The organism is Solibacillus sp. (assembly GCF_040273735.1).
Classification (GTDB): domain Bacteria; phylum Bacillota; class Bacilli; order Bacillales_A; family Planococcaceae; genus Solibacillus.
Map to the genome: position 1 here is coordinate 1 of NZ_JBELZM010000021.1, position 54,012 is coordinate 54,012.

The following is a 54,012-nucleotide window of genomic DNA, read 5'->3' on the forward strand; positions in this document are numbered from 1 at the left end:
AACACGGAAGTTAAGCTCTTTAGCGCCGATGGTAGTTGGGGGCTTCCCCCTGTGAGAGTAGGACGTCGCTTCGCACATGTAAAACCCACTGAGAAATCAGTGGGTTTTTTGTTTTGTTTAAAAACTATTATTACTTATTATTTCAATGCTGACAGTTACAATTATACTTTGGTCAAGGGAAATAATTGAGTTTGTAGCGAAGGAGTCGTTACAACGGCTGATACATTTATTAGTGATAGTGATGAAAGTAGTAATTCATTTAACAACTTTAAGTAATCAATAATGGGTTTATTATTAGCTAACAAAACAACGTTAACTAATAGTATCAATGGTGGTCTGAAAGATGGAGGAGCCTTATAATAGAAGGACAAAGAAAATGAGGTGAACGTGGTGAACAATGATCGACCAATCGTTCAAGCATTAAAAAAGTTTGTTGCGGATGACCCGCATTCTTTTCATGTGCCTGGGCATAAAAACGGGTTGCTGTCGAATTTGCCGAATGAAATTAAACAGGCATTAAAATATGATGTAACCGAACTGACAGGGCTGGATGACTTCCATCATCCAGAAGAGGCTATTCACCAGGCAGAGCAGCTCCTCGCATCTACATATGGGGCAAGTCGGAGTTTCTTTTTAGTGAATGGCTCAACAGTTGGAAACTTGGCAATGATCTATGCAACATGTGAAAAAGGAGATACAGTACTTGTTCAAAGAAATGCACATAAATCTATTTTTCATGCATTGGAACTTGTAGGAGTGAATCCTGTATATGTTTCGCCAAAGTGGGATATAAAAAGTCAGACAGCGGGTTGTATCGATCTGGAGACATTAGAGCAAGCGGTAGCGTGCTATCCCCATGCGAAAGCTGCTATTTTTACGTATCCGACTTATTACGGGGTGACAGCAAAAGATTTGGCGGAACAAATTAAATTGTGCCACGCATATAAGATTCCTGTTCTAGTTGATGAGGCACATGGGGCACATTTAACCGTTTCGGAGGATCTGCCCGCTTCAGCATTGGAGCTAGGTGCAGATATTGTTGTCCAGTCTGCACATAAAACATTACCCGCTATGACAATGGCTTCCTTTTTACATATGAAATCATCGTTAGTAAGCGAGCAGAAAGTAAACCGCTATTTACGTATGTTACAATCGAGTAGTCCATCGTATGTATTATTAGCATCCCTTGACGATGCAAGAAATTATGTGGCGAATTATACGGAAGCTGATTATGCGTATCTTATGGAGAAACGCCAGCAATTTATTGAGTCTTTGACAATGGTTACGGATTTACAGGTTGTTGAAGTGAATGATTCATTAAAACTATTAGTCCGTGCTCCGGGTTATACAGGATTTCAATTAAAAGAAGCATTGGAAAAATTGCATGTATATGTAGAGTTGGCAGATGCAAAACAAGTGCTCTTAATTTTACCGTTATTAAAGCAGGAAGACTCTTATTCAATTACGGATTTATGTAACCGTATGAAAGAGGTATATACACATTTAAAAAACTTCCCGAGCATTGAAAATACAAATGAAATTGAAAGCTTCGAAACAATAACAATTACACAACCCGAGTATAGCTTTGAGGAAATAGAGAAGGCAGAGAAAGAATGGGTTCCCTACATCCGAGCTATTGGACGAATTGCAGCTACAACAATTATTCCGTATCCTCCTGGAATTCCATTACTCGTACAAGGTGAAAAAATTACGGGAGCCCAAATTAGTCAGTTAGAGGAGCTTCTTGGTATCGGGGCAATGTTCCAGGGAGATCACCGATTACAGGATAAATTAATACAAGTCATAATATAGATGCAGGGAGAATATAAAAATGCAAAGGAATTTATTTATTACGTTTGAAGGCGGGGAAGGTGCCGGAAAAACGAGTGTATTAAAAGCAATTGGTGAGCGTTTAAAAGAAAAAAGTATTGAAGCATTACTAACACGTGAGCCAGGCGGTATTGAAATCGCCGAGAAAATCCGGGCAGTTATTTTAGATCCGGCACATACAGAAATGCATGAGCGTACAGAGGCATTATTATATGCTGCAGCACGGGCACAGCATTTCTATAAAAAAATTGCGCCTGCATTGGAAGAAGGAAAGCACGTATTATGCGATCGTTTTATTGACTCGTCATTGGCATATCAGGGCTATGCACGGGAAATCGGAGTCGATGATGTACTTTCTATTAATGAATTTGCGATAGGAAAGCGACTTCCGGATGTAACGATTTTCTTTAATATTGCACCTGAAAAAGGATTAGCGCGTATTCATGCGACACGCAGTGATGAAATTAACCGACTAGATTCTGAAGGATTGGCATTTCACAAAAAAGTATATGAAGGGTACGAAGAAGCAATGAGACGATACCCGGAGCGCTTTAAAATGGTGAATGCCGACCAGCCTATCGAAATGGTGATAGAAGAAGTATGGGGGATTTTAAATCAGTTATTAGGGTAAAAGTAAATGAAGTGTACCTTTTGTTTATGATATAATAGAGGAACCAATTCAATGAAGGGGTGAGTACGGATGAAGTTAGTAGTAGCAGTAGTGCAAGATCAAGATAGCAACCGCTTATCGAATGCATTAACAAAAAACAACTATCGTGCGACAAAATTAGCGAGTACAGGTGGGTTTTTACGATCGGGGAATACGACATTTTTAATAGGTACGGATGATTCTTTAATTCCAAAGTTATTAGATATTATTCGTGAAAACTGTCGATCACGTGAGCAAATGGTTGCTCCTGTATCTCCAATGGGGGGGAACGCAGATTCTTACATCCCGTACCCTGTTGAAGTTGAAGTTGGAGGAGCGATTGTATTTGTATTACCAATCGAACAATTCCATCATTTTTAATTTCTTTCAACAAACTGAAAGGAGTTAATGTCCCAATCGGTATTGGTAAATTCGTGCAGCCATCATTATTGCGCGTATAAAGCCGAGTTCGGTAGTAAGTATAGTGGGGCGTTATTTTTGGAGGCGAATGGTAAATGAAGATTAATCAAGATCTCCGCACAAATTTGAATGCGAATCGCAATGATTTGCGACCGGCAAATCAAAACGGAAATCGCTTTGGTGACATGATTATAAAGCAAGAGTCGAAAATGCAGTCAGAGCAGCTCACGAGGTTAATGGGTGATATATCTACAGCGGGAGACCGAGTAGCACGATCACGGAATTTACGTGAATTAGCACGCTTTAAAATGCTTGTGAAACGTTTTTTACAGGAAGCAGTAGATTATGGGCTTGAGACGAAGCAATCACATACATGGAACCGTTTTGGAGAAGGTCGCCGCTTAAAAATTGTTGAAACAATTGATGAGCGTCTTGTCGAATTGGCAGAAGATATTTTAAATGAAGAAAAAGAGTCTATTGAGCTATTAGCGAAAATTGGCGAGATTAAGGGACTTTTAATAAATCTGTATATGTAAAAAATGCCCGTGTCTTTGTTGTGCACTAGACACGGGCATTTTTCCAAGTAGAATATATATTGTTTGAATTGTACATAGGGCATTCAAATAAATAGAAGCAGGAAATGAAAAAGGTGAGGGAATTGACACGAACTATTGAAGAGCTTACGAAGCTGCAACCTGTAGTGATGAAGCAACTACAAACAATTGTAGATAAAAATCGTTTAGCACATGCCTATATATTTGAAGGTGAAAAAGGTACGGGTAAACGAGATGTCGTCTCTTTTTTTATGAAACTTCTTCTTTGCGGAAATTTGTCAGAAAATGTTCCATGTGAAACATGTCGAAATTGCAGACGAGTTGATTCGGGAAATCATCCGAATATTTGGCAAGTAGAGCCTGATGGACAATTTATTAAAATTAATCAAATAAGAGATTTAGTTGCTGAAATGAAGATGACAGGTGTAGAGGAAGGCAAGAAAATTTATGTGCTTCATCATGCGGATAAATTAAATATTGCTTCTGCTAATATGCTTTTAAAGTTTTTAGAAGAACCGGACGGACAGGTTGTGGCCATTTTATTAACTGAGCAAATCCAATCTATCATTCCGACGATTCGTTCTCGTTGTCAGCATATTAAATTTGCTAAAGCGCCTCGTACTACGCTGATGGATCAGCTGGTAGAACGGGGAATTACAAATTCAATGGCATCGACAACAAGCATGGTGACAAATGATCTTCAAACAGCTATTGCACTTGCAAACGATGAGCAATTTGTACTTGCACGAAAAACAGTGTTAAAATTATTAGAGATTGTTCATCAAAATGTTCATGAAGCACTATTATATATTCATGAAGAATGGCTTCCACTCTTCAAAGAAAAAGAAGATATGGAGCTAGCACTGGATTTGCTGCTGTTTGCGTACCGTGATATTGTAGCGATTAAAGCGAACCAGCAAGCAAAGTGCACGTATCCCGATATGTATCAACGATTTAATGATATGGCACTCGTATTGACATATGAAAAGCTGTCACGCCAAATGCAGTCTATTTTGCAGGCCCGCACAAATTTAAATCGTAATATGAATCGTACGTTATTGATGGAACAGCTTATGCTGAATCTTCAGGAGGGGTATACATTTGTATAATGTAGTCGGAGTTCGCTTTAAAAAAGCGGGTAAAATATATTATTTTGATCCAGCCGCTTATATTTTGGAAGTTGGCGAATATGTAATTGTTGAAACTGCTCGGGGAATTGAATATGGCAAAGTCGTTGTACCAATGCGACAAGTCGGGGAGAATGATGTTGTTTTACCATTAAAACAAGTAGTTCGACCAGCCGATGAACGTGATCGTTTCCAGGTAGAAGAAAATACTATTGAGTCAAAACGTGCATTTGAATTAGCGAATACGAAAATTGTTGAGCATTCATTGGATATGAAGCTCGTTGACGTTGAATATACATTTGATCGCAATAAAATTATTTTTTATTTTACAGCAGAAGGGCGTGTAGATTTCCGGGAATTAGTAAAGGATTTAGCTAGTGTATTCCGTACGCGAATCGAGCTACGTCAAATTGGTGTTCGCGATGAAGCGAAATTGCTTGGCGGAATTGGTCCATGTGGAAGAATGCTTTGCTGTTCAACATTTTTAGGTGACTTTGAGCCTGTGTCGATTAAAATGGCAAAGGACCAGAATTTATCGCTGAATCCGACAAAAATCTCCGGGTTATGCGGACGTTTAATGTGTTGTCTAAAATACGAAAATGATGATTATGAAATTGCAAAAGAAGGTATGCCAGACATCGGTGATTTATCAATGACACCAGAAGGCGAAGGCAAAGTCGTCGGATTAAATGTATTAGAGCGACTCATTCAAGTATATTTGACGAAGCAGGAGCGTATGGTTGAATATACGCTTGAAGAGCTTATGCAATATGAGAAAAATCTGATATAGATAGAAATTAATGGGGTGGCTTGAGTGAAGGACCGTAATTTTTTGGATACTGTTATGGAGTTCGAACAACAGCTTGAATCAATGCAACAGCAATTTAGCGCACTTAAGCAATTTGTTGCGCATATGATGGAGGAGCATCAGACGCTTCAAACAGAAAACCTTCACCTACGTACGCGCTTAGAAGAACTTTTAGCGAATGAAGCAACTGCAAGTAAACGAGTAGAAGAGCTGAAAAAAGAACCAGTAGATATTGGCGAAGGGTACGATAATTTAGCAAGGCTTTATAATGAAGGTTTCCATGTATGTCATGTGCATTTTGGAAGCTCACGTAAAGGTGAAGATTGTTTGTTCTGTCTATCATTTTTAAATAAACAAAATGGTTAAAAACAAAAGGCTGAATCTGCTAAAGTAGATATCAGTCTTTTGTTTAGAAAAGACTGATTAAAATAGCAGTTAAGTGGAGGATTTAATAGTGGAACAATGGTTGAAGGATGATGAACGATTAGATTATTTACTGGCGGAAGATTTACGAATTATTCAAAGCCCATCCGTCTTTTCGTTCTCATTGGATGCAGTATTACTGGCGCGGTTTGTACAAGTCCCGAAAAATAAAGGACATATTATTGATTTATGTTCAGGCAATGGGGTAATCCCACTCTTTTTGAGTGCGCGGACAAATGCAAAAATTACAGGTGTAGAATTACAGCCGCGGTTGCATGATATGGCCACACGCAGTATCGCATACAATAACTTGGCACAACAGATCGACATGCAGCTTGGAGATGTGAAAGATGCTCCTGGAACACTTGGTATCGAAAAATATGATGTTGTGACATGTAATCCTCCTTATTTTTTGGCACATGAGTTGAGCGAAAAAAATACGAGCGAGCATTATGCAATTGCTAGGCATGAGCTGTATTTAACGCTTGATGAGGCAATCGAAGCAACAAGCCGTCTATTAAAACAAGGCGGAAAGGCGGCATTTGTACACAGACCAGGTAGGCTTTTGGATATTGTTAGTGCAATGCGAGCAAATCGACTGGAGCCAAAGCGCATTCAGTTTGTTTATCCAAAACGGGGGAAAGAAGCAAATACATTACTAATTGAAGCAATTAAAGACGGCAAGCCGGATTTAAAAGTATTGCCACCATTATACGTATATGAAGATAATAATGAGTATACGCCAGAAGTGAGGGCACTTTTATATGGAGAAGGAAACTAAACATTACTTTTATGTGGTAGAGTGTAGTGATGCTACACTATATGCAGGCTATACGAATAATTTAGAGAAGCGAATAGCAACACATAATGCAGGTAAAGGGGCAAAATATACACGTGCACGCGGACCGGTAACGTGTATTTATTTTGAAACATTTGAAACAAAACAGCAGGCAATGTCCGCCGAATATGCATTTAAACAACTAAAGCGTCCCCAAAAAATAAAGTATATAAGGAGTGCTACAGATGAACTCACAAAAAAGTAGCCAGCATGAACAAGGGAGCTGTCTATACTTAGTAGCAACACCAATTGGCAATTTAGAAGATATGACGATGCGTGCACTGCGCATTTTAAAAGAAGTCGATATTATTGCTGCAGAAGATACGCGCAATACGAAAAAGCTATGTAATTATTTCGATATTCAAACACCGCTTATTAGTTATCATGAGCATAATATTGAAGTAGGCGGCGAGAAACTGCTTGGCTATTTGCAAGAAGGAAAATCCATTGCACTGGTAAGTGATGCAGGTTTACCTTGTATTTCGGATCCTGGTGCAGATATTGTCGTAAAAGCAATTGCTGAAGGATTTGCTGTCGTACCAATCCCTGGAGCCAATGCCGCTTTAACTGCTTTAATTGCATCCGGTCTTTCTCCCCAGCCGTTTTATTTCTTCGGCTTTTTAAAACGAAATAAAAAGGAACGCAGAGAACAGCTGGAAAAATTGTCGAAGCGAGAAGAGACACTGATCTTTTATGAAGCACCACATCGTTTGAAGGAAACATTGAAAGACTTACAGCTTGTATTAGGTGACCGCAAAATTACACTGGCACGGGAATTAACAAAGAAATTCGAAGAGTTTTTGCGAGGCACAATAGAAGAAGCGATCATTTGGGCAAGTGAAAATGAAATTCGCGGTGAATTTTGTATCGTGCTGGAAGGAAATACTTCCGGTGAAATCGATGAAGAAGAAGAAGCTTACTGGACAACAATGTCATTGGATGAGCATGTTACTTATATAATAGAAGAAACTCAATTATCTTCAAAAGAAGCCATTAAAGAAGTAGCCAAATTACGAAACATACCAAAACGTGATGTTTACCAGGCGTATCACCAATAAAAAAGCGTTGAAAAGTCAACATACTTTTCAACGCTTTTTACATTTGGTAAAATAATACTTTACTTTACATAAACTAGTGAACGCGTAACCGCTTCAGTTGTTTAAATAAGTGATATTATTTTTTTAGGTTATCTTGAATTTCTTTCATTAACGCTTCTGCACCTTCAGAAGACAAGATTAGTTTACCGCCTACTAAACGCATGTTTTCATCAGAAACTTCACCAGTTACTGCACATGTCATGTTAGGCATGTATTTTTTCAAGATGATTTTGTCGTCATCCACATAGATTTCTAAAGCGTCTTTTTCAGCAATACCTAATGTACGGCGTAATTCGATTGGAATTACTACACGTCCTAATTCGTCTACTTTACGTACGATACCTGTTGATTTCATATTAATACTTCCTCCTATATAATAAAAAGTTATTTAAATTCGTCAAAATTCGACATTCATCCTGATCTAGTTAAAATCATAACAATTAATACCATAAACGTCAATAAATTAGTATTCATATTTTCTTCATTTAAGAAACTTTTTTGTCATATTTGTACTTTTTAAGGAAATTATAAAAAAAACTTATCATTTAATATTTAGAATAGTCGGAAAGATTTAACCAATTACCAACATTTAGTTATCGATTTTTCGACAAAACTGAAATCCAATAAACTTTCATTGAAACAATTTTCGTACTTCGTTAGAATAAGGATTATACTTTAACAAACAAATGGAGGCACTTTCGTGAGTGAACAACAAACATTCTATATAACAACCCCTATTTATTACCCGAGTGGAAAATTCCATATCGGTACTGCATATACGACGGTTGCATCTGATGCAATAGCGCGGTATAAGCGTTTAAAAGGCTTTGATGTGCGCTTTTTAACAGGCATGGATGAACACGGACAAAAAATTCAGGAAAAAGCACAAGAAGCCAATATGCATCCGCAAGATTATGTAAATGAAATTGCAGAAGGTGCCAAAAAATTATGGAATACTATGGATATTTCCTATAATGACTTTATTCAAACAACTGAAACGCGTCATACAGATTCTGTAGAGAAAATTTTCCAGAAATTTTTAGACAATGGTGACATTTACAAAGGCGAATATGAAGGACTATATTGTGTACCTTGTGAGTCTTATTATACCGAGACGCAATTAGTCGATGGAAAGTGCCCGGATTGTGGACGTGATGTGCAAAAGGTTAAAGAAGAGTCATACTTCTTTAATATGAAGAAATACGCAGATCGCCTACTTGCTTATTATGAAAATAATTTAGAGTTTATCGAGCCGGAATCTCGCAAAAATGAAATGATCAATAACTTTATTAAACCAGGGCTGGAAGATTTGTCTGTTTCCCGTACATCATTTGACTGGGGGATTAAAGTACCAGGCAATCCGAAACATGTCATTTACGTATGGGTAGATGCATTATCGAACTATATTACTTCTTTAGGATACGGTTCTGACAATGAAGAGCTATTCAATAAATATTGGCCGGCGGATGTCCATGTAGTAGGGAAAGATATTGTTCGCTTCCATACAATTTATTGGCCGATTTTCTTAATGGCATTGGATTTACCATTACCAAAGAAAATTTTTGCACATGGTTTCATTATGATGAAAGATGGAAAAATGTCGAAATCTAAAGGTAATGTTGTGTATCCTGAAATGTTAATCGAGCGATATGGTTTGGATGCAACACGTTATTTCCTTTTACGTGAGCTGCCATTTGGTCAAGATGGTGTATTTTCACCTGAATCATTCGTCGAGCGTACAAACTTCGATTTGGCAAACGATTTAGGAAACCTTTTAAACAGAACAGTCTCCATGATGAATAAGTATTTCGATGGGGTAATTCCTACTGAAAATTTGGAAGCGACACAATTTGATGCAGCATTAAAAGAACATGCTGAGAATGTACGTGTTAGATATGAAGAAAGTATGGAAAAAATGCAGTTTAGTGTCGTTCTTTCTGAATTATGGTCATTAGTTTCACGTACGAATAAATATATCGATGAAACATCTCCTTGGGTATTGGCAAAAGAGGAAGCCGACAAAAACAAACTTGCTGCTGTTATGAATAATTTGGCAGAGAGCTTACGTCATATTGCAGTTATGATTCAGCCTTTCATGACAAATGCGCCAAAACAAATTATTGAACAGTTAGGTCTTGATGAAAAATCATTACAATGGGACACAATTGAAACATTCGGTAATGTTATACCAAAAAACATAAAAGTTGCTGAAAAAGGAACACCGATCTTCCCGCGTCTTGATACAGAAGTGGAAGTAGCTTACATTCGTGAACAAATGCAAAGCTCTGTAAAAACAGTACAGGAAGAGGAAACGACAACAGTTGAAGCACCGGATACGGAAGAAATTACAATTGATGATTTCATGAAAGTAGATTTACGTGTTGCAACAGTATTGGCATGTGAACCAGTAGCAAAAGCCAAGAAATTATTAAAGCTGAAGGTTGATTTAGGTTATGAACAACGTCAAGTTGTTTCAGGTATTGCCGAGCATTATAAACCGGAAGAACTTATCGGTAAAAAGGTAATTGTCGTTGCCAATTTAAAACCTGTTACATTACGCGGCGAATTATCTCAAGGGATGATTTTAGCAGGCTCACATGATGGAGTTTTAACGTTGGCTACTGTTGACCCGAAATTAGCAAATGGTGCACAAGTGAAGTAATGTCAAGAGTCTGTTGGAACAGAAATGTTCAACAGACTTTTTCATTATTTGACAAATAGTGTAAAGATAAACTATTTCAATATAATTTATATATGGTTGAAAAAGGATGATGTGTGGTTTTTTTACACTTCATCTCCCGATATTTAACACTTATACAATAATAAATATGTATTTTGTAACCTATATGTAATAATACTGAAAACTAAGAAATATGATCTATAAGTACAATACACGATAGGAGAAATGAATATGAGCACATTCATAGATACACATGTCCATTTAAACGCAGATCAGTATGATGAAGATTTACAGGAAGTAATTGACCGCGCTATTGAAGCTAATGTAGAAAAGATGGTTGTAATCGGCTTTGACAAAAAAACAATTGAACGTGCGATGCAACTAGTAGAGGATTACGATTTTATTTATGCAGTAATTGGTTGGCACCCGGTAGATGCAGTTGATTGTACAGATGAGTATTTAAACTGGATCGAACAACTGGCAAAGCACCCTAAAGTTGTCGGAATCGGTGAGACAGGGCTGGATTATTACTGGGATAAATCTCCGAAAGATGTTCAACAGTATTGGTTCCGTAAGCAGATCCAGTTGGCAAAAAAACTCGAATTACCAATTATTATTCATAATCGTGATGCAGCAGGGGATGTTGTGCGGATTCTACAAGAGGAAGACGCAGCAGCTGTTGGCGGGATTATGCATTGTTTCGGTGGTAGTGTTGAAACAGCTCGCGAATGCATAAACATGAACTTCATGATTAGTCTTGGAGGGCCTGTAACATTTAAAAATGCACGTCAGCCAAAAGAAGTCGCGGCAGAAATTCCGCTGGAGCACTTGCTCATTGAAACTGATGCGCCGTATTTAGCCCCACATCCATTTCGAGGAAAACGAAATGAGCCGGCATTCGTTACATTGGTGGCAGAGGAGATTGCCCGTCTGAAACAATTACCTGTGGAAGAAGTTGCTAATAAAACAACGGAAAATGCAAAGCGCTTTTTTAAAATTCAATGATAAAAATATTAAAATAACGGTAGAAATTAATTAAGGATTTTTACGTTAGGATTGATTTTCAAAGTGCAAAAAGTACATGAAGATAAGTCGCCTCCAATACTAGTTGCAGTACGAGTTCAAGCAAGATGCCCAATTTTTGATAAATTCTTTTTTATTGACAGTAAGAAAACTAGTACGTATAATCCAACTTTGTATTAAGGAGGCGTTATTTTCATGTCAAATCAATCCATGAAAAGCCAGTTCTTAGGATCATTGAGGAGTAAGCAAACAGGGGTCCGAATTCTTTCTGTAGTCCTGTTTGTATCTGTAATTGCATTTGTTCTATACCACGGAACTAAAACTCCCGTTATGTTAACAGCAGACGGAGAGACCACAAAAATTTATACACACGCAACTACGGTTGATGAGCTACTTACAGCTCAAAATATAGATTATACAAAATATGATAAAGTATCACCCTCACTGAGTACCAGTATTGATAGTGGAATGTCAATAGAATGGGAACAGGCAAAAGAAGTAATAATTTCAGTTGATGGAAATCAGTCTAAAGTTTGGACAACTGAAAATGTAGTGAAGAACATTTTGGAAGAAGCAAATATTGAAGTAACAGAGCATGATCTTATATCACAAAGCTTAGATACAGAAGTAGGAGCCGATAACAAAATCGATATTCAAAAAGCGTTTCAGTTAACGCTTGTCGATGGCAAAAAAGAGAGACAAGTATGGTCCACTTCGACTACGGTCGCTAACTTTTTAAAACAACAAGAGGTTCAATTAGGTGAATCGGATCGTGTCGAGAAAGGTTTGGAGGAAGTTATCGCTCCAAATGATAAAATCGCAGTTGTTCGCGTAGAAAAGGTTACCGATGTAGTGGAAGAATCAGTAGATTTCGCAGTTGAAAAGAAAAATGATTCTTCTTTATTAAAGGGCAAGGAAAAGGTTGTTTCAGAAGGTAAAAAAGGTAAGGTAGAGCGTACATACTCTATCGTTAAAGAGAATGGTAAAGTCGTTACGAAAAAGCTTGCTTCTGAAAAAGTAATTAAAAAACCAAAAACAAAAGTTGTATCTGTAGGGACAAAAGTTGTCACTGCAAATGTTTCCCGATCTAGTGAACCAAGTTCAGGGAAAGAGTTTTATGTAACTGCAACAGCATATACACCAAATTGTGCAGGCTGCTCGGGTATTTCGGCAGCAGGTCTTAACCTGCGCGCAAATCCGGATATGAAGGTCATTGCAGTAGACCCTAAAGTTATTCCATTAGGAACAAAAGTATGGGTTGAAGGCTACGGAAATGCTGTAGCTGCTGATACAGGCGGTGCAATAAAAGGTAAAAAAATTGATGTTTTAGTACCGACAACGTCCAAAGCCAAAAGCTGGGGACGTAAAAAAGTACGTATTAAGGTACTGAATTAAATTTTATCTCCATTCAGCAAATCCTTCTGATATTGAAAGAGAAGCGGCAAGTACAGAAAACACTCACCTTTTCAGGTGGGTGGTGCATGCTTGTTTTGTTCGTTTCAACTGGGATTTTAAACGTTGCTGAATGAAGAGGAACTCCTGGGCTGATGCAACAGACTTTCTATAGGGACAATGAAGTGTCAGCCTTCAAACGTCATATGTTGCAACAACGGCGGACTGACTCACATTTACATGCCTAAAAAAACTGGAGACAATTATACCGAGACGTAATTGATTATTCAGTTGTATGATATTAAATCAACATTCCAAAATGTATACCGGCTTTCTCGCTTTTTGACTGATGGCGAGGGAGCTTTTTTCATTGAAGTTAGCACAGCGGTAACAAAGTGCAATCTATGGTAAAATAGCGAAAGACTAAGTTAGAAATGAGGAACGTTTCTTGGATATACAAGAGATTATTGTTGTTGAAGGAAAAGATGATACAACAGCGATTAAGCGTGCGACAGGAGCAGATACTATAGAAACAAACGGTTCTGCAATCTCAGATGAAGTACTGCGCCGTATTGGACATGCCCAGAAAAAGAGAGGCGTCATTGTATTTACGGACCCTGATTACCCAGGCCGCCGTATTCGCGCGATTATAGAAGAGCGGATACCAGGTGTGAAGCATGCGTTTTTAGCAAAGGCGAAAACAATTGCCAAAAACGGCAAAGGTTTAGGGATTGAACACGCAAATGATGAGGATATCCGTGAAGCATTAAGCAATGTCTATACATTGGCGGATTCCCAAATTGAAGAAACTATTACACTGGAAGATTTAATGACAGCCAAACTGATAGGACACCCGCAATCAAAAAAGCGTCGGGACCAGTTAGGGGAAATTTTAAATATAGGAATGACAAATGGTAAACAGCTTCATAAACGATTGATGATGTTTCAAATAACAATCGAGCAGTTTGCAGAAGCAATTTCGCAATTAGATCAGGAGGATATGCATGTATAAAGACATTGCCACACCGGTACGTACAAAAGAAATCTTAGAAAAATACGGATTCTCATTTAAAAAGAGCTTAGGGCAAAACTTTTTAATCGACCCGAATATATTACGTAATATCGTCAGTCACGCTAATTTAACAGAAAATAGTGGAGCGATTGAAGTTGGACCTGGGATAGGTGCATTGACAGAACATTTGGCCCGTGAAGCAAAAAAAGTCGTATCGTTTGAAATCGATCAACGCCTTTTACCTGTTTTGGAGGATACATTAAGTCCTTATGAAAATGTGAAGATTGTCCATTCGGATATTTTAAAAGCGGATGTTGCACAAGTAATTGAAACAGAAATGCCAGGTATTGAAGATATTATGGTCGTGGCCAATTTACCTTATTATGTAACAACACCGATTTTAATGAAGCTTTTAAATGATCGTTTACCGATTCGCGGCTTTGTCGTGATGATGCAGAAGGAAGTAGCGGACCGTATTACCGCAAAACCGGGCACGAAGGCATATGGATCTTTATCAATTGCAATTCAGTATTACGTAACAGCAGAAATCGCTATGGTTGTGCCGAAAACGGTATTTATGCCACAGCCAAATGTAGATTCGGCAGTCATCCGCTTAATTAAATATGATAATCCTCCGGTGAAAGTAATTGACGAGGACTTCTTATTTGAAGTATCCCGTGCTTCGTTTGCACAACGTCGTAAAACAATTTTAAATAATTTACAAAACGGACTTGTTAATGGTAAGCAAAATAAAGAGCTTATCCTTCAAGCATTAGAAGAAGCCGGAATTGAACCATCACGTCGTGGTGAAACATTGTCAATTCAAGAATTTGGGAAATTAGCGGACTGCTTATATCCTAACTTTTGTGTACGACAATAAAGTGAATTTCACATTAAAAAAATTTAAGAAATCTTAAGAAAAAAGTTGACGACTTTGAATCACGGTGATAAAATATTATATTTTATTGACATTTTAATTACATCATGGTATACTATTTTTTAGTGAGGTGTATGCGAAAATGCCAAAAACGTTAGCAGACATTAAAAAATCATTGGATAGTCATTTGGGTAAACGTTTGCAATTAAAAGCAAATGGTGGTCGCAAGAAAACAATTGAATGCGAAGGCGTCTTAAGTGACACTTACCATGCAGTGTTCGTTATTGAACTAAAGCAGGAAGATAATGCGTGCAAGCGCGTATCTTACAGTTACACAGATATACTTACCGAAGCAGTAGAGATTACTTTTTTAGATGATGCTGTAGCTACCATCAAATAGTTTTTCTAGTACTTATTTTAATATTTTTAAAAAAGCGCTCATTTAAAGTGAGTGTTTTTTTCTTTTTTGCACATGCTAAAAGCGTCAACGAAAAGGAGGTTTTTTGCATGGCAAGACAAAAAATCATGTCGAGTCGTCTAAAGGAAGAGATTGCAAAGGAACTTGGATTTTACGACGTAGTTCAACGTGAGGGTTGGGGCGGTATTAAAGCCCGTGATGCAGGAAACATGGTAAGACGTGCGGTTGAAATGGCTCAGGAAAACTTAGCTAAACAATCGCAGAATAACCAAAAATAAGTTGACACAAAGATGGCACCATCGTAGGTTCTCGCTTACGGTGGTGTTATTTTGATTGCAGGAAAGCGATTTACTTAATCATTGGAATATCTTACTACTGAATTGTCCGGCATGCACTTATTTACGAATAATTTGCGAAGAAAAGTGAATGTTTTCGTGCATAATACAAGGCTTCCGTATGGTAAAATAGGGGCAATAGAATTTTAATCGCGTATTACATATTATGCGTGCCTTATACAGTAGGAGGAATTTTCAATGTTATACGTAAAAGCACCCGCAAAAATTAACTTAACACTCGATGTGCTTTATAAACGTCCGGATCATTATCATGAAGTGGAAATGATTATGACAACGGTCGATTTGGCCGATCGAATTGGACTGGAATCACGAGCAGACGGCCAGATTAAAATTGTTTCGACAGATAATTTTGTTCCGGATGATCAGCGGAATTTTGCTTACCAGGCAGCAGAGCTTTTAAAAAATACATACGGTATTAAAGAAGGCGTAACCATTTCAATTGAGAAGCAAATTCCTATAGCTGCGGGTCTAGCGGGTGGAAGCAGCGATGCAGCGGCTACATTGCGCGGTTTAAATGAACTTTGGGATCTAAATTTAACGTTGGACGAGCTTGCGGAACATGGAGCGAAAATTGGTTCTGACGTATCATTCTGCGTTTATGGCGGTACAGCTTTGGCAACAGGGCGCGGGGAAAAGATTAAAGAACTATCCCCGCCTCCAACTTGCTGGGTCGTTTTGGCCAAGCCGAAAATAGGCGTATCGACAGCGGATGTATATGGTGGGCTGAATATTGAAGGTCTACAGCATCCAAACACGAAAGAAATGATTAAGGCGATTGAAACGGAAGATTATGAGCTAATGTGCAATTCACTTGGAAATGTTTTGGAAACTGTAACATTTAAGCTTCATCCGGAAGTTATAACAATTAAAGAACAAATGCAGCGCTTTGGTGCGGACGCAGTTCTAATGAGCGGCAGTGGTCCGACAGTATTTGGTCTAGTGGAGAATGAAGCACGCGTCAGCCGCATTTATAATGGATTACGTGGTTTTTGTGAGGAAGTTTATGTAGTACGTATGTTAGGGGAACGAAATCCACTTGCATAAATACGTATAATTATGGTAATTTGACTATTAAATATTCGTATTTAAATAATTAATGTTTAGGAGAGGGTCGCATGAAATGGAAGCGCAGTGAACGCCTTGTAGATATGACTTATTACCTACTCGAGCATCCACATCAGTTGATCCCGCTAACTTATTTTTCTGAGCTTTACAGTTCTGCAAAGTCTTCGATTAGTGAAGATTTAACAATTGTAAAGGAAACATTCGAGGAAAAAGGAATTGGGCTTTTAATTACCGTACCTGGTGCAGCAGGCGGTGTTAAATATATCCCTAAAATGGCGGAACAAGAAGTTCGTGATATAATTGGGGAATTTATGGGAGAACTTAGTCAATCCGATCGACTATTACCAGGTGGCTATTTATTTATGACGGATCTTTTAGGAAATCCGGAATTAATGAATCGCGTAGGTAAAGTATTTGCGAGCGTGTTTGCAGATCGTCAAATTGATGTCATTATGACCGTAGCGACAAAGGGGATATCAATTGCACATGCGATTGCAAGACATTTAAATGTCCCGGTTGTTGTTGTACGTCGTGACAGCAAAGTGACTGAAGGTTCAACGGTGAGTATTAATTATGTATCAGGATCTTCTCGTCGTATTCAAACGATGGTTTTATCAAAACGTAGTATGAAAAGTGGCCAGCGTGTATTAATAACCGACGACTTTATGAAAGTCGGTGGCACGATGAATGGTATGAAGAACTTACTGGAAGAATTCGAATGTGAGTTGGCAGGTATCGCTGTATTAGTAGAAGCACAGCATGCTGATGTTACATTAGTAGATGATTACTATTCTTTAGTAAAACTACAGGAAGTAAATGAGAAAGATCGCACAATTGCATTAAGTGAAGGTAATTTTTTTCAAAAGGAGAGAAATTAAAATGAAAACAGTTTCAACAACAAATGCACCAGCAGCAATCGGTCCATATGCACAAGGTATTGTAGTAAATAACATGTTTTATTCTTCAGGCCAAATACCATTGACAGCTTCAGGGGAACTTGTAGAAGGCGATATCGAAATACAGACAAACCAAGTTTTCGAAAACTTAAAAGCTGTTTTAGCAGCAGCCGGTTCTTCTTTAAACCAAGTAGTTAAAACAACAGTATTTATGAAAGATATGAATGATTTCGCTATAATGAATGAAGTGTATGCAAGTCATTTCGGTGAGCACAAGCCAGCTCGTTCGGCAGTAGAAGTTGCTCGTTTACCAAAAGATGTGAAAGTTGAAATTGAAGTCATTGCATTAGTAAAATAATAATTTCTTAGTCCTAATTTTGAATAATATTGTTTATAGCTTGAATCCACGGCTTTCTAATTTTAGAAAAGACGTGGATTTTTTTTACTAAAAAAATATTTTGACTCTATTTACAGCAGTTATTAAGAAAATTCTCGTAAATAAGTAGAATATTTAGTTTATTTTAATAATTATAAAAATTGTAGATAGAAAAAAATTACATTATATTGTATTCTATTGATAAATGATGTATTTTTAGAAATTTACTGGATAATAGAAGGAATATAATCTTTCATCCCGAATACTAAAAATTACACATCAAACTACAGGGGGTATAAATAATGGAAGTAACTGACGTAAGACTACGACGTGTTCAAACAGAAGGACGTATGCGTGCAATTGCCTCAATTACGCTAGATGATGAATTTGTCATTCATGATATTCGTGTAATTGATGGAAATACTGGTTTATTTGTAGCTATGCCTAGCAAAAGAACACCAGATGGCGAATTCCGCGATATTGCACATCCGATTAATTCGAATACGCGTAATAAAATTCAAGAAATCGTTTTGGAAGCTTTCCATGCATCTGCTGAGGAAAATACAGAGGAAAATTTAGAGCTTGTAGAAGTGAATGTTTAATATTAATTAGGGTCACTCATATGAGGGGGCTCTTTTTTTTGTGAATTATTTTATATGCAGAAATGTTCTATAACAGAAAAGGAAAAACAACAATAAGGACGGAAATATACTGATTATTTACTTTTTAACGTAAAATTTTGCTGAATTAGTACACAAAAGAAAATGTGTCAAACTATTATAGATATTTTAAATACAAACATTTGTCAAGTCTGAATACCTTGAAAAGATTATGAAATTGCTTTATAGTCATAAGAGAAAATGAGCTAAATTGGAGGACTTGTAATATGACGAATATTTTTGCGGTCGTGCTAGCGGCTGGTCAAGGTACACGAATGAAGTCCAAATTATATAAAGTGCTTCACCCAGTATGCGGAAAGCCAATGGTGGAACATGTAATCGACCATATCAGCTCATTAAATGTTGAGCGTGTCGTAACTGTTGTAGGACATGGTGCAGAGCTGGTAAAAGAAACACTTGGAAATAAGAGTGAATATGTTTTACAAGAAGAACAACTAGGTACAGCACATGCAGTTCAGCAAGCTGAGCCGATTTTAAGCGGACTTAGCGGAACTACACTTGTAGTATGTGGTGATACTCCTTTAATTCGCCCTGAAACAATGCAGGCACTGCTTGATCAACACGCATCACAAAATGCAAAAGCAACTATTTTGACAGCGGTTACAGATGATCCGACTGGATATGGTCGTATTTTACGTAACGAACAAGGACAAGTGTCGCAAATTGTTGAACAAAAAGATGCTACATCTGAACAGCAGCTTGTGAAAGAAATTAATACAGGAACATACTGCTTCGATAATGAAGCATTGTTTGAAGCACTTAAGCTCGTTAAAAATGAAAATGCACAAGGTGAATTCTATTTACCGGATGTTATTGAAATTTTACAAAAGCAAGGTGAAACAGTTGCAGCTTATGTAACAGAAAACTTTGATGAAACGCTTGGTGTAAATGACCGCTTTGCTCTGTCTCAAGCAGAGGAGCTTATGCGTGCACGTATTAACGAACGTCATATGCGCAATGGTGTAACGATTATTAATCCGATTTCCACACATATTAGTGCAGACGCAGTAATCGGAAGTGATACGGTTCTTTTACCTGGAGTAATCATTGAAGGAAAAACGGTTATTGGCGAAGATTGTAAAATTGGTCCTAATAGTCATATTGTGGACAGTCAAATTGGTAATGCAACAACGATTCATAGTTCAGTCGTGCTAAACAGCCAAGTTGGTAATGAAACAGCAGTTGGTCCGTTTGCACATTTACGTCCTGAATCTTCATTAGGAAACCATGTGAAAATTGGTAATTTCGTTGAAGTGAAGAAGAGTACGTTAGGTGATGATACGAAAGTGTCTCATTTAAGCTATATTGGCGATGCAGAAGTCGGCAGTAACGTAAATATTGGCTGCGGTTCAATTACTGTTAATTATGACGGTAAAAACAAATACAAAACAACTATTGAAGACGATGTATTCATTGGATGTAATTCGAACTTAGTTGCTCCGGTAACATTGAAAAAAGGTTCTTTCATTGCTGCAGGATCGACAATTACTAAAGAAGTTCCGGAAGATGCATTGGCGATTGCACGTGCTCGTCAGGAAAATAAATTAGGCTATATGAGTAAATTAAATTCAAAATAAAATTATCTAAAATACAGGAGGCCATCATGCCGTATCAATACGCTGACTCAAAATTAAAAATCTTCTCATTAAATTCTAACAATCCACTTGCCAAAGAGATTGCCGATGAAATGGGTCTAGAACTAGGGAAATCATCTGTTAAACACTTCAGTGATGGAGAAGTCCAAATTAGCATTGAAGAAAGTATTCGAGGAATGGATGTATTTATCGTTCAATCTACTTCTGCACCTGTTAATGAGCATTTAATGGAACTTTTAATTATGATTGATGCTGTTAAACGTGCATCTGCTCGTACAGTAAACGTTGTTATGCCTTACTATGGCTACGCACGTCAAGACCGTAAAGCAAAAGCGCGTGAACCAATCACTGCTAAATTAGTAGCAAACTTACTTGAAACAGCCGGTGCAACTCGTGTAATCGTATTGGATCTACACGCACCTCAGATTCAAGGTTTCTTTGATATTTTAATCGACCATTTAGTGGCTGTACCACTACTTGCTGAACATTTCGGGACAAAAGGATTTAATGAAGAGGAATTAGTTATTGTTTCTCCAGACCATGGTGGTGTAACACGTGCGCGTAAATTAGCAGAGCGCTTGAAAGCTCCGATTGCAATCATTGATAAGCGTCGTCCAAAACCAAACGTGGCAGAAGTAATGAACATTGTTGGTAATGTAGATGGTAAGGTATGTATTTTAATCGATGATATTATCGATACGGCAGGTACGATTACGATTGGTGCAGAGGCATTAATTAAGAGCGGTGCTAAAGAAGTTTACGCATGTTGTTCACACCCTGTATTATCAGGTCCAGCAATTGAGCGTATTGAAAATTCTCCGATTAAAGAATTAGTTGTAACAAACACAATTCAATTATCTGAAGAAAAACTTTCTCCAAAAATTCAGCAATTATCAGTTGCGAAATTAATGGCAGATGCAATCTCTCGTATTTACGAAAATAAATCTGTTAGTACATTATTCGACTAATTAGTATCGAAACAGCTTAGGAATTTTATTTCCTAAGCTGTTTTTTATTTCCCGGCATTTCTATATACAAATATTTTAAAAAAATCTGACTATTTAATATGTTTAGTGTGGACAAAGTTAGGGTAAATGTACCTTTGTATAATTATTTAAGGGGGATGATGGAATATGACTACAGTATTACAAGCAACGAAGCGAGAAACTGGGAAACGTTCGATATTAACCCAACTTAGAAATGAAGGCCAACTGGCAGGTGTGCTGTACGGCTATGAAACTGAAACAACACCAATTACGTTGGATTATAGAGACACTGCTAAAGCAGTTCAAACATATGGTTCAACTAGCGTGTTTAAAATTGAAGTAGGCGGGAAAAGAGTAAATGCAGTACTTACTGATATCCAACGTGATGCACTAAAAGGACATGTGAAGCACGTTGACTTCCTTGCTATCAATATGAAAGAAGAACTTGAAGTGGATGTTCCAATCGCATTTATCGGAACTTCAGTTGGTGTAAAAGAAGGTGGAGTAATTACTCAACCTAACCATACATTGAAAATTAAAGTGAAGCCAAGCGAAATTCCAGACACAATTGAAATCGATGTATCCGAATTAGCAGTTGGTGAATCGTTATCTGTGGGTAATGTCCGTGATCAATTTACAGAGTTTACGATTGTAGATAATGATGACTATACATTAGCAACGGTAACACCGCCAGCAGCACCAGTTGAAGATGTTGATGCAAATGCAGATAATGTAACAGCCGATGATCTTGATGCAACGGGAGAAAAATTATCGCCTGAAAAACCAGGCAGAGAAGATTAAGCAATTGGACAGGCCGCTCTATTATATAGAGCGGTTTTTTAATGTTGAAAAAATACTTCGACATCCGAAAGAAAATAAGTATAATAATATGGAGATGAGTAAATATTAAGAAAAATCAGAGGTCTTTATGAGAACACATAATGAAAAAATGAGTATTTATCACGGGATGGCATCAGCGGTTGCACAAAATACTTCAAACAGCTATATTCCAATTTTTGCAATGACGATTCTTGGTGCGACAAATTATCAGGTCGGGTTGATCAGTTCTTTGCCACCGTTAATTACCTTGCTAATGACGTTGCCGGCTGCAATTTTACTAAACCGTGCATTCGAACAAAAAAGGCTTGTTGCTTTCTCCGTATTGGCAGCACGCTTTGTTTTCCTGCTAATTGCCTTTATTAGTTATGTACCAGGCAGTTTTGGTTCATGGATGCTGCTTGGCCTAATTGCTGCGATGAGCGTACCGAATACGATGGCTAATATGGGCTGGCAGTCTTTTATCGGAAATATTATTGAGGAAACGCGTCGAGCACAGTTTTTCAGTGACCGTAATCGCTTGCTGACAGTAGTAGGCCTATTTGTTACATTAACAATCGGCATTGTTATGAAGGATATGACCGCTAATCGGATAGCTTATCAAATACTATTTATGTTTACGTTTGTTGTCGGGGTGGTTGAACTGTATTTTTTATTAAAGCATGATGAACCGGCGCGTGAACTGAGTGTAGAAAAGAAACGTGCAATGGATTGGTCAATTTTTAAAAACAATAAATATGTCCTGTTTTTAATTGTTGCGCTTGTTTTTAACTTTGGCTGGCAAATGGCGTGGGGTGTTTTTAATATTTATAATGTTCGTTATGCAGAGGCGACAATCTTTTGGATTAGTATGTTCAATGTTGCGAATATGATTGCTCAAATTTTCTCATTTTCGCTTTGGCGAAAATGGTCGCAAAAATATGGCAATATGAGTGTTTTTGTCTGGGTTGCTTTTGGTATGTCGACAGCACCATTACTGATGGTTTTATCGACGAACCTTTATTATTTAGTCGCGATGTCTTTCCTTTCCGGGTTGTTTGTTTCAGGAACGGTTTTAATATTATTTAATTTATTACTCGAAAATTCACCGCAGGAAGTCCGCACATATTGTATAACAACTTATAATGTGCTGCTGGCAGTCATCGCGTTTTCTTCTCCGCAAATCGGAATTTGGCTGCTCGAAACTTACTCGATGGAAACAGCGATGTATTTATCGACAGCAGTTCGATTTTTCGCAGCAGTAGGCTTTTTAGTGCTCTTCATTGTAAGGAAAATGCGCGAGAAATCATTGGCTCAATACTAGAGGACGATACATACTTTTCAGGAGCATATATGATAAAATAAAGGCGATTAGAGAAAAAGGATGCGATTACTAGTGAAATTAATTATTGGTTTAGGAAATCCGGGAAAACCATATGAGCATACACGCCATAATATAGGTTTTGATGTGATTGATGAATTAGCCACTCGATGGAATGCACCATTAAATCAAACTAAATTTAATGGTATGTATGCAACGGTTCATCGTCCTGAAGGAAAAGTCATTTTATTGAAGCCGCTGACATATATGAATTTATCAGGAGAATGTGTTAGACCTCTAATGGATTATTTTGATATAGAAATTGAAGATATTATTGTTATTTATGATGATTTAGATCTGGAAACGGGTAAGTTAAGATTACGCGGCAAAGGAAGTGCTGGTGGACATAACGGGATTAAGTCATTGATTCAGCACTTAGGGACACAGGAATTTAACCGAATCCGTGTCGGAGTAAGTCGCCCGCCAGCAGGTATGAAGGTTGCAGATTACGTATTGGCCAAATTTTCAAAAGAGGATCAGCCAATTGTAGAAGAAGCTGTCGAAAAGAGCTGTGATGCTGTGGAAACAGCTTTAACAAAGCCGTTTTTAGAAGTGATGAACAAATTTAACGGCGCATAAATTAATCAAAAAATGGTTAGACTTTAATATACATAAGTGTTTAAAGGAGGCCATGGGAGATGCCTGTACGCTACCGCTGTAGACATTGTGAGGTAGAGATTGGTACTTTGCCTTTCGATGCAGAAGAAACGGTTCAAAAGCTTCATTTGTTTGAAATAGGTGAAATCGATGAGTTCATTAAAAAAAATGAGCGGGGAGAAACGACCGTTTACAGCATTTGTGAGCATTGTGAAGATTCATTGCGTCAGTTTCCCGATTACTATGCGTTAAAAAGATGGTTACAGTAGAGGAGTTGCTTTGGTCGCATAAACTGCGCCAAGGCTTTTTCCATTTCCGTTTTCATTTATCGAAAAAGAGAAGGGGGACTAGACGTGGATACGATACATCAAATATTTAAAAAAGATAAGCAGATTGATAATATGATAGAGCAAATTCAAAAGAATCAAGCAAACGATCACCTTATTACGGGGTTAACGGGAAGTGCAAGACCGGCATTGATTCATACAATCTATCAAGAGACAAATAAATCGATTTATATCGTGTCCTCAAACCTATTGCAGGCACAAAAGTTAGTAGATGATTTGACTGCATTAGTTGGTGAAGGGCATGTCCATTATTACCCTGCTGAGGAGTTTATCGCAGCAAATATGACGACTTCTTCCCATGAGCTGCGTGCACAGCGTATTGCTACATTAGGGCGTTTAGTCAATCAGGAACGCGGAATTTATATTATTCCGGTTGCAGGTATGCGCAGTATGCTAAGCTCTCCTCAAAAGTGGCTTGGATACGAACTTTACACTTCTTTAGGCCAAGATGTCGACATTAATATTTGGTTAGATAAGCTTGTTGAAATGGGCTATACGAGAAGTGAAATGGTTACAACACCAGGTGAGTTTGCGATGCGCGGCGGAATTTTGGATATTTATCCTCCATATGCACAGGATCCGATCCGTATTGAGTTATTTGATACGGAAGTGGATTCGATTCGTACTTTTTCAGCCGATAATCAGCGCTCAATTGAAAAATTAAAGGAAATAAAAATTTTTCCTGCTACAGAACTTCTTTTAACGAAGGAAGAGCGTATAAAACTTGCAGAACGTCTGGAAGTGTCATTGGCATCAAGTTTAAAAAAGGTGCGTAAAAAGGAAACGCAGGAATTGCTCATGCAAAATATTCAACATGATATTGAGCTGCTGAGGCTTGGTCATCTGCCGGATCATATTGCAAAATATGGCTCGCTTTTATTTGAGCAGCCGTATTTTTTAGGTGATTACTTTAAAGAGGACGGTCTTGTTTTATTTGATGAATTGGGCCGTATTCAGGAAGTGATGGAAGCCTGGGAACGTGAAGAAAATGAATGGTTTATTTCATTGATTGAAGGGGGCAAAATGCTTCACGATGTAAAGCCATCCCATTCATTAAAAGAAGTGCTTTCAATGCTGAAACAACAGAAAATGTATTTCGCATTATTCACAAGAACATTTTCAGGTATTGCCCTAAAAAAGACAATAAACATTTCCTGTAAACCAATGCAGCAATTCCACGGACAAATTGCTTTACTGCAAAATGAAATAGAACGTTGGTCAAATGAAAAATTCGTCGTGTTATTTACGGCCAGTTCAGAAAGCCGGATAAAAGCGATGCAAAATTTACTGGATGATTACCATATTGCGTCAACAATCGGTTATGCTGATGCACCGGGTATTTATTTAGTCAATACGGCACTGTCATCAGGCTTCGAGCTGCCATTACAGAAAATAGCAGTTGTTACGGATGATGAGCTCTTTAAACAACAGGCCAAGAAAAAATCACGGCCACAGCAGATGACAAATGCGGAGCGAATAAAGTCTTATACCGAAATTAAATCAGGAGACTATGTTGTTCACGTACATCATGGGATCGGGAAATATATTGGCATCGAAACACTTGTTGTGAGTGGCACACATCAAGATTATTTGCATGTACGCTACCGTGAGGACGATAAGTTATATGTACCTGTAGATCAAATTGAACTGATTCAGCGTTATGTGCCATCAGGTGAAAAAGAACCGAAACTTCATAAACTTGGCGGCACGGAATGGAAGAAAACACACAAGAAAGTTTCGAATGCAGTACAGGATATCGCAGATGATTTAATCAAACTTTATGCAAAGCGAGAAGCGGAAAAAGGTTATGCATTTTCTCCGGATTCCGATGAACAACGAAGCTTTGAGGCTGCTTTCCCATATGAGGAGACAGAAGATCAGTTACGCACAATTGCTGAAGTGAAAAAGGATATGGAGCGGGAACGCCCAATGGATCGCCTCGTTTGCGGAGATGTAGGATACGGAAAGACAGAAGTAGCAATTCGTGCTGCATTTAAAGCAATTTTAGATGGCAAACAAGTGGCTTTTTTAGTGCCGACTACGATTTTGGCGCAACAGCACTATGAAACGATCTCGAAGCGTTTTGAAGACTACGCAATCAATGTAGGGCTGCTTAGTCGTTTCCGCTCGAAAAAGCAGCAGACAGACACGTTAAAAGGCTTAAAAGAAGGTACGGTTGATATGGTGATCGGTACACACCGTATTCTGTCAAAGGATGTAGTATATCAAGATCTAGGGCTGCTTATCGTCGATGAGGAGCAGCGTTTTGGTGTAACGCATAAAGAGAAGATTAAGCAGCTGCGGACAAATGTCGATGTACTGACGTTAACAGCAACACCAATTCCGCGTACACTGCACATGTCGATGGTAGGAGTGCGTGACTTGTCGGTTATCGAAACACCGCCACAAAACCGCTTCCCTGTCCAAACTTATGTAATGGAACATAACGGAGCGCTTGTACGTGAAGCAATTGAGCGTGAAATGGCGCGCGGTGGACAAGTGTTTTATTTATATAATCGTGTAGAGGATATTACAAGACGAGTAGAAGAAATTCAGATGCTTGTTCCGGATGCACGAGTTGCTTTTGCGCATGGGAAAATGACAGAGGCGAAGCTTGAATCGGTTATTTTATCGTTTATAGAAGGTGAGTATGATGTACTTGTCACAACAACGATTATCGAAACAGGTGTAGATATTCCAAATGTAAATACACTTATTGTGCATGATGCGGATCGTATGGGTCTTTCCCAGCTGTATCAGTTGCGAGGACGTGTGGGGCGTTCAAATCGTATAGCCTATGCGTATTTTATGTATGAACGCGATAAAGTACTTACTGAAGTGGCAGAGCAGCGTTTGCAGGCAGTAAAAGAATTTACGGAATTAGGATCAGGCTTTAAAATTGCAATGCGTGACTTATCGATTCGTGGTGCCGGGAATTTACTTGGTGCTCAGCAACATGGCTTTATCGATTCAATCGGTTTTGATTTGTATTCGCAAATGCTTGAAGAAGCAGTTGAAGAACGTCGTACCGGTGTGAAGAGAGAAGAGAAGCAGGATATCGAGATTATGCTGCATGTTGATGCGTACATTCCAGACGCGTATATTCCGGATGGCTACCAAAAAATCCAGATGTATAAACGGATTAAGGCGATGGAACGCATAGAGGATTATTTGGAAATTATCGATGAACTGCAAGACCGCTTTGGAGATTTACCGGTTGAAACAGAGCGTCTGATGCGAGTGGCCCGTATGAAAGTTTGGGCGAAAGAGGCAGATGTGCTTTCAATAAAAGAAAAGCAGCAAGTTGTATCTATTATTCTTTCAGAAGAAGGAACGGCCAATACAAACGGTGCGCAAATTGTTGAGCAATCAATGGAGTTTGGTCGTGCGGTCGGCTTTGGAATGGAAGGAACACAGCTAGTAATTACAGTAGATTACAATAAGTGCGGGAATCACCTGCCATTTGAAGTAGTAGAAAAAATGATGCAAATTATTGCTTCTGCAAAAAAAGATTCATAAAAAAAGAGAGGGAATATTAAAAGTTTGCGACTTTTAACATTTCCTCTCTTTTCGTTTGAATGCAGTGAATGAATTATAAGAAGGATTGCTGCACACTATAATGTACTCCGTTCGAATAATTTAAGCGTTGGAGCAATTCTTCGCGGTTACGGTGTTCTTCACGCATTTCTAATAACTGTTTTTCTCTTGTAGTTGAAGCAGAAACTAAATCGCGCTGGCCATTTGGCTTTTCTAAGTAACGTTTAAAAATGCCGTTTTCAAATTTTAAAATAGCTGTAGACCGTTCCTTCGATAAATCCGGGTAATAGGCTAAATGAGTACCTGCATAATATTGTTGCTGGCGATATGCATCCGGTGTTGACGTAATACGATCGACTCTTACCATTACTGCACCTCCAAAAAGATTGTTTTATTTTGTCTATTGCCTCTTTCATGAAAACAAAACATAAAATGAACGAAAACGTTGTAATTTCCTATAACAGGTTTCAAAAAATTAGGTATTTCATCACATTTGTAGCTGCAATACGAAATATTATTTTATCCTTTTCGAACAATGCATAGTTTCATGTATTTCTTTCCATACTAGGAGCATCATGCTGTGAATTGATGGAAAGTGAGGGAACATGAACGATGAAAGCAACAGGAATAGTTCGCCGCATCGATGATTTAGGTCGTGTTGTTATCCCAAAAGAAATCAGAAGAACACTTCGTATCCGTGAAGGGGATCCCCTTGAAATTTATACGGACCGCGAAGGAGAAGTGATTTTAAAGAAATATTCGCCAATTAATGACTTAGGCGAATTTGCACAACAATATGCGGAATCATTATTTGAAACATTAGGTACCCCAACATTAATAAGTGACCGAGACGAAGTAATAGCTGTTGCAGGCGTTTCGAAAAAAGATTATGTGGCGAGACGTCTAACAGTATTTGCAGAAGATATTATCAAAAACAGGTCACCTGTAAGTGAGAAGCTGGAAATGTCGATTGAACTTGTAGCAGGACAGTATGAACAAGTGAAATCGTATTGCATCGTACCGATAGTTTCGAATGGGGATCCGATTGGTGCTATTTATCTAATATCACGGGCCCATTTTATCGGTGAAGTCGAACAAAAAACTGCTGAAACAGCAGCCAATTTTTTAGCAAAGCAAATGGAAAACTAAAATCACTTTAAAACGTCCATATTAATGGGCGTTTTTTTAATTCCTCGAGTAAAATTAGCAAATGATTTTCATGATATAATTACTTTATTGTATGAAATAGAGGAAGGAAATAGAATGACTTCGCAAAGTTATGGTATGAAAAATTATATGAAGGGCGCTCTTCTTCTGACAGTAGCGGCGCTAGTAGTAAAAATATTAAGTGCCATCTACCGGGTTCCTTATCAAAACTTAGTAGGTGACCAAGGGTTTTATGTGTATCAGCAAGTGTACCCGTTTATCTCATTTTTTGTCGTATGGACATCTAGCGGATTTGCTGTTGCCATTTCCAAAATGCTCGCGGATATTGAAGGGCGTGGTGGTACATATGTAGAAAAACGATCTGTATCGCGTATTATCTTTTACTATTTAGCAGCGTTGGCCCTTTTCTTTTTCTGTCTTTTATTTTTTGGTGCCCAGCCGTTAGCTAATTTGATGGAAGATCCTCAACTGGCGGGACTATTGCAAGTTGGCTCTTTTATTACATTATGTATGCCACTGCTCGCTGTTTTAAAGGGCAACTTCCAATCGGAAAGTAAAATGCAGCCGGTTGCCTATGCACAAGTGTTCGAACAAATGATCCGGGTATCCATTATATTAGCCGGAACAATTGTTTTGCTGCAGTACACTCAATCCGTTTACGCAGCAGGGAAAATGGCGATGCTCGGTACAGTTGTCGGGGAAATAGCAGGTATTGTCCTGCTGCTTTACTTTTTGAAAAGGCAGTATCGGCCATCCGAAAAAGTAGTCCGTGTAAAAATTTGGCCGATTATAAAAGAGGTCACACTATACAGTATCGCGATCAGTATGAGTGCGCTGCTATTACTATGCTTCCAGCTTGTGGATTCCTTTACTATATATAAAATGCTTGTGCATTCGGGAATGCCTGCACTAGAAGCGATGAAAGCGAAAGGGATTTATGACCGAGGGCAACCGCTTGTTCAGCTTGGAATCGTTATTGCAACTTCTTTATCGCTGGCCATTGTGCCGCTCGTTGCATTAAAGGCAAATGAGCCTAATGGTCGTGGTGCAAAGCCGTTTATCCAATTGACTTTCCGGAGCTCCCTTATATTCGGAGTTGCTGCGGCACTCGGATTAATACTTGTTATGCCATATGTGAATCAAATGCTGTTTAAAACGGATGCCTATTCAAATGTTTTGAAGCTTTATTCATTTCAAATTATTCCATTATCGATAATTTTAACGTTTACAGCGATTTTACAAGGCTATAGTAAATTAAAGGGGCCTGCCGTTTTTTTAGGACTCGGAATCGTATTAAAATGTATTGGAAACATTATTTTAATTCCGCACTATGAAGTGTTGGGCGCGGCAATAGCGAGTAATATCGGACTGATTTTTACAGCTGCTGCACTTATCGTTTATTTAAAAAAACTGACAGCAATCCGCCTGGCGAATCGCTCATTTTATAAAAAACTGGCCATTGCCTGCCTTGTCATGACCGTCGTTGTACAAAGTGCTGTATACAGCTTAAACAGCTTGTTTGCCGGCTTGTTTAGTCGCTTTGATGCACTTATTTACAGCGGTGTGCTCGTCATGCTTGGCGCAGGGGCTTTTATTACAGCAGTCGCAAAAATGCGTGTATTAACAGAAAAGGATTGGTTTTTAATCCCGCTCGGCAGGAGAATGGCTGCATATCAACTATTGTTAAATCGAAAGAAGTAGGTGTATAACTTGAATCAATTAACCGTTATTGGCTTAGGAGCAGCCGATTTTGAACAAATGCAAATGGGAGTTTATAAAAAAATTAAAGCAGCCCAAAAAATATATGTCCGAACAGAGGACCATCCTGTCATCCAGGACTTAAAACTGGAAGGAATCGAGTTTACGAGCTTTGATGATGTGTATATTAAGCATGGCTCGTTCGGTCCCGTATATGAAGAAATTGCTACGCGTCTTATTGAGGCGGTAGCACAAGAGGACACTATGTATGCTGTTCCGGGACATCCGCTCGTAGCAGAACAGACCGTCCAGCACTTAATTGAAGCGGACCAGAGCGGGCAGATCAAGCTTGTAATCGAGGGCGGACAAAGCTTTTTGGACCCAATTTTCGGCGCTTTAAAAATTGATCCGATTGAAGGGTTTCAACTATTGGATGGGACGAGCATGTCTATCCATGATATGAACATGCGTCAGCACATTTTGATTGCCCAAGTGTATGATTCGTTCAGTGCCTCAGAAGTAAAGCTCACATTAATGGAAAAGTATCGTGATGACTACCCGGTAACGATTGTTACAGCAGCGGGGTCTTCACAGGAGTCGCTGCGTACTGTGCCGCTTTATGAGCTTGATCAGGCAGCTGAGATTAACAATTTAACGACGGTATATGTGCCGCCTGTTCAATGTGATGAGGAGGCGTTACGGGACTGGACAACATTCCGTCAAATTATTGCGACATTGCGTGGCCCAGATGGCTGTCCTTGGGATCAGAAGCAAACGCATGAATCATTGAAAAAATACTTATTGGAAGAAGCACATGAGTTTTTAGCAGCGGTCGATGCCGAAGATGACTTTGCTATGGTTGAAGAGCTTGGCGATGTCCTATTACAAGTGTTTTTACATGCGCAAATAGGGGAAGATAACGGTTATTTCACATTGGAAGAAGTGCTTGCATCGATTAGCGAAAAAATGATTCGCCGTCACCCGCATGTTTTTGGGGATGTGACTGCAGAGGATGCGGAAACGGTAGTAGCCAATTGGGAAGCAATTAAAAAGCAGGAAAAAGGCAATGCAGATGACGAACCATTATTAAAGAACGAATACAGTCCGTACTCATCGCTTCAAACATCGTACAACTACCAGAAAAAGGCAGCGACAGTTGGTTTTGATTGGCCAAATGCTGATGATGCATGGGAGAAGTTTACGGAAGAGTGGCAAGAATTCCGCGACGAAATAACGCAAGGTAACGAAATAAGCCAAACCGATGAATTCGGGGATGTACTATTCACACTTGTGAACATCGCACGCTTTTATAAAATTTCACCTGAAGAAGCGATGCTACATGCAAACGAAAAATTTGCACGTCGCTTTCATTACGTCGAGCAAAGTGTAGCTAAGAGCGGCAAGGCGTTCAGTGACTTTACACTAGAGCAGCTGGATGCATTTTGGAATGAAGCAAAACAACTGGAAAAAGGGGAGTAATGGGATGCGCTTAGATAAATTTTTAAAAGTTTCACGTTTAATTAAACGTCGTACATTAGCAAAAGAAGTAGCGGTGCAAGGACGTATTACAATCAATGATAAAGTAGCTAAAGCCAGCAGTACCGTAAAAGTAGGCGATGAGCTGGCAATTCGTTTCGGTCAAAAAATCGTAACAGCACGTGTCGAAGAAATTCGTGAAAATGTGAAAAAAGAAGATGCATTAAAAATGTTCACGATAATAAAAGAAGAGCGTTTAGAGAAAGTTGAACCTGAATTTATTGATGATGAAGAATAAGAATAGGGCATGACCAACTTTTTGAGTCATGCTTCTTTCCGTTGTTGCATATAGTGTACAACTATAAGCTCAAAGGGGGACTTGCATTGACTATTCATCAAGAAAGCGCACGCTATACCATTTCGTCAGGAGATCACTTAGTAACGGTACGTAATCGTAAACGGATGGACATGACATCTGTTAAAAGTATCGAACGATTTGATCAGGAAGAATTTTATGTGAATACATCACAGGGGCATTTATTGATTCGTGGTGAGGAACTGCGTATTGTTCATTTAGACGTGGACAAGGGGTTACTGACGTTAGAAGGGGAAGTGAAGCAATTCCAATACGATGAAAGCGAGAGCGGCTTATCGAAAAGTTTCCTTCATAAATTGTTTGGATGATGATGAGTGCGCAGCTTATAAGCATTCTTGTCATGTTTATAAGCGGAGTTGCTGTAGGTGCAATAATCGATTGTATCCGAATTAATGTAAATCGTATCCCTTTAAAAAATATTCGACGTATTACCTGGATTTTAGAATGGATAGTCTGGTTAATATTAGGGGTTACTACGTTTTATTTATTATTTATAGTAAAAGGAGGGCAATGGCGGGTAGTTGATCCACTTGCCCAAATCGCCGGAATTGCAACTTATGAATTGCTGTTCCAAAAAATTATCCGCTTAATTGGAAGAGTATGTATAAATTTATTTGTGAAACCGGTTTTTTTTATTGGACATGTAGTAGTAAAGCTTGTTAAAAATATTATAAAACTGTTGCTAGGGATTGTATTATTTATTTGCCGTCCCTTTATTAAGTTTTTCAAGAAATATTTGTTAAAAAACTTTAAAACACAGCAGTGAACTCGTATAATGATAACAACTATTGATTGTGAGGGAGGAGACGGAAATGGGAAGAAGAAATGTGCAAGAAGAGCTACATAACCATAATGTCCAGTCGTTGAATAACGATTATGTCCGCTCAAATCCGCAAGCAAAAGCTCAAATTAAAGCAAAAATTGCTGTACGTCGTCGCAGAAGATTAGCAGTATTTTTCATTTTAGCAACTGTAGTAATAGCCGTATTAGTTAAAGCGAACATGGTCCAAAGTGATCGACTCGCCGCAAAACAAGAAACAAAAGCCGCGGTTGAAGAACGATTGGAAGAAGCGCTTCACAGACAAGAGCTATTGAATTTGCAGATTGCGAAGCTGGAAGATGATGAGTATATCGCGAAGCTGGCAAGAAAAGAATTTTTCCTTTCTGAAGAAGGCGAAATTATTTTCACAATACCGAATAAATCGGACAAAGAAAATAAAGACAAGCCTGAAGATGACAAAGAATAATGTAAAACGCGTTATATAAAGAAAAATGTGACTTTGAAATTTAATAAAAAACCAGTCAGTATTGTAATTTTGCGATAAAATTTCTGGTATTAATTGCCTTTAGGTAGAGTGTCTTGTTGACACTCTTTTTATGTTAGCTATAATTAGAGAAGAAGCTATTGAACAAAAGTTTCATTATAATTGATAAATGGCTTTTCAATCGAAGAGTCTCTTAAAATTTAAGGAGGAGCATTTTTTTTATGTCAATTGAAGTAGGCAGCAAAGTACAAGGTAAGGTAACAGGAATCACAAATTTCGGTGCATTCGTTGAGCTTCCAGATGGGAAAACAGGTTTAGTTCACATTAGTGAAGTGGCAGATAACTACGTAAAAGATATTAACGAGCATCTTAAAGTAGGCGATGAAGTCGAAGTTAAAGTGATGAATGTTGAAGCGGATGGAAAGATTGGTCTTTCAATTCGTAAAGCAAAGCCTCAAGCTGAGCGACCAGAGCGTCCACAGCGTCCTCGTCGCGAAAACAATCGTTCTAACGATCGTAATGATCGTCAACCAAAAGAGAACTTTGAACAGAAGATGGCGCGTTTCTTAAAAGATAGCGATGAGCGTTTAACTACATTAAAGCGTGCAACTGAGTCTAAGCGCGGTGGCCGTGGAGCTCGCAGAGGATAATTTTGCTGGCTGTTTGAACGTAGAAAAAGTGTCAAATAGATGATAAAGCGATGGATTGTAAGTGCAAATCTTACAATCCATCGCTTTTTTTCGTTAAGAAGTTAGGGGGGTCCGTAATTAGATCATTCTTTTTCACTATTGTGCTTGATGAGTACACGGATCAGGGTAACAAAGCAAAAAATCCCTCCAATTAATCCGATCGCAATCATAATTATCTGTAACGGGAGCGGCAAGTTTGTCAATATGACGCCTCCAACGACTAGAAGCATGCTAATACCGCAAAGAAAAGCTAAGTATGTAAAGTTTTGCACCAAAGAAAACGCCTCCTCTTATTTAATAAGTATAATGTATAAGGGAGAGTGTGTGTCACGAAATTACAGAATACGAATAGAGACAAAATAAAAGCCGCCTAGGAAAACTAAGTTCCTAAACAGCTTTTGAGATGACCCGTACGGGATTCGAACCCGTGTTACCGCCGTGAAAGGGCGGTGTCTTAACCACTTGACCAACGGGCCTATAAATGGTGGCGGCAGAGGGAGTCGAACCCACGACCTTTCGGGTATGAACCGAGTGCTCTAGCCAACTGAGCTACACCGCCAAAATTAACAACAAAACTAATAATACATTGCAGTCTATTTAGTGTCAACACTATTTTTTTATAATTTCCTCTATCATACTAGGCAGAAAACTACTGTATATTATTTTTCGTGATTTCTGCTAAAAAAAGCGTAAAAACGCGCATATTACCGTAAAAAAACCGTCGAACAATTTTTTGATGTCAATCCTACAAACAGACAAAATTCACTTTTTTAGATTTATATAATAGCATTAAAAAGAAAAGGTGATAGTAAAAATGGTGACATTAAATAATCAAAATGAGTTTCAAACACTAAACTTAAGCTTATTCTTATATAAAGAAAAATCGAGAATGATAATAGCGAGTGTTATAGCGTTTGCAGCTTTCTGTTTTGCACAGGCAGTTTTCTTTGAAGCTGTTACTCCGTTGTTTTTACCTTTTTGGCTTGTTATTCGAACGAGATTTGTATCATTTCAGAAGAGTGCTTTAATAGGGGGAATACTCGGAACGCTCTTTCTTGGCTTTGGACAAGCAGCTGTTGTTTTAGTGCAGCTTTTCTTCATGGAATGTCTCGTCCGGTTTAAGATTATAAAAATATCCCCTTACTTTTTAATAGCCAGTACAATTATTGCTATTCAACTCGCATGGCAAATGATGCTTCATAGCGGTATGCCATCTGTCATGACATTATTTTATATCGTATATGAATGCTTTTTTGCAGTTTCGATTTTATTTTTTATGCGTATTTTGACATTGCCTAGTAAAGAAAATGGGAATATCGAGTGGACAAGAGATAAAATAACGGCAATTATTGTCGTTTTGGCCGGTATGCTGATCGGCATGGAAAACTTGACGCTTTTTTACTTTTCGATGGCGCTGATCGTTCTCCACTTCCTCATTTGCCTTGTAGCCTATGCCTCTACGGTTGGAGCTACAGTCATCTTTTCATTATCTCTGGGCTTTTTTATTGGCTTAGCAAACTTATCTTTCACAGGTATGATGATTTTATATGCTTGTACGGGGCTGGTCGCTGCTATTGTACAAAATCAGGGACGTTATGTCGTTGCGCTCTTTAGCTTTCTACCAAGTATCTTTTTCTTCTTTTATGATGCGACATTACCGATTGATAGTGTTTATTTTATGTCGATGCTTACAGGAGCCATCATTTTTCTGCTTTTGCCGAAAAATATACTTGAGTATTGCAAGATGTACTATAAACAAAATACAGTCAGCATAATTCAAGTGAACCGCAATGAAGTGGTGGAAGTGCAGCTTAAGCAGTTTCAGCAATTTGTATCTTTTATGAAGGAACTTGTGTTTGATCATTTTACACAAAATAAGACTAAAAGTAAGACAACGGCAGAACCGTTTCTAATTTGCTCTAGCTGTTTCAAATATGAAGAATGCTGGGGGAGAAACGGTGAGATGGAAGGAATTATTGATTCGTGGAGATTAGCAAAAAGAAGTACGAAACCGGTTAGCTGGATTCGGGTAGAAGAGCAGCTGAAAGGGAAATGCATTAAATCTTCTAAATTGCTGGAAGAACTAGAGTCTGCCTTACACAAAGAGCATATGGAGAGACAGTTCTATCATGGGAAGAAAATGATAGCCTTACAGCTCCGGGATTTAAGCAGCCACTTTGAAAAATTGTTAAACAGCCAGCGATTAGAAATCGGCACATCGGAAATGGATGGGGAGATGCAGCAATTTTTAAAAGAACATGATATTCACTGTTTGCATATTCAGTGGATAAAAAATGAAATAGGGAATCGAGAGTTCGTTTGTTATGTCGCCGATCATCGTGATGCACATGTCGTTATCCAGCAACTAGAGCAGCAACTGTTTGAATTTTTGCATGAACCATTGAAAGGTGAACAGATTTATGAGCAGCACTCGCCTATTTTTTACCGTCAAATTAAGTTTACTTCAGCAATTCGTTATCAGTTGGAGTATGATATATATACGTATTCCCACGCAAACCATGCAATTTCCGGTGATTCTTACCGTGTATTTCCGATTCATCCGGGACTTATGGCGATTATGCTGTCGGATGGAATGGGGACGAATGTGCGAGCAAGTCGAGAAAGTGAACGCTTAATTCAAATGATGCAGGATTGCCTTACGTACAATATGGATCCTGAAACGGCAATGCACACAATGCATTATGTTATGTCGCTGAAAAACGATTCGGACATGTATGCAACAATGGATTTTGCGCTAGTCGATTTACAGTTCGGCCATTTATGGTGTTGGAAAGCTGGAGGCATGACGACATATGTATTAAGAGGGAATGATTTATTCAAAATAGAAAGTACAAGTGCCCCGATTGGTTTTTTACCTAATTTCGCAATTGATACGGAAATGACGCAACTACTGTCGGAGGATGTTATTTTAATGATTTCTGACGGGTTATTTTCACCATCTGCGCAATGGGATGCTCAGGAGCAATTATTTATCAGGCTGATTCGCCAAGGACTGGAAAACGGTGCTTCCATCCAGGTTGTACTATTCGATGTCATGTCGCAATTCAAACAAAGATACCCGATTGCAGACGATTGCACTGTAATGCTCTTCCGTTTGCAGCATGTAATAAAACCGTGGCAAGTATTCAGACCAGCAATCACACATTGAAATGTAATATGAGGTGAGTAAATGCACACTTTAGAACATCAAGTATTAGCGTATATAAAAGAGCAGCAGCTTATTAGAAGTGGAGATAAACTATTAATTGCTTGTTCAGGAGGCGTTGATTCAATGGCGCTTCTTTCTTTTTTTTATCATTTCCGGCACTATTTTAAAATTGAGCTCGGCGTGGCGCATGTTGACCATATGCTGCGCGGCGAACAATCTGCTCAAGACCGCCAATTTGTTGAGAAAGCATGTAATGACTGGGCGATTCCTTTCTATAGCTGTGCGATTCCCATTGCGGAAATCCACAAAAAAGAAGGAGGAAACATTCAGGCGATATGCCGGAAGGAACGCTATCATTTCTTTGAAACCGTCATGCACACACATAAGTTTTCAAAATTAGTAACTGCACATCATGCGGACGATCAGCTCGAATCACTGTTAATGGCATTGACGAAAGCGAGTTCACTAAACGGATTAAAAGGTATTTTACCGTCACGTAAATTTCAACAATTTACCGTAATTCGTCCTTTTTTGATGGTTACAAAAGACGAAATTGGGGAATATTTACATAGTAAAGGTCGTTTATACCGCGAAGATCCGAGCAATGCAAAGAATGACTATACCCGCAATCGTTTCCGTCACAATGTCGTTCCAGTCTTGAAAGAAGAAAACCCCCTTGTTTCCCGGCACGCAGTCCACATTGCACAGCAGCTTTTAGATGATGATTCGTATTTAATGGAGCTTGCAGAAGAGCGTTTCTCGAAGCTTTTTCAGAAAGTCGACAAAAATTGTTATAAAGTGAAGGTTTCGGAACTACAAAAAGAGCCGCTTGCTTTACAAAGAAGGTTCATTTTAATACTATTAAGTTATCTTTATAACGATTCAAATACGATTCAAAGCTACGCACTTTGTACGACGATTTTGACGTTATTCTCAACGTCGGATGGAAGTCGTACACTTGATTTACCGGAGAATTTTATTGCGCGTCAACAATACGATGAAGTTGTATTTGAATATAAGCAGCAGAAATTGCCGACATCAGATCAACAAATCGCTTTGAATGAATGGTGTGTGCTTGGTACGATGCGCATTTATATTGGGGAACTTGCACGATGTGATGAGGACTTACTGCAAAAGTATCCGCATCACTTTTTCGACGCATCAACTGTATCGTTTCCCTTATTCGTAAGGGCTCCCAAACAAGGGGATCGTATTTTGCTACAAGGTATGCAGCATCAGAAAAAAGTATCTCGCATTTTTATTGATGACAAGATTCCTTTAACAAAAAGAGCTAGCTGGCCATTGTTAGTCGATGCTAATGATGACCCTTTAGCGATAGTAGCTGTACGCGTTAACAATAAATTTTCTAATGTAAAGTCGGCAGTGCATGAAATGGTGTTTCTTGTCGATAGCAATGAACGTCTTTAGAAAGTTTGAACAACAAAAGGAGGAATCTACTCATGATTCAAAATGACATCGAAAAAATTATGATTACAGAAGAACAAATCCAGGAACGTATTAAAGAGCTTGGCGCTCAATTGACAGAGGAATACAAAGACATGTTCCCATTAGCTGTCGGGGTGTTAAAAGGTGCAATGCCATTTATGACGGATCTGATGAAACGTTTCGATTCTTATGTAGAGCTGGACTTTATGGATGTTACTTCATATGGGAATGCAACTGTTTCATCTGGGGAAGTAAAGATTCTTAAAGACTTAAATACAAGTGTGGAAGGTCGCGATGTCATTATTATTGAAGACATTATCGACAGCGGTTTAACTTTAAGCTATTTAGTGGATTTATTTAAATACCGTAAAGCAAAATCGATTAAAATCGTAACGTTACTGGATAAGCCATCTGGTCGTAAAGTGGAATTGAATGCAGATGTTGTTGGCTTCGAAGTTCCGGACGGTTTTGTTGTAGGTTACGGTTTAGATTATGCTGAGAAATATCGTAACTTACCTTACATTGGAATTTTAAAACGTGAAGTATACTCATTCTAGTATTTTCTAGATTGTACAAACCTTCAATTTTGAGGCAAGCATCCAGACATAAGTAGTAAATGAGTGCATTTTGTCAAAATTCGTTTAACGTTCAAAATGTGCGGTGCTTTTTATTGTATGAAAATTTCAACGTATGTTAAGATTTTACTTATAGTTTTTTGTAACGTTGTGAGGAGGCTGGGGATGAATCGAATATTTCGATACACCATATTTTATTTACTAATATTTCTCGTGATTATCGGGATTTTTGGAACATTTAATGGTGGAAAAAAGACAACTGAAAACCTTGATTACTATGCGTTTTTTGAGGCTTTAGAGAGCAATGAGATTGCTTCTATGGATATACAGCCTGAAAGAGGCGTGTATAAAATTGTAGGTCAGATGAAAGGCGCAGAAGATGGCGAAACTTTCACAGTAAACGTTTTACAAAATGACCAAACTTCTGTAGACCGTATTCTGCAAATTGAAGAACAAGTTGCAAACGGCGAATATCCAGGAGTGGAAATTTTAGAACAACCGCAAACAAGTGGGTTCGTAACCTTCCTTACGAGCATCATTCCATTTGTCATCATTATTATTTTATTCTTCTTCTTACTAAGCCAATCGCAAGGTGGCGGCAATAAGGTGATGAACTTCGGAAAGTCAAAAGCAAAACTATTTGATGACACGAAGAAAAAAGTTCGTTTCAATGACGTGGCAGGTGCCGACGAAGAGAAACAGGAACTAGTTGAAGTAGTAGATTTCTTAAAAGATCACCGTAAATTCACTGATATCGGTGCACGTATTCCGAAAGGGATTCTATTAGTAGGTCCTCCAGGTACAGGTAAAACATTACTTGCACGTGCTGTTGCCGGTGAAGCGGGCGTACCATTCTTCTCGATTTCAGGTTCTGATTTCGTAGAGATGTTCGTCGGTGTCGGTGCATCTCGTGTTCGTGACTTATTTGAAAACGCTAAGAAAAATGCCCCATGTATCATTTTCATCGATGAGATCGATGCAGTAGGTCGTCAACGTGGTGCAGGTCTTGGTGGTGGACACGATGAGCGTGAACAAACATTAAACCAATTACTAGTTGAAATGGATGGTTTCGGTGCAAATGAAGGTATTATTATCATCGCTGCAACAAACCGCCCGGATATTCTAGATAAAGCATTATTACGTCCTGGTCGTTTTGACCGTCAAATTACGGTTGGTCACCCAGACGTAAAAGGCCGTGAAGCTATCCTTAAAGTACATGCACGCAATAAGCCATTATCAGATACAGTTGATTTAGCTGCTGTTGCCCAACGTACACCAGGATTCTCAGGTGCAGATTTAGAAAACTTGTTAAACGAAGCAGCTCTAGTAGCAGCTCGTAAAAACAAAAAAACAATTAACATGGCTGATATTGATGAAGCTTCTGACCGCGTAATTGCCGGTCCTGCAAAAGCAAGCCGTGTTTACTCTCCAAAAGAGAAAAAGCTTGTTGCATTCCATGAAGCCGGTCACGTAGTTGTCGGTCTTGAATTGGATGAAGCAGATACTGTTCATAAAGTAACGATTGTCCCTCGTGGTCAAGCTGGTGGTTATGCCATCATGTTACCGAAAGAAGAGCGCTTCTTCACAACTAAGCAAGAGTTACTTGACCGTATCGCCGGATTACTTGGCGGACGTGTTGCGGAGGAAATCGTGCTTGGCGAAGTATCGACAGGTGCACATAATGACTTCCAGAAAGTAACGAGCATTGCACGTGCAATGGTAACAGAATATGGAATGAGCAATAGTCTTGGTGCTGTTCAATACGGTTCAAACCAAGGGGGCAATCCATTCTTAGGTCGTGACTTCGGTTCAGATCAAAACTATTCTGATACAGTAGCATATGAAATTGATAAAGAAGTTCAGCGTATCGTTGATGAGCAATATGCTCGTACGAAACGTATTTTAACAGAGCGTCGTGATTTACTAGATTTAATCGCAAATACGTTAATTGAAAAAGAAACGTTAAATGCACAGCAAATCGAACATTTACGCGACCACGGTATATTACCTCCTGAAGAGGCGGTAGTAGAATCAGAACTTCCAAAAGAACAGAAAGAAGCAACACCAACAATTGAAACTGCTGGTAATGTTTCGATCAATGAAGAAGTTCAAGGTGAAAAGAAATCACCAACTGTTGAAGATTTGCCGAAAGACGTTTCAGATGATCGCCCTCAAGGCATCGATGAAGACCGTCCAAAATAATACAACGAAACTGACTATTTCCTGGGAAAAGGAGATAGTCAGTTTTTTCTTCTTAATATGTGCCTTTTGACAAAAGGGAACTTGGTTAAAGTGGAGGGCGCAGACTCAAGAGGAAAGCGTCTGTCCTCTTGGGAAATCAACGGATGTTGTTGAAAGGGAAGGATTGCCGGCTAAAAATACTGAATACTGTATAGTAGATGGCCAAATATGGTATGATTTTTTTCAGTACAGGAAAAGTAGGTGCCACTTGTGATTTTAGTAATGAATGCAGGTAACTCCAATATCATTTTAGGAATTTATCATCAGGATAAACTTATCCATCATTGGCGGACGGAAACAAACATACGAAAAACTGAAGATGAATATGCGATGCAATTTAAGGCGTTTTTTGCTCATGAAGGCATTTCATTTGAACAAGTAAAAGGGATTATTATATCCTCAGTTGTGCCACCTATTATGTTTGCACTTGAATTAATGTGTAAAAAATATTTCAATATCCAGCCTTTAATTGTAGGGCCCGGTGTAAAAACAGGCTTGAATATAAAGTATGAAAATCCGCGTGAAGTTGGGTCAGACCGTATCGTGAATGCGGTTGCCGCATTACAGCAATATAGCGGCAGACCACTAATTATTATCGATTTTGGTACAGCGATTACGTATTGTTTCATTAATGAGCGTGGCGATTATATAGGGGGAGCCATTGCACCCGGTATTGCCATTTCAACAGAGGCGCTCTATACGCGTGCTGCCAAGCTACCTCGCATAGAAATTGCCCATACATCACAAGTTGTGGCAAAAAATACGGTAGCTGCTATGCAAGCGGGTGTTTTTTACGGCTTTTTAGGACAAGTAGAAGGCATCGTCAGTCGGATGAAGGCGCAAAGTAAAGAAGAGCCCCTTGTTATTGCAACTGGCGGTCTGGCAAAATTAATCGCTAATGAAACCCAGATGATTGATGTCGTCGATCCGTTATTGACACTCAAGGGACTTGCGACGATTTATAAAAGAAATCAATAGAAAAGAGGAATTTCAACATGAAAGACTACTTAGTAAGAGGAATTGCATATGACGGACAAGTTCGTGCATTTGCAACAAATACAACAGAAACTGTAGGAGAAGCGCAACGCCGCCATAATACATGGCCGGTCGTATCTGCTGCACTAGGCCGTTCAATGACAGCATCTGTAATGATGGGTGCGATGTTAAAAGGGGACGACAAAATTACGGTAAAAATCGAAGGGAACGGCCCAATCGGTCCAATGGTTATCGATGCAGATGCCAAAGGAGATGTGCGAGGCTTCGTTACAAATCCACATGTGCACTTTGAATTAAATGAACATGGAAAACTGGATGTACGTGCAGGTGTCGGTTCTGAAGGGGCACTGACAGTTGTTAAAGACTTAGGTTTACGTGATATGTTCTCGGGTCAAACACCGATTGTCTCAGGAGAAATCGCTGAAGACTTCACATACTACTTCGCTTCATCTGAACAGGTACCTTCTTCAGTAGGCTTAGGAGTATTAGTAAATCCGGATAATACAATTTTAGCTGCAGGTGGCTTTATCATTCAATTAATGCCGGGCTGTGATGAAGAAACGATCGAAGCAATTGAAAAACGTTTATCTTCAATCGAGCCTGTATCAAAAATGATTGAAAAGGGATATTCACCTGAGCAAATTTTAGAGGCGGTATTAGGAGAAGGAAATGTTCAAATTCTTTCATCAATGCCTGTACAGTTCCAATGTCAATGTTCAAAAGAGCGTTTTGGTGCGGCAATTATCAGTTTAGGTGTCGGTGAGATTCAGGAAATGATTGACGAAGATGGTCAGGCAGAAGCGCAATGCCACTTCTGTTTGGAAAAGTACCACTTTGATAAAAGTGAACTTGAAGGCTTTGTGAATGAAATCCAATCGTAATTTACACCAAACACCACAACCAACTCAAAATAATTTACCGTACACACAACGACGCTTAAAAACAAAACCTACGTTGCTGTTATTGCTGCTATTGTTAATCGGAAATCTATTTTGGTTTATATTATGGTTACTCCCATCTGATGAAAAAACATCAGAAAAAGAAGATGGCGGCGGCGAAAAAATTGCTGCCGTCGAGGGAGATCCAATTACACGCCAACAATGGCTTGCTGAAATGGAAAACCGATACGGAAAAGAAACATTGCAGAGTTTAGTAAATGAAGCTGTTATGGAAAAAGCGGCGAAAAAATACAAACTCGAAGTAAAAGAAGAAGAGATCGATTTAGAAATTGCCTTATTACGCTCGGCACAAGATTCAAACGATACAACTTTACATAGCTTATCTCCAGAGCAACTGCGTCAAAAAATGCGTGCTCAACTCATCCTGGATAAAGTACTAACAAATGATATTGTAGTAGAAGAGGACGAGGCTAAAAAATATTACGAAGACAATAAGTCGATTTATAATATTCCAACTACACACCGAACAAGTATGATTATCGTGAATTCAAAAGAGGACGCGGAACGGGTGGAAAAAGAGCTGAAGGACGGCTCTGATTTTGCAGTTCTGGCACGTGAGCATTCATTGGATACAGCTTCGGCTAGTTTAGGCGGCGATATTGGTTTTATTTCATCAAGTCAATCGACAGTTGATCCTGCGATTTTACCGGAAGTGGAAAAGCTGAAAGAAAAAGAAACTTCCAAACCATTTGTATTAAGCGATGGGCGCTATGCGATCGTCAAGTTGACAGAGAAAATGGAAGGGCAGTCATTCAGCTTTGATGAAGTAGAAGGCCATGTAAAACGTCAGCTCGCTTTAGAACAGCTGCCGCCTTCCATTACACCGGAAGCTTTCTGGGCAGAATTTGATGCCACATGGATTTATGGAGAATCCAAAAATTAACGTTAAATTTTAGACAGGCAAGGGCAGAAGTTGAGGTTTTTAATGAAAGAGGAACTTTTATTTAGAAACTGCTACTTGTTGTCCATGCCTTTTTTTATTAAATAAAGCGAAATAGTCAGAAATTTTCCAAAAATTTCGTTTCAATTAATTGACAAGTAGTATTAAAAATTGATAAGATACAAATTAAGTAAAACCTATTGATTTGGTAGGGATTTGGAGAGGAATGGATAAAATGAGTAAATTAGCAAATTCAGTGGCGGACTTAGTAGGTCGCACACCAATCGTAAAATTAAACAATGCTACAAATGAAAATGAAGGTACAGTTTACGTTAAACTTGAATACTTTAACCCAGGTTCTTCAGTAAAAGACCGTTTAGCTTTAGCTATGGTCGAAGCAGCAGAAAAAGACGGCACATTAAAGCCAGGTGGTACAATCATTGAGCCGACTTCTGGTAACACAGGTATTGGTTTAGCAATGATTGCGGCAGCAAAAGGCTATAAAGCAATTTTAGTAATGCCTGAAACAATGTCATTAGAGCGCCGCAACCTTTTACGTGCCTATGGTGCTGAATTAGTATTAACACCAGGTCCAGAAGGTATGAAAGGTGCAATTGCAAAAGCAGAAGAATTATCTAAATCAGAAGGTTACTTCTTGCCACAACAATTCAAAAATGAAGCAAACGCAGAAATTCACCGTTTAACAACAGGTCCTGAAATTGCGGAAGCATTCGAGCAAGAAGGTTTAAAATTAGATGCATTTGTTGCAGGTGTAGGTACTGGCGGTACAATAACTGGTGCAGGCGAAGTATTGAAAAATAAATTCCCTGAAATTGAAATCATCGCTGTTGAGCCTAAAGATTCTCCAATTCTTTCAGGCGGTAACCCTGGTCCACATAAAATTCAAGGTATTGGTGCAGGTTTCATTCCGGACGTATTAAACACAGAAGTATATGATTCTGTATTGCCGGTTGAAAACGAAACAGCATTCGAATATGCACGTAAAGTAGCACGCGAAGAAGGTATTTTAGCTGGTATTTCTTCTGGTGCAGCAATTTATGCTGCAATCGAAACAGCAAAGCGTTTAGGAAAAGGCAAAAACGTATTAGCGATTATCCCATCAAACGGTGAGCGCTACTTATCAACACCTTTATACCAATTTGAAGACTAATTAATATTTATCTAAGAGATCTTTAAAAGCCATTTTGCGAGAATAACTCTCGTAAAATGGCTTTTTTTCTTAGAAACTGCTAAGTTATAAATGGATTTTTAAAGCGTTATCGAGTTTAATTAAGAAAAAGGTAAAGCAGGTGTAAATAGATGCAACAACTAGAAACACATACATTTTACATGACGAAAGATGAATTTTACTATAGTTTCCAGGAACAGACGACAAAGGAAAAACAGCGGGCGTTTATGGAAAGCGGTCGTGGAGGGCATTATTCAATCGCCGCATGGCAGCCTATTGCAAGCGCAAAGTCAGTGGCACAAGGTCTTGAACTTACTTGGAGAAATGGGGAGACAGAGCTTAAAACAGGTGAAGCACTTGCGGAGCTGGAAAAAGTGATCGCCAAGTATAAGCTTGAAGCGAATCCGAAACTTCCTGATTTCCAAGGTGGGGCAATTGGATTTATTTCATATGATTATGCGCGCACAATTGAATTCCTTCCAAATGAGGCGGAAGATGACTTACAAGTACCGGATCTGTATTTTTATTTATTTGATCATTGGGCAGTACATAATGTTAAAACAGATGAAGTGACATTGATGAAATTTGCTACTAGTGAAGTTGATTTACTTTCATGGCAAAAGGATTGGCAACGGCATGCGGAAGCAGGATTGGAAAAACGTCATTTTAATCAGGAAACAGCGAAAAACATGCAGCAGGATGAAGCGGAATTGCAAGTTTCCTTCAGCGGAGCTGCATTTGAAGCTGCTATACATAAAATTCAGCACTATATTGGACAAGGTGATGTGTTCCAGGTGAACTTATCTGTGCGTCAGGCGAAAAAACTTTCGGCTGCACCGATTGAGATGTATGAGGCAGTTCGTTCGTTTAATCCTTCGCCGTATATGGCTTATATTGAAAGTGGGGATTTTGCGGTTGTTAGTGGCTCTCCGGAATTACTTGTAAAACGTAAAGGAAATGAGCTTTCGACAAGACCGATTGCAGGGACACGTCCGCGCGGAGCATCAGAGGAGCAGGATTTAGCGTTGGCCAATGAGCTCATTGAACATGAAAAAGAGCGCGCAGAACATGTCATGCTAGTTGATCTGGAACGCAATGACTTAGGACGGGTGAGCAAATACGGAACGGTAGAAGTAAATGAGTTTATGGTGATCGAGCATTACTCGCATGTAATGCATATTGTTTCGAATGTTCGGGGAGAAATTGCGCAAGGGAAAACAAATGCTGATGTCATTCGGGCAATGTTCCCGGGTGGAACGATTACAGGGGCACCGAAAATCCGTACGATGGAAATTATTGAAGAACTTGAGCCGGTACGCCGTGGTCTATACACAGGATCGATCGGTTGGATTGGCTATACAGGCGACCTTGAATTAAATATCGTTATCCGTACAGCGTATATTCAAGAGGGCATTGCTTACATTCAGGCGGGTGCCGGAATAGTCATCGATTCGATTCCGGAAAACGAATATATTGAGTCAATGAATAAAGCGAAAGCAATGTGGCAGGCAAAAGCAATGGCAGAAGAGGTGAGCAAATGATTTTAATGATTGATAACTATGATTCGTTTACATATAACTTAGTACAATACTTCGGTGAATTCGGTCATGAATTGGTCGTAAAGCGCAATGACGAAATTACGGTTGAAGAAATCGAAAAGCTTCGTCCGATGATGCTCGTTATTTCACCAGGGCCTTGTACACCAAATGATGCAGGGGAAAGTCTTCGTATTATCGAACATTTCGCAGGGAAGCTTCCGATTCTAGGTGTGTGCTTAGGTCATCAGGCAATTGCACAAGTATTTGGCGGCGATGTAGTGCGTGCAGAGAGATTGATGCACGGGAAAACTTCCCCTGTGCTTCATAATGGGATTGGTCTGCATAGAAAGAATGCGAACCCGTTTTTAGCAACGCGCTATCATTCACTGATCGTAGAACCTAAAACATTACCGGACTGTCTGGAAGTGACGGCTTGGACAGAGGAAGGCGAAATTATGGGTCTGCGTCATAAACAGTATCCGATTGAAGGGGTTCAATATCATCCGGAATCGATTATGACCGAAGACGGCAAGCAGCTGTTACGAACATTTATTGAGACGTATTGTTAGGAGGAGTGGCAATGCTTTGTTGGATGAACGGCCAGTATATCGATGAACAGGATTTGAAAATTTCCCCGTTTGATCACGGTTTTTTATATGGACTCGGTTTTTTTGAAACGTTTCGGACATATGATGGGAAGGCTGTTTATTTGCACGAACATTTCAGCCGTCTGCTCGAAGCATTAAAAGAATACCGTATTCATTTTCCGTATACGTTTCAGAACATAGAAGAGGTTATAGAAAAGCTCAATGCACAGGACGGCAAAGAAGGGTATTTTCGCTTAAATGTATCGGCTGGTGTGCATCCGATTGGACTTGCCCCGTCCGAATATAACGAACCAACTATTATTCTGTTTCGTAAAGAACTGCCGAATATGGTGCGCGGTACAGAAAAAGAAGCGGTCTGGCTGAAAACGGCGCGTAATTCCCCTGAACAGCAGATACGCTATAAAAGCCATCATTACGGCAATAATGTTCGAGCGCGGTTAGAATTGTCGAGTTTAGCGACACAAGAAGGTTTCTTTACTGATCAGGACGGTGTTGTCGCAGAAGGCATTACGTCAAATGTCTTTTGGATAAAGGATGGTATACTGTATACGCCTTCTACTAGTTTAGGTATTTTACCGGGCATTACCCGAAAAATAGTCATTCAACTCGCTGACGAACTCCAGATTCCGGTCCGGGAAGGCCGCTTTATGGCATGGGAATTGGAACAGGCGGATGAATGCTTTATTACAACAGCTGTACAGGAGCTTGTACCGATTTCCCGTATTGGAAAGGTACAGTTTGCCGGCAGTGAAGGCAGACTTTATAATAAACTGCATCAAATATATTTACAAAAAATCATTACGCGTTTAGGAGACCGTCATGTTAGAAAACTATAAAGTACTCACATTAAATGGGATTGAACTGGATTTTCGTAAAGAAACATTCGTTATGGGCATTTTAAATGTAACACCTGACTCATTTTCGGATGGCGGCAAATTCAATTCGGTTGAAAAAGCCGTCGCCCAGGCAAAAAAAATGGTGGCAGATGGAGCGAAAATTATCGATGTCGGCGGGGAATCAACACGCCCTGGCTATATACGAATTTCAGATGAAGAAGAAATTGCACGTGTCGTACCGGTAATTCGAGCGCTTTTAAAAGAAGTACCTGCCATTATTTCAATTGATACGTATAAATCGAATGTTGCGCGTGCCGCAATTGAAGCAGGTGCACATATTATTAATGACATATGGGGCGCAAAAGCGGATCCGGAAATGGCAAAGGTTGCTGCAGAGATGGATGTACCGATTATTTTAATGCATAACCGTCTGTCAGATCAGTACGATAACTACTTTACTGATTATATGGCCGATATGCAGGAAAGTATTGCGATTGCAAAAGCAGCGGGAGTACGTGACGAGCATATTTTCCTTGATCCGGGCATCGGTTTTGTGAAAAGTCTAAGTGAAAGTATTGAAACGATGCAGCGCCTCGATGAACTTGTTGCATTAGGTTATCCTGTATTGCTTGCGACATCACGTAAGCGTATGATTGGATCAATTTTAGAATTACCTGTAGAGGAACGTGTGGAAGGCACAGCCGCTACTTGTGCATTTGGTGTCCAAAAGGGCTGCCACATGATGCGTGTTCATGATGTTAAAGAAGTGGTACGTACAGTAAGAATGATGGATGCGCTTGTAGGGAAATTTGAAGTACAAGGTGAATTGGCACCGAGACATTAAGGAGTTTGCAATGGATTACATTCATTTAAAGGAAATGCAGTTTTTTGGTTATCACGGTGTATTACCGGAAGAGAACGTATTAGGACAACGCTTTCGGGCTAATGTTTCACTTGCCGTTGACATGAAGCGGGCGGGTGAGACAGATGAGTTGGATCATACGGTAAGTTATGTCGGCGTTTATGATATTTGTAAAGAAGTAATTGAAGGTAAGCCGTATAAATTAATTGAAGCGGTTGCGGAAAAAGTTGCTTCAAGTATTTTAATGCAATATAAAGGTCAGATTTTTGGGTGCCGCGTCGAAATTATTAAGCCTGATCCTCCAATTCCGGGGCACTATAAAGAAGTCGCGGTCGAAATTACAAGAGGGCAATTCGTATGACGACGACAGCGTATTTATCGATTGGTACCAATATCGGTGAGCGTGAGCAAAACTTGCAGGACGCGGTAAAGTTGCTCAATGCACATGAGGCGATTACAGTAACAGCGATTTCTTCAATTTATGAGACAGCAGCAGTAGGTTATACAGACCAGGCCGATTTTTTAAATATTGCCGTTGCTCTTGAAACGGAACTGGAAGCATATGAACTTCTCGCGCAATGCCAGAAAATCGAAAATGATCTTGGTCGTGTTCGTGAATTCCGCTGGGGTCCGCGAATAATCGATTTGGATATTTTACTGTATGGTCAACAACAGTATGAGACCGAAAACTTAACGATTCCGCATCCTCGTATGTATGAGCGTGCATTCGTGCTTGTACCGTTAGAAGAGATTATGACGCAAAACTATGATATGCTTGTATGCGTGCAAAAAGCGTTACATGCACTTGATATAGAGAAAGAAGGCGTCAATCTGTGGAAGAAAATCAATACGGTCGCAGAATTCGTGCCTTTCGAAAACTGAAACGAATTCAGCAAACCGAATTTGCAAAACATATTGGTATATCTGTAACGATTTTAGGGCGTATTGAACGTGGGGAGAAAAGTGCCTCTGAAGAACAACTTCAAACAATTGCAGATGTATTACAAATAGATATAACCGAATTAAAAGGTGAATAACCTAGTGGAGGGAACATAAAGGTGTCAAACATCGACCAAAAGCCATTCCAAATAGGCGATATTATTATGGATAACCGTGTCGTTCTTGCCCCAATGGCTGGAATTTGCAACTCGGCTTTCCGTTTAACTGTAAAAGAGTTTGGTGCAGGGTTAGTCTACGCGGAAATGATCAGTGATAAAGCGTTGAATATCCGCAACAAAAAAACATTGGACATGCTTTATATCGATGAGCGAGAAAATCCGATGACACTGCAAATTTTCGGAGGAGACAAAGAAAATTTAGTAGAGGCAGCGAAGTTCGTAGACAAACATACAACAGCCGACATTATCGATATCAATATGGGGTGTCCTGTAAACAAAATTATTAAATGTGAAGCTGGCGCAAAATGGCTTCTTGATCCGAACAAAATTTACGAAATGGTTTCAGCTGTTGTCGATGCAGTCGATAAGCCAGTTTCGGTAAAAATGCGTATCGGATGGGATGAAGAGCGTGTATTCGCTGTAGAAAATGCTCAAGCAGCAGAACGTGCTGGTGCAGCCGCTATTGCAATGCATGGCCGAACGCGTGTTCAAATGTATGAAGGTAAGGCAAACTGGGATGTCTTAGCCGAAGTGAAGAAAAATATTAGCATCCCGTTTATTGCAAATGGGGACGTGGAAACACCGGAAGATGCAAAGCGCATTCTGGAACATACGAATGCAGACGCGGTTATGATTGGTCGTGCTGCTTTAGGAAATCCATGGATGATCTATCAAACGGTGAAATACTTGGAATCAGGTATTCAAATTCCCGAGCCTTCTATTCGTGAAAAGATGGATGTTTGTTTACTTCATTTTGAACGTTTAAAGGCACTTAAAGGTGAAAAAGTGGCGGTAAGAGAAATGCGTAAACATGCATCTTGGTATTTAAAAGGAATTCGCGGAAACGGGAAAATCCGTAACGCCATCAATTTAACAGAGACTGAGCAAGATTTACGTATTCTTTTAAACAGTGTTGCAGATGAATATGAAGAAGAAGCGGTTATTGTATAAACAGTAGAGAAAGGCATCAGCTGATGATGCCTTTTTGTTATGTAAAGAAAAAGCACTTAACAGAATTATCTGATATTTAAAATTAATTCGAAACAGGTGAATCACTAAAAGAAATGCTGTACAATGGAAACATTATGGACTATTGTGCCGTTTTGGAGCGCAAAAACATTAAGGAGTGAAATACGTGTCAAATATCGAAGAATTAAACGACCAACTTTTGGTGAGACGCCAGAAGATGACAGATATTCGCGAAAACGGTATGGACCCATTCGGCAGCCGTTTTGAACGCACACATTTATCGAACGAAGTTATTGCAGAAAATGAGCAATTTGATAAAGAGCAATTAGAAGAAAATCCACGTGAAGTTGTAATTGCTGGACGTATTATGACGAAGCGCGGTAAAGGTAAAGCAGGTTTTGCGCATATCCAGGACTTAGAAGGCCAAATCCAAATTTATGTTCGTAAAGATGCAATCGGTGAAGAAGCATATGAATTATTCAATAAAGCAGATCTTGGGGATATCGTAGGGGTAAAAGGAAACGTATTCCGTACACAAGTTGGAGAGCTATCTGTTAAAGCGACAGAGTTTACTTTCCTAACAAAAGCTTTACGCCCGTTACCTGATAAATTCCACGGCCTGACAGACGTAGAACAGCGCTACCGTCAACGCTATGTAGATTTAATGACAAACGATGAATCTAAAACAACATTTATCCAACGCTCAAAAATCATTCGTGCAATCCGCAACTATTTAGATAACAATGGTTATTTGGAAGTTGAAACACCGATGCTGCATACAATTGCAGGTGGTGCGGCGGCTCGTCCGTTCATTACACACCACAATGCATTGGATATGGAATTATATATGCGTATCGCTATCGAACTGCATTTAAAACGTTTAATCGTTGGCGGTTTGGAGAAAGTATATGAAATCGGCCGTGTATTCCGAAACGAAGGTATTTCAACTCGTCATAATCCGGAATTCACAATGATCGAATTATATGAAGCGTATGCAGACTATAACGATATTATGGATTTAACAGAAAACCTTATTGCACATGTGGCCAAGGATGTTCTTGGTACAACATCTGTACAATATGGTGAAGATACAATTGAATTAGGTGTTGGCTGGAAACGCGTGCATATGGTAGATGCAGTTAAAGAAGCAACAGGTGTGGACTTCTGGGCACCAATGACTGTAGAAGAAGCACGCAAACATGCTGCTGAACACGGCGTGGAAATTAAAGATGCACATGAAGTAGGTCACATCATCAATGAATTCTTCGAGCAAAAAGTAGAAGAAACATTAGTACAACCTACTTTCGTAACAGGTCACCCGGTGGAAATTTCTCCATTAGCGAAGAAAAATCCTGAAGACCCACGCTTCACAGACCGTTTCGAGCTATTTATCGTTCGCCGTGAGCATGCAAATGCCTTCACAGAATTAAATGATCCAATCGATCAACGTGAGCGTTTTGAAGCTCAAATGGCCGAGAAAGAAGCAGGAAATGACGAAGCACATGAAATGGATAATGATTTCATCGAAGCATTAGAATACGGTATGCCGCCAACTGGTGGTTTAGGTATCGGTATCGACCGTTTAGTAATGTTATTAACGAACTCACCATCAATTCGTGATGTTTTATTATTCCCGACAATGCGTCATACAACGAAATAAGTTTATTTTAATTAGGGCCCTGCGTTATTCGCAGGGCCCTTTTCTTTATTATAGGAAGAAGAGCGTACTTACTTGTTTGTCGTGAACGGTGGAGAGTGTGTTGACGGTTAGAATGTTATAGAAGGGTATAAAGAAATGAGGTAACTGTTAGGCATTCCTTTCTATGTACTGGAAAGGAATTAAGAGAAGCGATACAGATTTCAATAAAAAGTATAATATTTTTTGAAATAACTATTGCAATATAATTGTAAGGGTGGTATATTATTTCTTGTCGCTAAAACGTGACGCAACAAATTACAAAGTTCTTTACTTTCCGACTTTAGAGTGGTAAAGTATAAGAGTTACCGAATTTGCAGTGCAATATGGAGTTAAAAACTTTTTAAAAAAGTTGTTGACATTCATATTACATAAATGGTAAGATATAAAAGTTGTCACAACGGCAACACAATGAACCTTGAAAACTGAACAAGCAACGTTAATGAAACAAGCTTCTTAAATGAAGCAAACAATAGATT

At 39.0% G+C, this 54,012-nt stretch carries 56 protein-coding genes, 2 tRNA genes and 1 rRNA gene; 54 read left to right on the forward strand and 5 right to left on the reverse strand.

Features of this window, described 5'->3' with window-relative positions; translation table 11 throughout:
• The 11 genes from rrf to rsmI form a co-directional block, all read left to right on the forward strand.
• Nucleotides 1-74, forward strand: a 5S ribosomal RNA gene (rrf, locus tag ABS917_RS18935); the annotation flags it as partial.
• A 316-nt stretch (nucleotides 75-390) separates the two neighbouring features.
• A complete protein-coding gene (locus ABS917_RS16600; RefSeq protein ID WP_350480052.1) occupies nucleotides 391-1,812 on the forward strand; it encodes an aminotransferase class I/II-fold pyridoxal phosphate-dependent enzyme in 1,422 nt (473 codons plus the stop codon).
• A 19-nt stretch (nucleotides 1,813-1,831) separates the two neighbouring features.
• A complete protein-coding gene (gene tmk, locus ABS917_RS16605) occupies nucleotides 1,832-2,461 on the forward strand; it encodes a dTMP kinase (RefSeq protein ID WP_350480053.1) in 630 nt (209 codons plus the stop codon).
• 69 nt (nucleotides 2,462-2,530) lie between these two features.
• Nucleotides 2,531-2,860 carry a cyclic-di-AMP receptor gene (locus tag ABS917_RS16610; protein WP_079523149.1) on the forward strand — a complete coding sequence of 110 codons (330 nt, stop codon included), beginning with the start codon at nucleotides 2,531-2,533 and terminating at the stop codon, nucleotides 2,858-2,860.
• A 134-nt stretch (nucleotides 2,861-2,994) separates the two neighbouring features.
• On the forward strand, nucleotides 2,995-3,435 hold the full coding sequence (locus tag ABS917_RS16615; RefSeq protein WP_350480054.1) for a YaaR family protein: 441 nt from the start codon (nucleotides 2,995-2,997) through the stop codon (nucleotides 3,433-3,435).
• A gap of 104 nt (nucleotides 3,436-3,539) precedes the next feature.
• Nucleotides 3,540-4,562, forward strand: a complete 1,023-nt coding sequence (holB, locus tag ABS917_RS16620) for a DNA polymerase III subunit delta' (RefSeq protein WP_483316069.1) — start codon at nucleotides 3,540-3,542, stop codon at nucleotides 4,560-4,562.
• Complete coding sequence (locus ABS917_RS16625) at nucleotides 4,555-5,370, forward strand: PSP1 domain-containing protein (protein WP_008408311.1); 816 nt, start codon at nucleotides 4,555-4,557, stop codon at nucleotides 5,368-5,370. The genes holB and ABS917_RS16625 overlap by 8 nt, the downstream gene beginning before the upstream one ends.
• Nucleotides 5,371-5,394: 24 nt before the next feature.
• Nucleotides 5,395-5,754: a DNA replication initiation control protein YabA gene (yabA, locus tag ABS917_RS16630; protein WP_079523146.1), complete on the forward strand. Its 360-nt coding sequence runs from the start codon at nucleotides 5,395-5,397 to the stop codon at nucleotides 5,752-5,754.
• Between the two features lie 88 nt (nucleotides 5,755-5,842).
• Nucleotides 5,843-6,592 carry a tRNA1(Val) (adenine(37)-N6)-methyltransferase gene (locus ABS917_RS16635; RefSeq protein ID WP_079523145.1) on the forward strand — a complete coding sequence of 250 codons (750 nt, stop codon included), beginning with the start codon at nucleotides 5,843-5,845 and terminating at the stop codon, nucleotides 6,590-6,592.
• Nucleotides 6,576-6,854 (forward strand): GIY-YIG nuclease family protein, encoded by a 279-nt coding sequence (locus ABS917_RS16640; protein ID WP_008408307.1) that lies wholly within the window; start codon nucleotides 6,576-6,578, stop codon nucleotides 6,852-6,854. The genes ABS917_RS16635 and ABS917_RS16640 overlap by 17 nt, the downstream gene beginning before the upstream one ends.
• Complete coding sequence (gene rsmI, locus ABS917_RS16645; protein ID WP_350480056.1) at nucleotides 6,835-7,707, forward strand: 16S rRNA (cytidine(1402)-2'-O)-methyltransferase; 873 nt, start codon at nucleotides 6,835-6,837, stop codon at nucleotides 7,705-7,707. The genes ABS917_RS16640 and rsmI overlap by 20 nt, the downstream gene beginning before the upstream one ends.
• Before the next feature lie 115 nt (nucleotides 7,708-7,822).
• Here the strand turns inward: rsmI and ABS917_RS16650 are convergent, their stop codons facing one another.
• Entirely contained in the window at nucleotides 7,823-8,101 is a 279-nt protein-coding gene (locus ABS917_RS16650) for a transition state genes transcriptional regulator AbrB (RefSeq protein ID WP_350480057.1), read from the reverse strand.
• 345 nt (nucleotides 8,102-8,446) lie between these two features.
• Between ABS917_RS16650 and metG the strand changes: the two genes are divergently transcribed.
• The 18 genes from metG (at nucleotide 8,447) to mfd (ending at nucleotide 27,762) form a co-directional block, all read left to right on the forward strand.
• Nucleotides 8,447-10,408 (forward strand): methionine--tRNA ligase, encoded by a 1,962-nt coding sequence (metG, locus tag ABS917_RS16655; protein WP_350480058.1) that lies wholly within the window; start codon nucleotides 8,447-8,449, stop codon nucleotides 10,406-10,408.
• Between the two features lie 249 nt (nucleotides 10,409-10,657).
• Nucleotides 10,658-11,431, forward strand: coding sequence for a TatD family hydrolase (locus ABS917_RS16660; RefSeq protein ID WP_350480059.1), 774 nt, complete (start codon nucleotides 10,658-10,660; stop codon nucleotides 11,429-11,431).
• Nucleotides 11,432-11,644: 213 nt separating this feature from the next.
• A complete protein-coding gene (locus ABS917_RS16665; RefSeq protein ID WP_350480060.1) occupies nucleotides 11,645-12,844 on the forward strand; it encodes a ubiquitin-like domain-containing protein in 1,200 nt (399 codons plus the stop codon).
• A 445-nt stretch (nucleotides 12,845-13,289) separates the two neighbouring features.
• Nucleotides 13,290-13,853: a ribonuclease M5 gene (gene rnmV, locus ABS917_RS16670; RefSeq protein WP_350480061.1), complete on the forward strand. Its 564-nt coding sequence runs from the start codon at nucleotides 13,290-13,292 to the stop codon at nucleotides 13,851-13,853.
• Nucleotides 13,846-14,733, forward strand: coding sequence for a 16S rRNA (adenine(1518)-N(6)/adenine(1519)-N(6))-dimethyltransferase RsmA (rsmA, locus tag ABS917_RS16675; protein WP_350480062.1), 888 nt, complete (start codon nucleotides 13,846-13,848; stop codon nucleotides 14,731-14,733). Before rnmV ends, rsmA begins: the two co-directional genes overlap by 8 nt.
• 139 nt (nucleotides 14,734-14,872) lie before the next feature.
• A complete protein-coding gene (veg, locus tag ABS917_RS16680) occupies nucleotides 14,873-15,130 on the forward strand; it encodes a biofilm formation stimulator Veg (protein ID WP_008408296.1) in 258 nt (85 codons plus the stop codon).
• A gap of 107 nt (nucleotides 15,131-15,237) precedes the next feature.
• Nucleotides 15,238-15,426, forward strand: coding sequence for a small, acid-soluble spore protein, alpha/beta type (locus ABS917_RS16685; RefSeq protein WP_008408295.1), 189 nt, complete (start codon nucleotides 15,238-15,240; stop codon nucleotides 15,424-15,426).
• Nucleotides 15,427-15,681: 255 nt separating this feature from the next.
• The gene (ispE, locus tag ABS917_RS16690; RefSeq protein ID WP_350480063.1) at nucleotides 15,682-16,548 is read left to right on the forward strand and encodes a 4-(cytidine 5'-diphospho)-2-C-methyl-D-erythritol kinase; all 867 of its coding nucleotides are present in this window, start codon (nucleotides 15,682-15,684) and stop codon (nucleotides 16,546-16,548) included.
• A 71-nt stretch (nucleotides 16,549-16,619) separates the two neighbouring features.
• The gene (gene purR / locus ABS917_RS16695; protein ID WP_079523135.1) at nucleotides 16,620-17,447 is read left to right on the forward strand and encodes a pur operon repressor; all 828 of its coding nucleotides are present in this window, start codon (nucleotides 16,620-16,622) and stop codon (nucleotides 17,445-17,447) included.
• 1 nt (nucleotide 17,448) lies between these two features.
• A complete protein-coding gene (locus tag ABS917_RS16700) occupies nucleotides 17,449-17,823 on the forward strand; it encodes a RidA family protein (protein ID WP_350480064.1) in 375 nt (124 codons plus the stop codon).
• 320 nt (nucleotides 17,824-18,143) lie between these two features.
• Nucleotides 18,144-18,443 carry a septation regulator SpoVG gene (gene spoVG, locus ABS917_RS16705; RefSeq protein ID WP_350480065.1) on the forward strand — a complete coding sequence of 100 codons (300 nt, stop codon included), beginning with the start codon at nucleotides 18,144-18,146 and terminating at the stop codon, nucleotides 18,441-18,443.
• A gap of 284 nt (nucleotides 18,444-18,727) precedes the next feature.
• Entirely contained in the window at nucleotides 18,728-20,098 is a 1,371-nt protein-coding gene (glmU, locus tag ABS917_RS16710) for a bifunctional UDP-N-acetylglucosamine diphosphorylase/glucosamine-1-phosphate N-acetyltransferase GlmU (RefSeq protein ID WP_350480066.1), read from the forward strand.
• Between the two features lie 26 nt (nucleotides 20,099-20,124).
• Complete coding sequence (locus ABS917_RS16715) at nucleotides 20,125-21,084, forward strand: ribose-phosphate diphosphokinase (protein WP_079523132.1); 960 nt, start codon at nucleotides 20,125-20,127, stop codon at nucleotides 21,082-21,084.
• A gap of 165 nt (nucleotides 21,085-21,249) precedes the next feature.
• Entirely contained in the window at nucleotides 21,250-21,903 is a 654-nt protein-coding gene (locus tag ABS917_RS16720) for a 50S ribosomal protein L25/general stress protein Ctc (RefSeq protein ID WP_350480067.1), read from the forward strand.
• Between the two features lie 127 nt (nucleotides 21,904-22,030).
• Nucleotides 22,031-23,242, forward strand: a complete 1,212-nt coding sequence (locus tag ABS917_RS16725) for an MFS transporter (protein ID WP_350480068.1) — start codon at nucleotides 22,031-22,033, stop codon at nucleotides 23,240-23,242.
• 72 nt (nucleotides 23,243-23,314) lie between these two features.
• Nucleotides 23,315-23,878: an aminoacyl-tRNA hydrolase gene (pth, locus tag ABS917_RS16730; RefSeq protein ID WP_350480069.1), complete on the forward strand. Its 564-nt coding sequence runs from the start codon at nucleotides 23,315-23,317 to the stop codon at nucleotides 23,876-23,878.
• A gap of 59 nt (nucleotides 23,879-23,937) precedes the next feature.
• Complete coding sequence (locus tag ABS917_RS16735; protein WP_079523129.1) at nucleotides 23,938-24,165, forward strand: anti-sigma-F factor Fin family protein; 228 nt, start codon at nucleotides 23,938-23,940, stop codon at nucleotides 24,163-24,165.
• Nucleotides 24,166-24,249: 84 nt separating this feature from the next.
• Entirely contained in the window at nucleotides 24,250-27,762 is a 3,513-nt protein-coding gene (gene mfd / locus ABS917_RS16740) for a transcription-repair coupling factor (RefSeq protein ID WP_350480070.1), read from the forward strand.
• Between the two features lie 73 nt (nucleotides 27,763-27,835).
• On the opposite strand, the gene ABS917_RS16745 is transcribed toward mfd, so the two are convergent.
• Nucleotides 27,836-28,147: a hypothetical protein gene (locus ABS917_RS16745; protein WP_350480071.1), complete on the reverse strand. Its 312-nt coding sequence runs from the start codon at nucleotides 28,145-28,147 to the stop codon at nucleotides 27,836-27,838.
• Nucleotides 28,148-28,392: 245 nt separating this feature from the next.
• Between ABS917_RS16745 and spoVT the strand changes: the two genes are divergently transcribed.
• From spoVT to ABS917_RS16785, 8 genes are all read left to right on the forward strand, one after another.
• The gene (gene spoVT, locus ABS917_RS16750) at nucleotides 28,393-28,929 is read left to right on the forward strand and encodes a stage V sporulation protein T (RefSeq protein WP_251691537.1); all 537 of its coding nucleotides are present in this window, start codon (nucleotides 28,393-28,395) and stop codon (nucleotides 28,927-28,929) included.
• Nucleotides 28,930-29,043: 114 nt separating this feature from the next.
• Nucleotides 29,044-30,648, forward strand: a complete 1,605-nt coding sequence (locus tag ABS917_RS16755) for a putative polysaccharide biosynthesis protein (RefSeq protein ID WP_350480072.1) — start codon at nucleotides 29,044-29,046, stop codon at nucleotides 30,646-30,648.
• Between the two features lie 9 nt (nucleotides 30,649-30,657).
• Nucleotides 30,658-32,124: a bifunctional methyltransferase/pyrophosphohydrolase YabN gene (gene yabN, locus ABS917_RS16760; protein WP_350480073.1), complete on the forward strand. Its 1,467-nt coding sequence runs from the start codon at nucleotides 30,658-30,660 to the stop codon at nucleotides 32,122-32,124.
• Between the two features lie 4 nt (nucleotides 32,125-32,128).
• A complete protein-coding gene (locus ABS917_RS16765; RefSeq protein WP_079523123.1) occupies nucleotides 32,129-32,419 on the forward strand; it encodes an RNA-binding S4 domain-containing protein in 291 nt (96 codons plus the stop codon).
• An 86-nt stretch (nucleotides 32,420-32,505) separates the two neighbouring features.
• Nucleotides 32,506-32,805 (forward strand): sporulation protein YabP, encoded by a 300-nt coding sequence (yabP, locus tag ABS917_RS16770; RefSeq protein WP_008408271.1) that lies wholly within the window; start codon nucleotides 32,506-32,508, stop codon nucleotides 32,803-32,805.
• Entirely contained in the window at nucleotides 32,805-33,263 is a 459-nt protein-coding gene (yabQ, locus tag ABS917_RS16775; RefSeq protein ID WP_350480074.1) for a spore cortex biosynthesis protein YabQ, read from the forward strand. The genes yabP and yabQ overlap by 1 nt, the downstream gene beginning before the upstream one ends.
• Nucleotides 33,264-33,309: 46 nt before the next feature.
• Nucleotides 33,310-33,744 (forward strand): FtsB family cell division protein, encoded by a 435-nt coding sequence (locus ABS917_RS16780; protein WP_350480075.1) that lies wholly within the window; start codon nucleotides 33,310-33,312, stop codon nucleotides 33,742-33,744.
• Nucleotides 33,745-33,983: 239 nt separating this feature from the next.
• Nucleotides 33,984-34,412 carry a S1 domain-containing RNA-binding protein gene (locus ABS917_RS16785; protein ID WP_008408265.1) on the forward strand — a complete coding sequence of 143 codons (429 nt, stop codon included), beginning with the start codon at nucleotides 33,984-33,986 and terminating at the stop codon, nucleotides 34,410-34,412.
• 122 nt (nucleotides 34,413-34,534) lie between these two features.
• On the opposite strand, the gene ABS917_RS16790 is transcribed toward ABS917_RS16785, so the two are convergent.
• The 3 genes from ABS917_RS16790 to ABS917_RS16800 all read right to left on the reverse strand — a co-directional run bounded on the left by ABS917_RS16790 (nucleotide 34,535) and on the right by ABS917_RS16800 (nucleotide 35,010).
• Entirely contained in the window at nucleotides 34,535-34,723 is a 189-nt protein-coding gene (locus ABS917_RS16790; RefSeq protein WP_251691527.1) for a sodium:potassium antiporter, read from the reverse strand.
• Nucleotides 34,724-34,855: 132 nt separating this feature from the next.
• Nucleotides 34,856-34,927, reverse strand: a tRNA-Glu gene (locus tag ABS917_RS16795).
• 6 nt (nucleotides 34,928-34,933) lie between these two features.
• Nucleotides 34,934-35,010, reverse strand: a tRNA-Met gene (locus ABS917_RS16800).
• Between the two features lie 255 nt (nucleotides 35,011-35,265).
• Between ABS917_RS16800 and ABS917_RS16805 the strand changes: the two genes are divergently transcribed.
• The 17 genes from ABS917_RS16805 to lysS all read left to right on the forward strand — a co-directional run bounded on the left by ABS917_RS16805 (nucleotide 35,266) and on the right by lysS (nucleotide 53,497).
• Nucleotides 35,266-37,620 carry a SpoIIE family protein phosphatase gene (locus ABS917_RS16805; protein WP_350480076.1) on the forward strand — a complete coding sequence of 785 codons (2,355 nt, stop codon included), beginning with the start codon at nucleotides 35,266-35,268 and terminating at the stop codon, nucleotides 37,618-37,620.
• Between the two features lie 21 nt (nucleotides 37,621-37,641).
• Nucleotides 37,642-39,048, forward strand: coding sequence for a tRNA lysidine(34) synthetase TilS (gene tilS / locus ABS917_RS16810; RefSeq protein ID WP_350480077.1), 1,407 nt, complete (start codon nucleotides 37,642-37,644; stop codon nucleotides 39,046-39,048).
• Nucleotides 39,049-39,080: 32 nt separating this feature from the next.
• Nucleotides 39,081-39,623: a hypoxanthine phosphoribosyltransferase gene (gene hpt / locus ABS917_RS16815; RefSeq protein ID WP_251691524.1), complete on the forward strand. Its 543-nt coding sequence runs from the start codon at nucleotides 39,081-39,083 to the stop codon at nucleotides 39,621-39,623.
• Between the two features lie 183 nt (nucleotides 39,624-39,806).
• The gene (gene ftsH, locus ABS917_RS16820; protein WP_350480078.1) at nucleotides 39,807-41,843 is read left to right on the forward strand and encodes an ATP-dependent zinc metalloprotease FtsH; all 2,037 of its coding nucleotides are present in this window, start codon (nucleotides 39,807-39,809) and stop codon (nucleotides 41,841-41,843) included.
• Nucleotides 41,844-42,092: 249 nt separating this feature from the next.
• The gene (locus tag ABS917_RS16825; protein ID WP_350480079.1) at nucleotides 42,093-42,860 is read left to right on the forward strand and encodes a type III pantothenate kinase; all 768 of its coding nucleotides are present in this window, start codon (nucleotides 42,093-42,095) and stop codon (nucleotides 42,858-42,860) included.
• A 17-nt stretch (nucleotides 42,861-42,877) separates the two neighbouring features.
• Nucleotides 42,878-43,759 (forward strand): Hsp33 family molecular chaperone HslO, encoded by an 882-nt coding sequence (gene hslO, locus ABS917_RS16830; RefSeq protein WP_350480080.1) that lies wholly within the window; start codon nucleotides 42,878-42,880, stop codon nucleotides 43,757-43,759.
• The gene (locus ABS917_RS16835) at nucleotides 43,743-44,720 is read left to right on the forward strand and encodes a peptidyl-prolyl cis-trans isomerase (RefSeq protein ID WP_350480081.1); all 978 of its coding nucleotides are present in this window, start codon (nucleotides 43,743-43,745) and stop codon (nucleotides 44,718-44,720) included. Before hslO ends, ABS917_RS16835 begins: the two co-directional genes overlap by 17 nt.
• Nucleotides 44,721-44,952: 232 nt before the next feature.
• Nucleotides 44,953-45,888 carry a cysteine synthase A gene (gene cysK, locus ABS917_RS16840; protein ID WP_350480082.1) on the forward strand — a complete coding sequence of 312 codons (936 nt, stop codon included), beginning with the start codon at nucleotides 44,953-44,955 and terminating at the stop codon, nucleotides 45,886-45,888.
• Between the two features lie 149 nt (nucleotides 45,889-46,037).
• Nucleotides 46,038-47,447: an anthranilate synthase component I family protein gene (locus ABS917_RS16845; RefSeq protein WP_350480083.1), complete on the forward strand. Its 1,410-nt coding sequence runs from the start codon at nucleotides 46,038-46,040 to the stop codon at nucleotides 47,445-47,447.
• On the forward strand, nucleotides 47,444-48,013 hold the full coding sequence (gene pabA / locus ABS917_RS16850) for an aminodeoxychorismate/anthranilate synthase component II (RefSeq protein ID WP_350480084.1): 570 nt from the start codon (nucleotides 47,444-47,446) through the stop codon (nucleotides 48,011-48,013). Before ABS917_RS16845 ends, pabA begins: the two co-directional genes overlap by 4 nt.
• A gap of 11 nt (nucleotides 48,014-48,024) precedes the next feature.
• Nucleotides 48,025-48,888, forward strand: coding sequence for an aminodeoxychorismate lyase (pabC, locus tag ABS917_RS16855; RefSeq protein ID WP_350480085.1), 864 nt, complete (start codon nucleotides 48,025-48,027; stop codon nucleotides 48,886-48,888).
• Nucleotides 48,872-49,732, forward strand: coding sequence for a dihydropteroate synthase (gene folP, locus ABS917_RS16860; protein WP_350480086.1), 861 nt, complete (start codon nucleotides 48,872-48,874; stop codon nucleotides 49,730-49,732). Before pabC ends, folP begins: the two co-directional genes overlap by 17 nt.
• Before the next feature lie 10 nt (nucleotides 49,733-49,742).
• Complete coding sequence (gene folB / locus ABS917_RS16865; protein ID WP_350480087.1) at nucleotides 49,743-50,111, forward strand: dihydroneopterin aldolase; 369 nt, start codon at nucleotides 49,743-49,745, stop codon at nucleotides 50,109-50,111.
• Nucleotides 50,108-50,632: a 2-amino-4-hydroxy-6-hydroxymethyldihydropteridine diphosphokinase gene (gene folK / locus ABS917_RS16870; RefSeq protein WP_350480088.1), complete on the forward strand. Its 525-nt coding sequence runs from the start codon at nucleotides 50,108-50,110 to the stop codon at nucleotides 50,630-50,632. Before folB ends, folK begins: the two co-directional genes overlap by 4 nt.
• Nucleotides 50,584-50,787 carry a helix-turn-helix domain-containing protein gene (locus tag ABS917_RS16875; RefSeq protein ID WP_350480089.1) on the forward strand — a complete coding sequence of 68 codons (204 nt, stop codon included), beginning with the start codon at nucleotides 50,584-50,586 and terminating at the stop codon, nucleotides 50,785-50,787. Before folK ends, ABS917_RS16875 begins: the two co-directional genes overlap by 49 nt.
• Before the next feature lie 21 nt (nucleotides 50,788-50,808).
• Nucleotides 50,809-51,819 (forward strand): tRNA dihydrouridine synthase DusB, encoded by a 1,011-nt coding sequence (gene dusB / locus ABS917_RS16880; RefSeq protein ID WP_079523104.1) that lies wholly within the window; start codon nucleotides 50,809-50,811, stop codon nucleotides 51,817-51,819.
• Nucleotides 51,820-51,994: 175 nt separating this feature from the next.
• Nucleotides 51,995-53,497 (forward strand): lysine--tRNA ligase, encoded by a 1,503-nt coding sequence (gene lysS, locus ABS917_RS16885; RefSeq protein ID WP_350480090.1) that lies wholly within the window; start codon nucleotides 51,995-51,997, stop codon nucleotides 53,495-53,497.
• The last annotated feature ends 515 nt before the right edge of the window (nucleotides 53,498-54,012 follow it).

Bases quoted from the DNA above. Each gene is read 5' to 3' on its own strand.
- tmk (WP_350480053.1), top strand. From the start codon at position 1,832: ATGCAAAGGAATTTATTTATTACGTTTGAAGGCGGGGAAGGTGCCGGA.
- ABS917_RS16610 (WP_079523149.1), top strand. From the start codon at position 2,531: ATGAAGTTAGTAGTAGCAGTAGTGCAAGATCAAGATAGCAACCGCTTA.
- ABS917_RS16615 (WP_350480054.1), top strand. From the start codon at position 2,995: ATGAAGATTAATCAAGATCTCCGCACAAATTTGAATGCGAATCGCAAT.
- holB (WP_483316069.1), top strand. From the start codon at position 3,540: ATGAAAAAGGTGAGGGAATTGACACGAACTATTGAAGAGCTTACGAAG.
- ABS917_RS16640 (WP_008408307.1), top strand. From the start codon at position 6,576: ATGGAGAAGGAAACTAAACATTACTTTTATGTGGTAGAGTGTAGTGAT.
- rsmI (WP_350480056.1), top strand. From the start codon at position 6,835: ATGAACTCACAAAAAAGTAGCCAGCATGAACAAGGGAGCTGTCTATAC.
- ABS917_RS16650 (WP_350480057.1), bottom strand. From the start codon at position 8,101: ATGAAATCAACAGGTATCGTACGTAAAGTAGACGAATTAGGACGTGTA.
- ABS917_RS16660 (WP_350480059.1), top strand. From the start codon at position 10,658: ATGAGCACATTCATAGATACACATGTCCATTTAAACGCAGATCAGTAT.
- ABS917_RS16665 (WP_350480060.1), top strand. From the start codon at position 11,645: ATGTCAAATCAATCCATGAAAAGCCAGTTCTTAGGATCATTGAGGAGT.
- rsmA (WP_350480062.1), top strand. From the start codon at position 13,846: ATGTATAAAGACATTGCCACACCGGTACGTACAAAAGAAATCTTAGAA.
- veg (WP_008408296.1), top strand. From the start codon at position 14,873: ATGCCAAAAACGTTAGCAGACATTAAAAAATCATTGGATAGTCATTTG.
- ABS917_RS16685 (WP_008408295.1), top strand. From the start codon at position 15,238: ATGGCAAGACAAAAAATCATGTCGAGTCGTCTAAAGGAAGAGATTGCA.
- ispE (WP_350480063.1), top strand. From the start codon at position 15,682: ATGTTATACGTAAAAGCACCCGCAAAAATTAACTTAACACTCGATGTG.
- purR (WP_079523135.1), top strand. From the start codon at position 16,620: ATGAAATGGAAGCGCAGTGAACGCCTTGTAGATATGACTTATTACCTA.
- ABS917_RS16700 (WP_350480064.1), top strand. From the start codon at position 17,449: ATGAAAACAGTTTCAACAACAAATGCACCAGCAGCAATCGGTCCATAT.
- spoVG (WP_350480065.1), top strand. From the start codon at position 18,144: ATGGAAGTAACTGACGTAAGACTACGACGTGTTCAAACAGAAGGACGT.
- glmU (WP_350480066.1), top strand. From the start codon at position 18,728: ATGACGAATATTTTTGCGGTCGTGCTAGCGGCTGGTCAAGGTACACGA.
- ABS917_RS16715 (WP_079523132.1), top strand. From the start codon at position 20,125: ATGCCGTATCAATACGCTGACTCAAAATTAAAAATCTTCTCATTAAAT.
- ABS917_RS16720 (WP_350480067.1), top strand. From the start codon at position 21,250: ATGACTACAGTATTACAAGCAACGAAGCGAGAAACTGGGAAACGTTCG.
- ABS917_RS16725 (WP_350480068.1), top strand. From the start codon at position 22,031: ATGAGAACACATAATGAAAAAATGAGTATTTATCACGGGATGGCATCA.
- ABS917_RS16735 (WP_079523129.1), top strand. From the start codon at position 23,938: ATGCCTGTACGCTACCGCTGTAGACATTGTGAGGTAGAGATTGGTACT.
- ABS917_RS16745 (WP_350480071.1), bottom strand. From the start codon at position 28,147: ATGGTAAGAGTCGATCGTATTACGTCAACACCGGATGCATATCGCCAG.
- spoVT (WP_251691537.1), top strand. From the start codon at position 28,393: ATGAAAGCAACAGGAATAGTTCGCCGCATCGATGATTTAGGTCGTGTT.
- ABS917_RS16755 (WP_350480072.1), top strand. From the start codon at position 29,044: ATGACTTCGCAAAGTTATGGTATGAAAAATTATATGAAGGGCGCTCTT.
- ABS917_RS16765 (WP_079523123.1), top strand. From the start codon at position 32,129: ATGCGCTTAGATAAATTTTTAAAAGTTTCACGTTTAATTAAACGTCGT.
- yabQ (WP_350480074.1), top strand. From the start codon at position 32,805: ATGATGAGTGCGCAGCTTATAAGCATTCTTGTCATGTTTATAAGCGGA.
- ABS917_RS16780 (WP_350480075.1), top strand. From the start codon at position 33,310: ATGGGAAGAAGAAATGTGCAAGAAGAGCTACATAACCATAATGTCCAG.
- ABS917_RS16785 (WP_008408265.1), top strand. From the start codon at position 33,984: ATGTCAATTGAAGTAGGCAGCAAAGTACAAGGTAAGGTAACAGGAATC.
- ABS917_RS16805 (WP_350480076.1), top strand. From the start codon at position 35,266: ATGGTGACATTAAATAATCAAAATGAGTTTCAAACACTAAACTTAAGC.
- tilS (WP_350480077.1), top strand. From the start codon at position 37,642: ATGCACACTTTAGAACATCAAGTATTAGCGTATATAAAAGAGCAGCAG.
- hpt (WP_251691524.1), top strand. From the start codon at position 39,081: ATGATTCAAAATGACATCGAAAAAATTATGATTACAGAAGAACAAATC.
- ftsH (WP_350480078.1), top strand. From the start codon at position 39,807: ATGAATCGAATATTTCGATACACCATATTTTATTTACTAATATTTCTC.
- hslO (WP_350480080.1), top strand. From the start codon at position 42,878: ATGAAAGACTACTTAGTAAGAGGAATTGCATATGACGGACAAGTTCGT.
- ABS917_RS16835 (WP_350480081.1), top strand. From the start codon at position 43,743: ATGAAATCCAATCGTAATTTACACCAAACACCACAACCAACTCAAAAT.
- cysK (WP_350480082.1), top strand. From the start codon at position 44,953: ATGAGTAAATTAGCAAATTCAGTGGCGGACTTAGTAGGTCGCACACCA.
- ABS917_RS16845 (WP_350480083.1), top strand. From the start codon at position 46,038: ATGCAACAACTAGAAACACATACATTTTACATGACGAAAGATGAATTT.
- pabA (WP_350480084.1), top strand. From the start codon at position 47,444: ATGATTTTAATGATTGATAACTATGATTCGTTTACATATAACTTAGTA.
- pabC (WP_350480085.1), top strand. From the start codon at position 48,025: ATGCTTTGTTGGATGAACGGCCAGTATATCGATGAACAGGATTTGAAA.
- folP (WP_350480086.1), top strand. From the start codon at position 48,872: ATGTTAGAAAACTATAAAGTACTCACATTAAATGGGATTGAACTGGAT.
- folB (WP_350480087.1), top strand. From the start codon at position 49,743: ATGGATTACATTCATTTAAAGGAAATGCAGTTTTTTGGTTATCACGGT.
- folK (WP_350480088.1), top strand. From the start codon at position 50,108: ATGACGACGACAGCGTATTTATCGATTGGTACCAATATCGGTGAGCGT.